48 protein-coding genes (1 of these 48 only partly in view) are annotated in these 57671 nt (G+C 63.7%); 32 read left to right on the forward strand and 16 right to left on the reverse strand.

Annotated elements, in window-relative coordinates; all coding sequences use genetic code 11:
* The 7 genes from V5F23_RS08515 to V5F23_RS08545 form a co-directional block, all read right to left on the reverse strand.
* Positions 1–657 carry the start of a molybdopterin-dependent oxidoreductase gene (locus tag V5F23_RS08515; RefSeq protein WP_338498013.1) on the reverse strand. 2070 nt of this gene lie to the left of the window's left edge, so the window shows 657 of its 2727 coding nt (coding positions 1–657); the start codon lies at positions 655–657; its stop codon lies off the left edge, out of view.
* Positions 657–974 carry a nitrite reductase small subunit NirD gene (gene nirD, locus V5F23_RS08520; RefSeq protein ID WP_042729587.1) on the reverse strand — a complete coding sequence of 106 codons (318 nt, stop codon included), beginning with the start codon at positions 972–974 and terminating at the stop codon, positions 657–659. Before nirD ends, V5F23_RS08515 begins: the two co-directional genes overlap by 1 nt.
* Complete coding sequence (nirB, locus tag V5F23_RS08525) at positions 971–3424, reverse strand: nitrite reductase large subunit NirB (protein ID WP_042729588.1); 2454 nt, start codon at positions 3422–3424, stop codon at positions 971–973. The genes nirD and nirB overlap by 4 nt, the downstream gene beginning before the upstream one ends.
* A gap of 446 nt (positions 3425–3870) precedes the next feature.
* Positions 3871–5541 carry a bifunctional protein-serine/threonine kinase/phosphatase gene (locus V5F23_RS08530; protein WP_042729589.1) on the reverse strand — a complete coding sequence of 557 codons (1671 nt, stop codon included), beginning with the start codon at positions 5539–5541 and terminating at the stop codon, positions 3871–3873.
* A 9-nt stretch (positions 5542–5550) separates the two neighbouring features.
* Complete coding sequence (locus tag V5F23_RS08535) at positions 5551–6762, reverse strand: nitrate/nitrite transporter (RefSeq protein WP_042729590.1); 1212 nt, start codon at positions 6760–6762, stop codon at positions 5551–5553.
* Between the two features lie 402 nt (positions 6763–7164).
* The gene (locus V5F23_RS08540; protein WP_047737436.1) at positions 7165–7740 is read right to left on the reverse strand and encodes an ANTAR domain-containing protein; all 576 of its coding nucleotides are present in this window, start codon (positions 7738–7740) and stop codon (positions 7165–7167) included.
* A 14-nt stretch (positions 7741–7754) separates the two neighbouring features.
* The gene (locus V5F23_RS08545) at positions 7755–8966 is read right to left on the reverse strand and encodes a CmpA/NrtA family ABC transporter substrate-binding protein (protein WP_042729592.1); all 1212 of its coding nucleotides are present in this window, start codon (positions 8964–8966) and stop codon (positions 7755–7757) included.
* Positions 8967–9191: 225 nt separating this feature from the next.
* On the opposite strand from V5F23_RS08545, the gene V5F23_RS08550 reads away from it, so the two are divergent.
* The 29 genes from V5F23_RS08550 (at position 9192) to V5F23_RS08690 (ending at position 36109) form a co-directional block, all read left to right on the forward strand.
* Positions 9192–9923 (forward strand): helix-turn-helix domain-containing protein, encoded by a 732-nt coding sequence (locus V5F23_RS08550; RefSeq protein ID WP_042729593.1) that lies wholly within the window; start codon positions 9192–9194, stop codon positions 9921–9923.
* Between the two features lie 4 nt (positions 9924–9927).
* Positions 9928–11562, forward strand: a complete 1635-nt coding sequence (sctC, locus tag V5F23_RS08555) for a type III secretion system outer membrane ring subunit SctC (RefSeq protein ID WP_042729594.1) — start codon at positions 9928–9930, stop codon at positions 11560–11562.
* The gene (gene sctW / locus V5F23_RS08560; protein ID WP_042729595.1) at positions 11559–12665 is read left to right on the forward strand and encodes a type III secretion system gatekeeper subunit SctW; all 1107 of its coding nucleotides are present in this window, start codon (positions 11559–11561) and stop codon (positions 12663–12665) included. Before sctC ends, sctW begins: the two co-directional genes overlap by 4 nt.
* A gap of 23 nt (positions 12666–12688) precedes the next feature.
* The gene (locus tag V5F23_RS08565; protein WP_042729596.1) at positions 12689–14737 is read left to right on the forward strand and encodes an EscV/YscV/HrcV family type III secretion system export apparatus protein; all 2049 of its coding nucleotides are present in this window, start codon (positions 12689–12691) and stop codon (positions 14735–14737) included.
* Positions 14738–14752: 15 nt separating this feature from the next.
* Positions 14753–16039 carry a type III secretion system ATPase SctN gene (sctN, locus tag V5F23_RS08570; protein ID WP_338498022.1) on the forward strand — a complete coding sequence of 429 codons (1287 nt, stop codon included), beginning with the start codon at positions 14753–14755 and terminating at the stop codon, positions 16037–16039.
* The gene (locus V5F23_RS08575) at positions 16023–16478 is read left to right on the forward strand and encodes a type III secretion protein (protein ID WP_047737422.1); all 456 of its coding nucleotides are present in this window, start codon (positions 16023–16025) and stop codon (positions 16476–16478) included. Before sctN ends, V5F23_RS08575 begins: the two co-directional genes overlap by 17 nt.
* Positions 16475–17296: a type III secretion effector protein gene (locus tag V5F23_RS08580; RefSeq protein WP_338498027.1), complete on the forward strand. Its 822-nt coding sequence runs from the start codon at positions 16475–16477 to the stop codon at positions 17294–17296. The genes V5F23_RS08575 and V5F23_RS08580 overlap by 4 nt, the downstream gene beginning before the upstream one ends.
* Complete coding sequence (locus tag V5F23_RS08585; RefSeq protein ID WP_338498029.1) at positions 17293–18213, forward strand: FliM/FliN family flagellar motor switch protein; 921 nt, start codon at positions 17293–17295, stop codon at positions 18211–18213. Before V5F23_RS08580 ends, V5F23_RS08585 begins: the two co-directional genes overlap by 4 nt.
* Entirely contained in the window at positions 18206–18865 is a 660-nt protein-coding gene (locus tag V5F23_RS08590; protein ID WP_123578608.1) for an EscR/YscR/HrcR family type III secretion system export apparatus protein, read from the forward strand. The genes V5F23_RS08585 and V5F23_RS08590 overlap by 8 nt, the downstream gene beginning before the upstream one ends.
* Before the next feature lie 9 nt (positions 18866–18874).
* Positions 18875–19129 (forward strand): EscS/YscS/HrcS family type III secretion system export apparatus protein, encoded by a 255-nt coding sequence (locus tag V5F23_RS08595; protein WP_042732696.1) that lies wholly within the window; start codon positions 18875–18877, stop codon positions 19127–19129.
* Positions 19130–19133: 4 nt separating this feature from the next.
* Complete coding sequence (sctT, locus tag V5F23_RS08600; protein WP_338498031.1) at positions 19134–19937, forward strand: type III secretion system export apparatus subunit SctT; 804 nt, start codon at positions 19134–19136, stop codon at positions 19935–19937.
* Entirely contained in the window at positions 19912–20946 is a 1035-nt protein-coding gene (locus V5F23_RS08605; protein ID WP_338498034.1) for an EscU/YscU/HrcU family type III secretion system export apparatus switch protein, read from the forward strand. The genes sctT and V5F23_RS08605 overlap by 26 nt, the downstream gene beginning before the upstream one ends.
* Positions 20947–21233: 287 nt before the next feature.
* Positions 21234–21716 (forward strand): type III secretion system translocator chaperone SicA, encoded by a 483-nt coding sequence (gene sicA, locus V5F23_RS08610; protein WP_338474482.1) that lies wholly within the window; start codon positions 21234–21236, stop codon positions 21714–21716.
* A 2-nt stretch (positions 21717–21718) separates the two neighbouring features.
* Complete coding sequence (gene sctE, locus V5F23_RS08615) at positions 21719–23479, forward strand: type III secretion system translocon subunit SctE (protein WP_338498036.1); 1761 nt, start codon at positions 21719–21721, stop codon at positions 23477–23479.
* A 28-nt stretch (positions 23480–23507) separates the two neighbouring features.
* Positions 23508–24560 (forward strand): cell invasion protein, encoded by a 1053-nt coding sequence (locus V5F23_RS08620; RefSeq protein ID WP_042730838.1) that lies wholly within the window; start codon positions 23508–23510, stop codon positions 24558–24560.
* A gap of 13 nt (positions 24561–24573) precedes the next feature.
* Positions 24574–25665, forward strand: coding sequence for an IpaD/SipD/SspD family type III secretion system needle tip protein (locus tag V5F23_RS08625; protein ID WP_212803568.1), 1092 nt, complete (start codon positions 24574–24576; stop codon positions 25663–25665).
* A gap of 144 nt (positions 25666–25809) precedes the next feature.
* Complete coding sequence (locus tag V5F23_RS08630) at positions 25810–25938, forward strand: acyl carrier protein (protein ID WP_338498878.1); 129 nt, start codon at positions 25810–25812, stop codon at positions 25936–25938.
* A gap of 70 nt (positions 25939–26008) precedes the next feature.
* The gene (locus V5F23_RS08635; RefSeq protein WP_123578615.1) at positions 26009–27277 is read left to right on the forward strand and encodes a glycerophosphodiester phosphodiesterase family protein; all 1269 of its coding nucleotides are present in this window, start codon (positions 26009–26011) and stop codon (positions 27275–27277) included.
* A 366-nt stretch (positions 27278–27643) separates the two neighbouring features.
* Positions 27644–28780, forward strand: a complete 1137-nt coding sequence (locus tag V5F23_RS08640) for a winged helix-turn-helix domain-containing protein (RefSeq protein WP_244868267.1) — start codon at positions 27644–27646, stop codon at positions 28778–28780.
* Positions 28777–29271: a transglycosylase SLT domain-containing protein gene (locus V5F23_RS08645; protein WP_047737394.1), complete on the forward strand. Its 495-nt coding sequence runs from the start codon at positions 28777–28779 to the stop codon at positions 29269–29271. Before V5F23_RS08640 ends, V5F23_RS08645 begins: the two co-directional genes overlap by 4 nt.
* Positions 29272–29397: 126 nt before the next feature.
* Positions 29398–30573 carry a PrgH/EprH family type III secretion apparatus protein gene (locus V5F23_RS08650; protein WP_338498047.1) on the forward strand — a complete coding sequence of 392 codons (1176 nt, stop codon included), beginning with the start codon at positions 29398–29400 and terminating at the stop codon, positions 30571–30573.
* A gap of 7 nt (positions 30574–30580) precedes the next feature.
* On the forward strand, positions 30581–30841 hold the full coding sequence (gene sctF, locus V5F23_RS08655) for a type III secretion system needle filament subunit SctF (RefSeq protein ID WP_042730845.1): 261 nt from the start codon (positions 30581–30583) through the stop codon (positions 30839–30841).
* A gap of 58 nt (positions 30842–30899) precedes the next feature.
* Positions 30900–31208 (forward strand): type III secretion system inner rod subunit SctI, encoded by a 309-nt coding sequence (gene sctI, locus V5F23_RS08660; protein WP_212803571.1) that lies wholly within the window; start codon positions 30900–30902, stop codon positions 31206–31208.
* Positions 31205–31927: an EscJ/YscJ/HrcJ family type III secretion inner membrane ring protein gene (locus V5F23_RS08665; RefSeq protein ID WP_042730847.1), complete on the forward strand. Its 723-nt coding sequence runs from the start codon at positions 31205–31207 to the stop codon at positions 31925–31927. Before sctI ends, V5F23_RS08665 begins: the two co-directional genes overlap by 4 nt.
* Complete coding sequence (locus V5F23_RS08670) at positions 31914–32480, forward strand: secretion system protein (RefSeq protein WP_042730848.1); 567 nt, start codon at positions 31914–31916, stop codon at positions 32478–32480. Before V5F23_RS08665 ends, V5F23_RS08670 begins: the two co-directional genes overlap by 14 nt.
* Positions 32452–33153, forward strand: a complete 702-nt coding sequence (locus tag V5F23_RS08675; RefSeq protein ID WP_042730849.1) for an HrpE/YscL family type III secretion apparatus protein — start codon at positions 32452–32454, stop codon at positions 33151–33153. Before V5F23_RS08670 ends, V5F23_RS08675 begins: the two co-directional genes overlap by 29 nt.
* Positions 33134–33580, forward strand: coding sequence for a hypothetical protein (locus tag V5F23_RS08680; RefSeq protein WP_042730850.1), 447 nt, complete (start codon positions 33134–33136; stop codon positions 33578–33580). The genes V5F23_RS08675 and V5F23_RS08680 overlap by 20 nt, the downstream gene beginning before the upstream one ends.
* Before the next feature lie 41 nt (positions 33581–33621).
* A complete protein-coding gene (locus tag V5F23_RS08685; protein WP_234407858.1) occupies positions 33622–34992 on the forward strand; it encodes a hypothetical protein in 1371 nt (456 codons plus the stop codon).
* 97 nt (positions 34993–35089) lie between these two features.
* Entirely contained in the window at positions 35090–36109 is a 1020-nt protein-coding gene (locus V5F23_RS08690) for a quinone-dependent dihydroorotate dehydrogenase (protein WP_047737386.1), read from the forward strand.
* Between the two features lie 326 nt (positions 36110–36435).
* Here the strand turns inward: V5F23_RS08690 and V5F23_RS08695 are convergent, their stop codons facing one another.
* Positions 36436–36651 carry a ribosome modulation factor gene (locus V5F23_RS08695; RefSeq protein ID WP_003223300.1) on the reverse strand — a complete coding sequence of 72 codons (216 nt, stop codon included), beginning with the start codon at positions 36649–36651 and terminating at the stop codon, positions 36436–36438.
* Positions 36652–37182: 531 nt separating this feature from the next.
* On the opposite strand from V5F23_RS08695, the gene rlmKL reads away from it, so the two are divergent.
* A complete protein-coding gene (rlmKL, locus tag V5F23_RS08700) occupies positions 37183–39456 on the forward strand; it encodes a bifunctional 23S rRNA (guanine(2069)-N(7))-methyltransferase RlmK/23S rRNA (guanine(2445)-N(2))-methyltransferase RlmL (RefSeq protein ID WP_338498058.1) in 2274 nt (757 codons plus the stop codon).
* 142 nt (positions 39457–39598) lie between these two features.
* Positions 39599–41983, forward strand: coding sequence for a diguanylate cyclase (locus V5F23_RS08705; RefSeq protein WP_338498061.1), 2385 nt, complete (start codon positions 39599–39601; stop codon positions 41981–41983).
* A 369-nt stretch (positions 41984–42352) separates the two neighbouring features.
* Here V5F23_RS08705 and V5F23_RS08710 read toward each other — a convergent pair whose 3' ends face one another.
* From V5F23_RS08710 to pvdM, 5 genes are all read right to left on the reverse strand, one after another.
* Complete coding sequence (locus tag V5F23_RS08710) at positions 42353–44803, reverse strand: TonB-dependent siderophore receptor (protein WP_080922140.1); 2451 nt, start codon at positions 44801–44803, stop codon at positions 42353–42355.
* A gap of 114 nt (positions 44804–44917) precedes the next feature.
* Positions 44918–46567 (reverse strand): cyclic peptide export ABC transporter, encoded by a 1650-nt coding sequence (locus V5F23_RS08715; protein WP_042731630.1) that lies wholly within the window; start codon positions 46565–46567, stop codon positions 44918–44920.
* Between the two features lie 291 nt (positions 46568–46858).
* On the reverse strand, positions 46859–47734 hold the full coding sequence (locus V5F23_RS08720) for a formylglycine-generating enzyme family protein (RefSeq protein WP_042731631.1): 876 nt from the start codon (positions 47732–47734) through the stop codon (positions 46859–46861).
* 34 nt (positions 47735–47768) lie between these two features.
* On the reverse strand, positions 47769–49049 hold the full coding sequence (locus tag V5F23_RS08725) for an aminotransferase class V-fold PLP-dependent enzyme (RefSeq protein WP_338498072.1): 1281 nt from the start codon (positions 49047–49049) through the stop codon (positions 47769–47771).
* Positions 49046–50416, reverse strand: coding sequence for a pyoverdine-tailoring dipeptidase-like protein PvdM (pvdM, locus tag V5F23_RS08730; RefSeq protein ID WP_338498074.1), 1371 nt, complete (start codon positions 50414–50416; stop codon positions 49046–49048). The genes V5F23_RS08725 and pvdM overlap by 4 nt, the downstream gene beginning before the upstream one ends.
* Positions 50417–50660: 244 nt before the next feature.
* On the opposite strand from pvdM, the gene V5F23_RS08735 reads away from it, so the two are divergent.
* Positions 50661–52277: a PvdJ/PvdD/PvdP-like protein gene (locus V5F23_RS08735; protein WP_338498075.1), complete on the forward strand. Its 1617-nt coding sequence runs from the start codon at positions 50661–50663 to the stop codon at positions 52275–52277.
* Between the two features lie 482 nt (positions 52278–52759).
* On the opposite strand, the gene V5F23_RS08740 is transcribed toward V5F23_RS08735, so the two are convergent.
* From V5F23_RS08740 to V5F23_RS08750, 3 genes are read right to left on the reverse strand one after another with little or no spacing between them, the layout of a single operon-like run.
* Positions 52760–54154 carry an efflux transporter outer membrane subunit gene (locus V5F23_RS08740; RefSeq protein WP_338498881.1) on the reverse strand — a complete coding sequence of 465 codons (1395 nt, stop codon included), beginning with the start codon at positions 54152–54154 and terminating at the stop codon, positions 52760–52762.
* 10 nt (positions 54155–54164) lie between these two features.
* Positions 54165–56135, reverse strand: coding sequence for a MacB family efflux pump subunit (locus tag V5F23_RS08745; protein ID WP_338498076.1), 1971 nt, complete (start codon positions 56133–56135; stop codon positions 54165–54167).
* Positions 56136–57287, reverse strand: coding sequence for an efflux RND transporter periplasmic adaptor subunit (locus V5F23_RS08750; RefSeq protein ID WP_123578628.1), 1152 nt, complete (start codon positions 57285–57287; stop codon positions 56136–56138).
* Positions 57288–57671 lie beyond the last annotated feature (384 nt).

The following is a 57671-nucleotide window of genomic DNA, read 5'->3' on the forward strand; positions in this document are numbered from 1 at the left end:
CAGGATCGCCAGGTGCAGGTCAGCCAGGTCGCAGGTGTCGGTGCGCCGAGGGTCGATGACGATGATTTTCATCTGCGGACGGCGGGACTTGGCTTCTTCGAGGCGACGAAACAGGATCGGATGCGCGTAGGCCATGTTGCTGCCGACGATCATCACGCAATCGCTCAGTGCCAGGTCTTCATAGTTGCAGGGCGGGGCGTCGGCACCGAGGCTGCGCTTGTAGCCGACCACGGCCGAAGACATGCACAGGCGCGAATTGCTGTCGATGTTGTTGGTGCCGACCAAGGCCCGGGCGAGTTTGTTGAACGCGTAGTAGTCCTCGGTCAGCAACTGGCCGGAAATGTAGAACGCCACGCTGTCGGGGCCGTGCTCGGCAATAGTGGCCGCGAAGACGCTGGCGGCATGCTCCAGGGCGCTGTCCCAGTCGGTACGGGCGCGGGCCAGGCCCTTGCCCAGGCGCAGTTCGGGGTACAGGGCGCGGGCGGCGAGGTCGCCGGTCAGGTGCAGGGTCGAGCCCTTGCTGCACAGTTTGCCGAAATTGGCCGGGTGGGTGGGGTCGCCACTGACGCCGAGAATGCGCTCGTCGTCATGGTCGATCAGCACGCCGCAACCGACCCCGCAGTAACAGCAGGTCGAGGCAGTGGTTTGGTGGCTCATCAGCTTGCGTCCCGTAGCGCCAGCAGGACCCGGCCGTTTTCGACACGGGCCGAATGATGATGGGCGCAGCCCACATCCGGCGCCTGGGCCTCACCGCTTTGCAGGTCGATCTGCCAGTTGTGCAATGGGCAGGCCACGCGTTTGCCGTAGATCAGTCCCTGGGACAACGGCCCCCCTTTGTGCGGGCAACGGTCGTCGAGTGCGAAGACTTCATCGTCGCTGGTACGAAAAATCGCGATATCGCCTTTCGGGCCCTGGATGATGCGTGAGCCCAGGGCGTTGATCTCTTCCAATGCGCAGATATCCAGCCAGTTCATGCCGGCACCTCCAGGTTCTTCACGGGGATGACTTCGAACTCTTTTTTCAGCTGGGGTTGTTCCAGGCGCTGTTTCCATGGGTCCTGTTCCAGGGCCAGGGAAAATTTCAGGCGTTCATGCAGCGCTTTGCGGCGGGCCGGGTCTTCCAGCACGGCTTTCTTGATGTGCTCCATGCCGACCCGCTGCATGTAGTGCACGGTGCGCTCGAGGTAGAAGGCTTCTTCGCGGTACAGCTGCAGGAATGCGCCGTTGTATTCGCGGACTTCTTCGGCGGTCTTGAGCTTGACGAAGAACTCGGCGACTTCGGTCTTGATCCCGCCGTTGCCACCGATGTACATCTCCCAGCCGGAGTCGACGCCGATGATGCCGACGTCCTTGATGCCCGCCTCCGAACAATTGCGTGGGCAGCCCGAGACTGCCAGCTTCACCTTGTGTGGCGACCACATGTTGAACAGGTCGTGCTCCAGTTCAATGCCCAGCTGGGTGGAGTTCTGCGTGCCAAAGCGGCAGAACTCGCTGCCCACGCAGGTCTTCACGGTGCGGATGGACTTGCCGTAGGCGTGGCCGGACGGCATGTCGAGGTCTTTCCAGACGCCCGGCAGGTCGTGCTTCTTGATGCCCAGCAAGTCGATGCGTTGCCCGCCGGTGACCTTGACCATGGGCACGCTGTATTTATCGGCGACGTCGGCGATGCGGCGCAACTCCGCCGGCGTGGTCACGCCGCCCCACATCCGCGGCACGACCGAGTAGGTGCCGTCTTTCTGGATGTTGGCGTGGGCGCGTTCGTTGATCAGGCGCGACTGTGGGTCGTCCTGGGCTTCGCCGGGCCAGGTGGAGATCAGGTAGTAGTTCAGGGCCGGGCGGCAGGTGGCGCAGCCGTTGGGGGTGCGCCAGTTCAGGTAGCTCATGGTGCCGGCGATGGTCAGCAGGTGTTCGTCGCGGATCGCCTGGCGGATCTGGCCGTGGTTGAGGTCGCTGCAGCCGCAGATGGCTTTCTCGCTTTTCGGCTTGACGTCCGCCGCACCGCCCACGGTGTTGATCAGGATCTGCTCCACCAGGCCGGCGCAGGAGCCGCAGGAACTGGCGGCCTTGGTGTGTTTTTTAACGTCATCGACGCTGAACAGCCCGTGTTCCTGGATCGCCTTGACGATGGTGCCCTTGCACACACCGTTACAGCCGCAGACTTCGGCGCTGTCGGCCATGCTCATGGCTTTGTCCTGGCCCTGGTGGCCGACATCGCCCAAGGCGTTTTCACCGAACATGAGGTGATCGCGGATTTCGCTGATCCCGGCGTTTTCACGGATCTGGCGGAAATACCAGCCGCCGTCCGCCGTATCGCCGTACAGGCAGGCGCCGACCAGCACGTCGTCCTTGATCACCAGCTTCTTGTAGACGCCGCCAATCGGGTCGGAGAGGGTGATGGTCTCGGTGCCTTCGCCGCCCATGAAGTCACCGGCGGAAAACAGGTCGATGCCGGTGACCTTGAGCTTGGTCGAGGTCACCGAACCCTTGTAGGTGGCGAAGCCCAGTTGCGCAAGGTGGTTGGCGCAGACCTTGGCCTGTTCGAACAGCGGGGCCACCAGGCCATAGGCCGTGCCGCGATGGTTGGCGCATTCGCCGATGGCATAGATGCGCGGGTCGTAGGTCTGCATCGTGTCGTTGACCAGGATCCCGCGGCTGCACGGAATGCCGGACTTTTCCGCCAGCTCGGTGTTGGGGCGGATGCCGGCGGCCATCACCACCAGGTCGGCGGGGATGATGTCGCCGTTCTTGAACTGGACCGAGCCGACCCGGCCGTTGCCGGCGTCGTGCAGGGCCTGGGTCTGCTCGTTGAGGCGAAAGGTCAGGCCACGCTCTTGCAGCGCGCTTTGCAGCAATTGGCCGCTGGTCTTGTCCAGCTGCCGCTCCAGCAGCCAGTCACCGAGGTGCACCACGGTCACGTCCATGCCCCGCAGCTTCAAGCCGTTGGCGGCTTCGAGGCCCAGCAGGCCGCCGCCGATCACCACGGCGTGCTTGTGGGTCTTGGCGGTGTCGATCATGGCCTGGGTGTCGGCGATGTCGCGGTAGCCGATGACGCCTTCGAGCGTGTGGCCAGGGATCGGCAGGATGAACGGCGTGGAACCGGTGGCGATCAGCAGGCGATCGTACTCGGCCTCGGTGCCGTCCTGGGCGATGACCCGGCGCTTGACCCGATCGATCTGCACCACCTTGCGGTTGAGCAGCAGGTTGATGTGATTGTCCTGGTACCAGCTCAGGTCGTTGAGCACGATCTCTTCGAACGTCTGCTCGCCGGCCAGCACCGGCGACAGCAGGATACGGTTGTAGTTGGTGTGGGGCTCGGCGCCGAACACCGTGATGTCGTACAGCTCGTTGCTCAGCTTGAGCAATTCTTCAAGGGTCCGAACCCCGGCCATACCGTTGCCGATCATCACCAGTTTGAGTTTTTTCATCAGGGTTCTCCGCGAGCTCATGCCCGTTTCATCACGGCGATCGGGCTGACTCGGCCATTTTTTCGAAAACAAAAAAGGCGTCCCGCTAGCAAGCTAGCGAGGACGCCTTTGTCCTGGTCCCGTTCTCTCGGGAGGCACCGCCCTCATCGTTGGAGGCGTTGCCTTATGTCTGTTGCCAGGGGTTATGCAGTGGTTGTGCCAAGTGGGCCGAGGGTGTGGATTTATTGGGCGGGCCGCTGGTCGGGCGCGCAATGGCGGGATTTATTGCACCGAATCAAAGCGTATTGCCCGGTAATGGAGCGTTGGGGCTGGCGCATCGCGGCGCAAGCTTTGCTCCTGCATTGGATCGATTGTGGGAGCGGGCTTGCCCGCGAAAGCGGTGCGTCAGTCAACATCCATGCTGAAGGTGCTGACGCCTTCGCGGGCAAGCCCGCTCCCACAGGATCTCAGCTGTGAAATACCAGGAACAGCAGCACGATGTTCACCACCAGAGACACCAGCGCCAACGTGCGCCAGACCTTCAGCGGCTCGCGTTCCAACAGTGGCCGGGGCCTTACGCTCAAGCTGCGACGTTCGCCCTGTTCCAGCAACAGCAGCCATTCCTCGGCGGTTTCGAAGCGCTCGTCCGGGTCTGCCGCCACGGCCCGTTCCAGGCTTTGCCCGAGCCATTCGGCCAGGTCCGGCCGATAACGGTGGGCACTGACCGGCACGCCAAAGCGCGGCCGCTGGAACGCCTCGATCTCGCCATAGGGGTAGTGGCCGGTCAGCAGGAAGTACAGGGTCACGCCCACGGCGTACAGGTCTTGCCGAGCGGTCGGCGCGTGGCCGGCGAAGGCTTCCGGGGCGATGTAGCTGGGCGTTCCGGGCAAGACGTTGGCCTGGTCTTCGGACAGCCCCGGGCAGTAGGCCAGCCCGAAATCCAGCAGGCGCAATTCGCCATCGTCCCCCAGGTGCAGGTTTTCCGGCTTGATGTCGCGGTGGTAGATCTGCCGTCGATGCAGGAGCCCCACCGCGCGCACCAGCCGTTGCGCCAGGTCTAGCCATTGTGCCAATGGCAACGGGCCGCCCTGGTCGAACAGCTCGGCCAGGGTCAGGCCGGGGTATTCGCGCATCACGTAATACAGGTGCTGGCGCTGGGGCAGGCCATGGACTTCCGGAAATTGTCGACCGGCGACCCGCCTGAGAAACCATTCCTCGGAGAGCAGCGCTTGCCCGGCCCGACTGTCGTCCCGGAGCTGGCCGGGCAGGGTTTTCAACAGCCATGGCTGGCCCTGGCCGTCGTGCACCCGGTAGAGCAGTGATTGCTGGCTTTGACCGAGCAAAGCTTCGACCTGCCACCCCTCGAAGGCCTGGCCTGCTTTCAGCGCTGGGGGCAGGGGCCATTGCTGCAACTGGATCAGCGCGTCGCCGATGCTCGCTTCGCCCAAGGCGTCGACGCGCACCAGCAAGGCGCTGGCGTTGTCCTGGCTGCCGGCCAGGTGCGCGGCGTTGACCAGGGTCTGCGCTGCGCGATCGAGGTCCGGTTGGTCGCGCAGGACGCCGGCGATGGCCGTGTCCCCCAGGGCGGCCCAGACGCCGTCGCTGAGCAGGACGAAAGTTTCGTCGGGGCGCAGTTCGCCATCGAGGAAATCCAGCACCAGGTGTTGATCCAGCCCCAACGCTCGCTTGAGCACATGTTGCATGCCCTGTTGGTCCCAGACGTGGTCTTCGCTGATGCGATGCAGATGATCGGCGTGCCAGCGGTAGACCCGGCAATCGCCGACATGGGCGAGGGTGAAGCGACGGCCCCGCAGGACCAGCGCGCTGACGGTGGTGAGCAGCGGTTGCCCGCCACCGTTGGCTTGCAGCCAGCGATTCTGCGCCAGCAGCAGGCGATCCAATGCCTGGGCCACGCCCCAGGTTTGTGGCGTGGCGTAATAGTCCAGAGCCAGCGCCTGCAAGGTCGACCGGGCCGCCAGCCCGCCGTCGGCGCATTGGCTCACGCCGTCGGCGATGGCGAACAGGTAGCCCTTGCTGGCGGCCAGGGCCGGGGCCGGGGTGACCAGGCGCAGGGCGTCCTGGTTTTCGTCCCGTGGGCCGATGGCGCTGGCTTCGGCAAAACTCAGTTGCAGGCTCATGGAGTTGGCTTACACCCGGGCGGCGGTGACGGCGGCCGAACCCCAGGTGGTTCTCCAGCGACGCTTGACGCCGTACAGGCCGAACCAGGCCAGGACGCCGAGGCTGGCGAACAACCACAGCGCCATCTGGTAGCTGCCGGTGCTCTGCTTGATCGCACCCATGCCCGCCGCCAGGGCGAAACCGCCGATGCCGCCGGCCATGCCGATCAGCCCGGTCATCACGCCGATCTCGCGACGGAAGCGTTGCGGCACCAGTTGGAACACCGCGCCGTTGCCCGCACCCAGGCCGAGCATGGTGCAGACGAACAGGGCCAGGGCGGCGTAGGAGTTCGGCAGGTTGAAGCCCACCGCGGCGATGCAGATGGCCGCGACGGTGTACATGCCCAGCAAGGTGCGGATGCCGCCGAAACGGTCGGCCAGGGCGCCGCCCAAGGGCCGCATCAGGCTGCCGCCAAAGACGCAGGCGGCGGTGTAGTAGCCGGCCGTCACCGGGCTCAGGCCATACTGGTCGTTGAAGTAGCCGGGCAGGGCGCTGGCCAGGCCGATGAAGCCGCCGAAGGTCACGCTGTAGAAGAACATGAACCACCAGCTGTCACGGTCGCCCAGGGCCTTGAGGTAATCGGCCATGGATTTGGCTTTGGGGCGCTCGGGAGCGTTCTTGGCCAGCCAGGCGAAGAGGACCAGGGTCAGCGCCAGGGGGATGAGGGCGAAACCGAACACGTTGGTCCAACCGAACGTCACGGCCATGATCGGCGCGATCAACGCGGCGAGCACGGTGCCCGAGTTACCGGCGCCGGCGATGCCCATCGCCTTGCCTTGGTGCTGGGGCGGATACCACTGCGAGGCCAACGGCAGGGCCACGGCGAACGAAGCCCCGGCCACCCCCAGGAACAGGCCCAACAGCAGGGCTTGTTCATAGCTGTGGATGCCCAGCTTCCAGGCGCAGAACAATGCGCTGATCACGATCACCTGACCCACCATGCCGGCGGTCTTTGGCGAAATCCGGTCGGCCAGAAGGCCCATGAACAGGCGCAGCACCGCGCCGGCCAGGATCGGCGTGGCGACCATCAGGCCGCGTTGCTGGGTGGTCAGGTGCAGGTCGGTCGAGATCTGCACCGCCAGTGGGCCGAGCAGGTACCAGACCATGAAACTCAGGTCGAAATACAGGAAGGCCGCGAACAGGGTCGGGGTGTGGCCGGATTTCCAGAAGCTTGAATTCATCGCGCACCTCAGCGGTTAAAGTCTCGAAAATGAGTCAGTGCTTCGAGGTGGTGCGCCACAACGGCGACCCCCACCGACCCCGGACGTTGGGGCCAAAGCAAAAAAACGCCGCAACCCGAGTCGCCAAGCCAGGCGAAAAGGGTGTGCGACGTCTTTGTCGTAGGTGGGGCAACCGCCGTTGGTTACCTGTGAGGTTGCTTAAGCGAGATCTGTGCCAACCTGTGAGGGCTATCGCGAGCAAGCTCGCTCCCACGGTAACTTGGGGGGCTCAGAAAGGCAGTGCTCACCCTAAAGCCCGCTCCCACAGGTGACTTGGGGTGTTCACAAAGGCAGTGTTAACCCTAGAGCCCATGTGGGAGCGAGCTTGCTCGCGAAGGCGTCGGGCCAGGCGCCGCGGGGCGTTCAGCCGAGCAGTTCGTTCATGGCAATGATCTGCTCGGCCACCTGGATCAGCTTCTGCTGGCGGCTCATGGCCTGGCGGCGCATCAGGGTGTAGGCCTGTTCTTCGTTGCAATCCTTCATCTTCATCAGCATGCCCTTGGCCAGTTCGATGCGCTTGCGTTCGGCCAGTTGCTGGTCGCGGGCCAGCAGTTGGGCGCGCAGGGCCTGGTCGCTTTCGAAGCGGGCCATGGCCACGTCGAGGATCGGTTGCAGGCGTGCGGCGTGGATGCCTTCGACGATGTAGGCGCTGACCCCCGACTTGATGGCCTGGCGCATCACATCCGGGTCGTGCTCGTCGGTGAACATGACGATCGGTCGTGGCTGGTCGCGACTGACCAGCACCACTTGCTCCATCACATCGCGTCCGGGTGACTCGGTATCGATCAGAATCACGTCCGGACGCACCGTTTCGACGCGTGCGGGCAAATCGATGGTCAGGCCGGATTCGTCGATCACCTCGAACCCGGCTTCAATCAGGGCCGCTTTCAGGCGCCCGACTTTTTTCGCGGTGTCATTGATCAGCAGGATACGCAGCATGTGGAAGGCTCCTGTCAGCGACTGGCGAAAAGGGCGGTGGCATCGCTCAAGGCGTGCAGCTTGAAGCTTTTGGCATACCCGGCCGGGTCCGTGCCGTCCCAGGTGGTGCCGTCGATCAACAGGCTGCTGCGCATGTCCGGCAGCGGGGCGGGGATGTCCAGCGCCGCGCAGGCTTCACGGTACAGCGTGAGTTGCTGGACTTGCCGCGCCACGTCCAGGTAGTCCGGGTCCTCGCGCAGCAAGCCCCAGCGGCGGAATTGGGTCATGAACCACATGCCGTCGGACAGGTACGGCAGGTTCACCGCGCCGCCCGCATGGAAGCGCATGGCGTGAGGATCCTGCCAGCTGTTGCCCAGGCCGTCGGCATAGATCCCCAGCAAGCGCGGTTCGATGCAGTCCAGCGGGGCGTCGAGGTATTGCGGCGCACTCAACAGTTGTGCGGTGCTGCGGCGGTTCTCGCTGCTCTGCTCGATGAAGCGGCTGGCCTCGAGGATCGCCATCACCAAGGCCCGGGCGGTGTTGGGGTACTGCTCGACGAACGCGCGGGTGCAGCCCAGGACTTTTTCCGGGTGGTCGGGCCAGATGGTCTGGGTGGTTGCCAGGGTGAACCCCAGGTTCTGCTTCACCGCGCTGGCGCACCAGGGCTCGCCGACGCAGAAGCCGTCGATCCGTCCGGCCTGCAAGTGGGCGATCATTTGGGGCGGCGGCACCACCACGCTGTCGACGTCGGTCAAGGGGTGGATGCCCTGGGCCGCCAGCCAGTAATAGAGCCACATGGCATGGGTGCCGGTGGGAAACGTCTGGGCGAAGGTCAGTTTCGGGCGAGATTGGTGCACATGCCGTTCCAGTGCCTCAGGACTGGTCACGCCCTGGGCCTGCAAGCCGTGGGACAGGTTGATGCTCTGGCCGTTCTGGTTCAGCCCCATCAGCACGGCCATGTCGGTGGGCGCCACGCCGCCGATGCCCAGGTGCACCGCGTAGACCAGGCCGTACAAGCTGTGGGCGGCGTCGATTTCACCACTGACCAGCTTGTCCCGCAGGTTGGCCCAGGATGCCTGGCGCTTGAGGTTCAGGGTCAGGCCGTAGGGCTGGGCGAACCCCTGGGTGGCGGCCACCACCAGGGGGGCGCAGTCGCTCAGGGCCATGAAGCCAAGATTGACCGCGCTCTTTTCCGGGGCATCGCTGCCATTGACCCAGGCCAGGGGGTTGGCTGGAACTTCATTCATCGCGCATCACCTTCCACATGAAAGCGCCGCCATCCGGCTGGATGACGGCGCCCTTGTCCTCAAAACCGTGTGGCACTCATCCCGGCAACGGCATGGGCACCGATGAACGAAAAGGGTGCAAGGCATATGCCAGCCCGGTGCTCATCATCTTTGCATCAAGATTTCAGGCGCCGCGCCTTTCATCCTGTCGCTCCTTCCATTCGCCACGTTGCAGAGGAGACACCGGTGCAGGACACATCATCTCGCTCCACGGTATTGACTGACCCGCGCGAGCGGGTGGTGCACCTGCGGGTCGTCCAGGGTGCGGTGGCGCTGGGCAGCGCAGGGGGCGGGCAGCGCCAGGCCCTGCCGAGCGGTTGGCAAGGGCTGGTGGTGCTGCGCGACCCGTTGCGGCTTTCCGGTGGCCAATTACATGTGCTGCCGGTCTGCCCGGCGCCGCTGGTGAAGTTGCAGGCGTTCTTCGACATGAGCGATGCCTTCGCCGCGAAAAGAACCGAGGTCGCGCCATGGGCCTTGTTGCCGGTGGCGGATGACGTCGTGCGGACTCCGGCGCGGCTAGAGCGCTGGTTCATTGAACAGGCGCTGGGTGGCACCCCGGGTTATCACGCCGTTGCACCGTTGTTGCGCCAGCATGAAAGCTACGGCCTGGTGCGTTTTTTGTTGGAGCAAGGCACCCGCAGCGAAAAGCTCAACACCCTCGCGCAGCGCTACGGGGTGTCGGTCTCGCACTTTCGCCGGCTCTGCCGGCAGGCCCTGGGCAGCGCGGCCAAACCGGCCTTGCGCGGGTGGCGCACGGCCCAGGCGTTGTTGGACATGAGCCTGGGCAACGGTTCGCTGACCGACGTCGCGCTGGCGTTCGGCTTTGCCTCTTCCTCGCATTTCTCCAAAGAAGTGCGCGAGCTGGTGGGGTTCGCCCCCAGCAGCCTGGCCGACATCACCTACCTGCCGGGCAAGTGAACCGATGAGCCGTCGCGCGTTGTCCCTGTCCTTGCTCCTGCTGCTCGCACCCCTCGCGGCGCGGGCCGACGTCTACAGCTTCGAAGCTCGCGAGCAGAGTGCACGAACGTTTTTCAGCGAGCTGTCAGGCGTGCTCGGCAAGCCTGTCATCGTCAGCAAGGTGGCGGCGGCCAAGCGGGTGGGCGGCACCTTCGACTTGCGTACGCCACAGCAGACGTTCGAGCGCATCAGCGCGCAAATGGGCCTGATCTGGTACAGCGACGGTCAGGCGATCTACCTGTACGACGGCTCGGAAATCAAAAGCTCGATGGCCTCGTTGCAGACGCTGACGGTGGCCAAGCTGCTGGCGTTTCTCAAGCAATCCGGGCTGCACGACCCACGCTACCCGTTGCGCAACGACGGCCTGCGCACCTTTCACGTGTCAGGGCCGCCGATCTACGTCGACCTGGTGCTACAGGCCGCGCAGTTGATGGACAACCAGCGCTCGGAGCTGTTGTTGGGCAAGCAGCAGATCGGCGTGATCCAGGTGCGCAATACCTTCGTCAGCGATCGCCAGTACGAATTGCGCGATGACAAGGTGACGCTGCCGGGGTTGGCCAGCGTGATCGAGGCGTTGTTGCGCGGTGAGCCGCAGCCGGTCGAGCCCACGGTGGCCCAGGCGCCCGGGCCACGGTCGCGGGCGATGATGCCGGTGTTTCCCCTCGAAGGCCTGGCGAACACGGCCTCGGAACACGACCCCACCGCGCCGCGCATCCTCGCGCGGGAAGTGGCCGCCGGCAACATTCGCGTGGTGGCCTACCCGGACACCAACAGCCTGCTGGTCAAGGGGCTGCCGGAACAGGTGCGCTTTATCGAGAACCTGGTGAACGCGCTGGACACACCCAAGCGCCACGTCGAGCTGTCGTTGTGGATCATCGACCTGCACAAGGATGAACTCAACCAACTGGGCATCAACTGGCAAGGCGCGGTGAAATCCGGTGGTACGTTCAGTGCGTCGCTCAACGCCGGTTCGGCGACCACCCTCGACGGTGCGTCGTTCGTCACCCGCGTACTGGCCCTGGAGCGCACCCAGCGAGCCAACGTCGTGTCGCGCCCGGTGATCCTGACCCAGGAAAACGTCCCGGCGATCTTCGACAACAACCGTACCTTCTATGCGCCGCTGGTGGGGGAGCGCAGCGTCGACCTGCAACACGTGACCTACGGCACCCTGGTCAGCGTACTGCCGCGCTTCGCCCAGGCCGACGAGATCGAGATGTCGCTCAACATCGAGGACGGCAACGAGGTCGAGCGCCCGGCCCAGGACGAGCGCCAGGGCGCGTTGCCGACGGTGGGCCGTACCCGCATCAACACGGTGGCGCGGGTGCCCCAGGGCAAGAGCCTGCTGGTGGGTGGCTTTACCCGTGACGACCACGGCGAGCAGATCGGCCGGGTCCCTGTGTTGGGCTCGATCCCGTGGCTCGGCAGGTTGTTCAGCTATCGCCAGAGCCGCTCGGCCAACACCGTGCGGGTGTTCCTGATCCAACCCCAGGAAATTCGCCAGGCCCTTGAACCTGACACGAGCGAGCCGGGCGGCCCATTGCTCACCCCGGAGCAGCACGAGCGCTTGCGGCGTTCTTACTTCAGGCTGTCGCAACCATGAGCCTGCCGCCGGTTTCCATGGGCGGACGCGCCGCCCAGGCCCGCCTGAACAGCGAGAAGGCCGCCGAGCATCCGCAGCCGTCGGTCGACGCCTGGGCGGACGCGGACGACAGCGCCACGGCGGCGGTGGCGCAGCGCATGGTGCAGATCAGCGACGAGCTGTCGGCGGCGCTCACCCAGTTCCGTGGCCGGCGCTTGTTCGAGCTCAAGTCCGAAACGCCGACCGACACCTTCGAGCGCGTGCTGGAGGACGACACCGTGCCCAAGGCGCGGCAGGTGCTGAGCCTGGCGCGGCTGGCGGACAAACCGGTGGCCTGGCTGCTGGACATGGCGCGACAACTGTTCCCCGACGACAGCGACCTGGCCCTGGTGCTACGGGCGTTGGTGCGCCGACGCAACCTGCAACGCCCGACCCGCCAGCGCCTCGAAACGCTGTTGCAGACGGTGGTTGCCCAAGGCTCGCCCAAGCGCATGAACGCCGGGATCAACGCGGCGCTCAAGGCGCGGATGTTCGGCGCGAGCATGGCGGTGCGGGCCGGCCTGCTGCGGGAAACCTACCGCGACTTTCTCGAATCCGACGACGGCCCGCTCAATGCCTACCAGGATTGGATCGCCCTGTACGGACCGTCGCAGCGCATGAACGTGCTGGCCTTCATCGAGGCCGCGTTGCTCACCGACATCAGCGCCCAGGACCCCAGTTGCTCGCACGCCGAGTTCGGGCAACTGCTGGGACGACTGACCGACCTCAAGCACCTGCGCTCGGCCGACGGGCTGTTCATCAACGCGTTGCTGGGCGATGCACTCGTCTGCCGGCACAACGCCGATGAGGCCGACTGGCTGGTGTTCCTGTTCGGCGTGCTGGCCTACCCCGATGACCTCGACCAATGGCTGCTCGGTGCGGTGGGCGAGCCGGTGCTGCTCAGTTCCCACCGTGACCGTTCGGCGCTGTTGCAGACCGTGCGCCGGCTCAGCCTGCGCTTGCCGCCGTCGTTGTTCGTCGATGAAGACGCGCCGGTGCGCCTGGCCCAACAGTTCACCCGCCTGGCCGATGTCGCCTATGCCCATGAATGCCTCGAACAGCGCCGCGCCGGCGGTTGCCCGTGATGCCGTCCCGGAGCCTGGCCTGAATGCTTAATGTGTTTTTGCGCAACGTCAGCGCGCGCCCGGAACTGCTGATCCTGAGCCTGATGGTGATGATCATCGCCATGCTGATCATCCCGTTGCCCACGGTGCTGGTGGACGCGCTGATCGGCCTGAACATCGTCATTTCGCTGCTGGTGTTCATGGGCTCGTTCTACATCGAGCGCATCCTCAGCTACTCGACGTTCCCGGCATTGCTGTTGCTGACGACGTTGTTCCGCCTGGCGTTGTCGATCAGCACCAGCCGGCTGATCCTGAGCCAGGCCGACGCCGGCGAGATCATCGCCTCGTTCGGTGACTTCGTGATCGGTGAAAGCCTGGTGGTGGGCTTCGTGATTTTTTCCATCGTCACCATTGTCCAGTTCATCGTCATCACCAAGGGCTCGGAGCGGGTGGCCGAGGTGGCCGCACGCTTCTCCCTGGACGGCATGCCGGGCAAGCAGATGAGCATCGACGGTGACCTCAAGGCCGGCGCCATCGATGCCGCCCAGGCCCGGGAAAAACGCAGCGTGCTGGAGCGTGAAAGCCAGTTGTACGGCTCCTTCGACGGCGCGATGAAGTTCATCAAGGGCGATGCCATCGCCGGCATCATCATTATCTTCGTCAACTTCATCGGCGGCATGGCCATTGGTGTCGGGCAATTGGGCATGGACATGTCCATGGCCCTGTCGACCTACACCCTGTTGACCATCGGCGATGGCCTGGTGGCGCAGATTCCCGCGCTGCTGATCGCCATCGGCGCCGGGTTCATCGTCACTCGGGTCAACGGTGACGACAGCAACCTGGGTCGCAACATGCTCAGCCAGATGCTCGGCAACCCGTTCGTGCTCGGTGTCACCGCGTTGCTGGCGGTTGGCGTCGGCCTGCTGCCGGGTTTTCCCTTGCTGACCTTCCTGGCCATTGCCAGCGCGCTCGGGCTGGTGGTGTTCGTGCGCCAGCGCAAGGCCTGGCGCCATAGCTCGGCCGAACAGCGCGCCGAACCCGCCGGCCAGGACGCGCCGCAGGCCGATTCTGGCTTGCTCGAAGACGTCGACCACATCGCCACGGAGACCGTCGCACTGATGCTGCTGGTGCCCGCCGCACGCTTGCCAGCGCTGGAAAAGCAGCGGTGGGCCGCGCGCTTTCGCAGCCAGTTCTTCGTCGACTACGGCTTGCGCATTCCCGAACCCCGGCTGCGGGCCAGCGAAGCGCTGCCGGCGCATCAAGTGGCGGTGCTGATCAATGAAGTGCGCGCCGAACAGTTCGACATTCACTTCGACCACTGGCGCCTGCTGGACTATTCACCCGAGCTTGAGCCCCTGGGGTTCGCCCTGGTGCGCGGCAACGACAGCAATCGCCAGGGCGGGGTCTGGGTTGGCGCGGCCGACCGCGAGCGGGTGCAGCAACTGGGCTATCACCTGCGCCCGGCGGACGAGGAATGCTATCGCTGTCTGGTCACGTTGCTGGCGCGCAACATCCGCGAGTTTTTTGGCGTGCAAGAAACCAAGCAACTGCTCGACGAAATGGAAAGCCGTTATCCCGACCTGCTCAAGGAAGTGTATCGCCACGTCACGGTGCAGAAGATCGCCGAAGTGCTGCAGCGCCTGATCGGCGAGCGCATTTCCGTGCGCAACATGAAGCTTGTCCTTGAATCGCTCGCACACTGGGCCTCCCGGGAAAAAGACGTGTTGGCGCTGGTGGAACACGTGCGCGGGGCCATGGCCCGCTACATCAGCAACAAGTTTGCCCAGGGTAACGACTTGCGCGTGCTGCTGTTGTCGCCGGAGTTCGAAGAGGGAGTGCGCCGAGGCATCCGGCAAACCTCCGGCGGCAGCTTCCTCAACCTTGAGCCGGCCGAATCGGAAGAGCTGATGGACCGCCTCAGTGTTGGCCTGGACAGCCTGCACATCGCCCACAAAGACCTGGTGCTGCTGTGCTCGGTGGATGTGCGGCGCTACATCAAGAAACTGATCGAGGGCCGCTTTCGGGAGCTGGACGTCATGTCGTTCGGCGAAATCTCCGAGACCGTTTCGGTCAATGTCATCAAGACGCTGTAGGGAGATCGTTCGTCAATGAACCTGCGCCTGGAACGACACGCCGCCCATCCCCTGCGCCTGAGCGGCCCGCTGATCGAGGCGGCGCTGGGCGAGGTGGTGGTGGGGGAGGTCTGTGAAGTGCGTCGGCACTGGCGCTCGCCCGAGGTGGCGGCCCGGGCGCAGGTCATCGGCTTCAAGCCCGGCGCCGTGCTGCTCAGCCTGCTGGGCGAGGCGAAAGGCCTGTCCCGGGAGTCGATGATCGTGCCCACTGGCGCCACCTTGCAATTGACCTGCAGCGATGCCTTGCTCGGCAGTGTGGTCGATCCCCAGGGCCGCATCGTCGAGCGCCTGGCACCGTCGACGGCCGTGGCGCAACGGGACTGCCCGGTGGACGCCGACCCGCCGTCGTACCAGCAGCGGCGCCCGGTGGCGCAGCCGTTGCCCACCGGCATTCGCGCCATCGACGGCCTGCTGACCTGCGGCGTCGGCCAGCGCCTCGGCATCTTCGCCGCGGCCGGGTCCGGCAAGACCACCTTGATCAACATGCTGATCGCGTACACCGATGCCGAGGTCTTCGTGATCGGCCTGATCGGCGAGCGTGGGCGGGAGGTGACCGAGTTCATCGCGCACCTGCGCGAGTCGCCCCAGCGTTCGCGCTGCGTGGTGGTGTACGCCACCTCGGATTTTTCCTCGGTGGATCGTTGCAACTCGGCGCTGCAGGCCACCACCATCGCCGAGTACTTTCGTGACCAGGGCCGGCGCGTGGTGTTGTTGCTCGATTCACTGACCCGCTACGCCCGCGCGCGCCGCGACCTGGCCCTGGCGGCCGGTGAAGCGCCGGCGCGGCGCGGTTTTCCGGCCTCGGTGTTCGATGCCTTGCCGCGTCTGCTGGAACGCCCCGGCGTGACCGCTGGCGGCAGCATCACCGCGTGGTACACGGTGCTGCTGGAAAGCGATGACGAACCGGACCCGATCGCCGAGGAGATTCGCTCGATCCTTGACGGCCACGTCTACCTCAGCCGTGCGCTGGCGGCCAAGGGGCATTACCCGGCCATCGACGTTTTGCGCAGCGTCAGCCGCGTGGCGACACAAGTCACCACGCCGCAGGCTCGGCAATTGGCCGCGTCTGCCCGGGACACGCTGGCCCGTCTCGAACAGTTGCAGGTGTTTGTCGACATGGGCGAGTACAGCCCAGGGGCGGATGCGGCCAACGACCGGGCGATGCAATGCCGCGACGCCCTCGAGCAGTGGCTGCGCCAGCCCACGGATGAGCGCTGCGAGCCCGATGAAACCCTGCGCCGCCTGCATGACATCCTCGCTTGATGGGCGCCGCCTGCTGGCCCTCAGTCAGTGGCGCCAACAGCGCGGTGAGCACGCGCTGCTGCGCGTCCAACGGCAATTGCAGCCGCTGTTGCAGGAACGGCGCGACTTCGAGACGCAAGAGGCGGCGCTGCTTGAGCTGTTGGCCAGCCACCGCGCGAATGACTGCGTGCTGGATCACGGGCAACTGTTGGCGCTGCTGCGTACCCAGGCCGTCATCCGGCGACGGATCGATCTGCTGCGAGTCGAGCGTGACCGCGTCGACCAGCAGTGCGGGGCGGTTGAGCAACAGGTGCAAACCCAGCGCGAGTGCCTGCGTTCGTTGCAGCGCAAGCACCTTCAGCTTCAGGGTGCGGTCGAGCAGCAACGCCGCCGGCAACGGCTGGCGCAGATACGCCAGGAAGAACGGGAGCAGGAAGACATGACGGGGATGAGGCGATGAATCAGATTGTCGGGGCGCCCGCTCGGCCGGTGCAAACGTTGGAGCCCGTTGGCGAAGGGCGACTGGACGAGCGGCAGGACATGCTCGTCCCGGTGCAGGAAGAGGACTTGCCCCAGGGGGTGCTGGACCTACTGGCGGCGTTGCCGGGTTTTCCCCGACGGCAGTTGGACAGCGGTCGGGGGTTGGCTCGGCATGCGATGCCTATCGTTCAGGAGGGCGACGCCGTCCAGCACCGCGACGCGTCGCTGAGCGGCACGGTCGCGAGAGATGTCGTGCATGAGCGAAGCGTGACCGCGAAGCCTTTGCCACAGGCGAGCCCGTTGTCCGAGGCGATGTCAGTGGCGGTGTCGTCACGGCTGGAAATGGCCGTTGAGTACACGAATCTACCCATGCAGGCGGCACCGATGGAGCCGGCGCCGGCCGAGCCGTTCGCGGCTGTCGAGCAAGCGCTGCGCATGTCCGCACCGAATTCGCAGGTTGTCCGCCTTGTGCCCGGCGCTATCCCGGCGCCGCTTGCTCCCGTGGTCATGCCGACAGCGCCGGACGCAGGGGTGATGACCTCGCCGGGATTACTGCAGGTGCCGTTCAACAACGGTGCGGCCAGCGGCCAGGTGACGATCCATCGGCTGCCGGACGAGTCCGCTCGCCTGATGCTCAGCCCCAGCAATGCCTTGGTCCTGGAGCAACTCAAGGAGCCTTTCGCCCAGGCGCGGGAGCCGGCCTGGCGATTGACCGACAGTGGCGGCGAACAACCGCGCCAGGGGTCGCAGCAGACGCCGGATGACGATCAGGACGAAGCGCCGGAACATCCCGCGTGAGGGCCTTGAAACTGCGGCGGGTCGATTCCCGGCTGCACGCCTGTACGCAAGCGATTGAGCGTTGGCGCCGGGCCGGTCGGCCGGCCGGATTGGGCCGGGTGCCTGATCGCTCGGGCTTTATCCAGTTTCGCGCGCTGGGCGACGGCGGGGACTGGCACGGGCTGATCCTGGCCCATGACTGGCTGCATCGAGCACTGCCGACCTCGCCGTCGTGGGTGGGGCGCCATAGCCCGTTGTCGAGCATCGTCGCTTTGTTCCGTGCGGTGCCTCGGCCCTTGCCGTTGGCGGTGGACGAACTGCGCTACAGCCGGCTGGCGGACATCGAAGGCGTTGAAGGAACGCGATGCCCGACGCACGACCTGCCCTGGCTCGACACGCCTCGCGGGCGCGTGTGGGTCACACGCTTACCGCCGCGGGGCCGCGTGGTCGAGCCAGGGTCACACGCCTGGCTCCAGGCATTGCCGATGCGCCTGGTGTTGCAGTTGGGCGTCAGTGAACTGCGCGCTGCAAGGCTTCGGCGCCTTCACAAAGGCGATGTCCTGCGCATCACCGAGCGGACTCAGCACGGTTTGCTGGCAAACCGTTGCCTGGGCGTTTTCACATTCACCGAAGAGGGCTTACACATGCAACCGAGCGTGGCCGATGCCGATCCACCGATCCCCCCGTCACCTGGCCCGGCCGTCGATCCGAGCGCGCTGATGGTGCGCCTGGAGTTCGTCCTCGCGAGCTGCGACATCGACTTGGCGCGGCTGTCGCAATTCATCGACGGGCAACTGATCCCACTGGCCGCCGATGCCGCGCAGCACATCGAGATTCGCGCCAATGGCCGGCCCGTGGCCGTGGGGGAGTTGGTGCAAATGGAGGCGCAGTTGGGCGTTGAGCTGCTTAAGGTCTATCGGAACGGCAGCGATGAATGACGTTTCGCTGATCGCGCTGCTGGCGTTCGCTTCGCTGTTGCCGTTCCTGGTGGCGGCGGGCACGTGCTACCTGAAGTTCTCCATCGTCTTCGTCATCGTGCGCAACGCCCTGGGGTTGCAGCAGGTGCCTTCGAACATGGCGCTGAATGCGATCGCGCTGATGCTGGCGATCTTCGTCATGACGCCGGTGATGAAGCAGGGCCATGACTATTACAAGCACGAGGCGGTGGTCTTTACCGACCTCGAGTCGGTGGTGAATTTCGCCGAGAACGGCCTGGGCAGCTACAAGGATTACCTGCGTCGGTACACCGACCCGGAGCTGGCGCTGTTCTTCGAGCGCGCCCAGGCGGGCCAGGTCGATGCCGACGCCGACCGGTATGCCGAGGATGACCTGGCGCCGTCGTTGTTTTCGCTGCTGCCGGCCTATGCGTTGAGTGAAATCAAAAGCGCCTTCAAGATCGGCTTCTACCTGTACCTGCCGTTCGTGATCGTCGACCTGGTGATTTCCAGCATCCTGCTGGCGCTGGGCATGATGATGATGAGCCCGGTGATCATCTCGGTGCCGATCAAACTGGTGCTGTTTGTCGCCCTCGACGGTTGGGCGTTGCTGTCCACCGGGTTGGTCAAGCAATACCTGACGTTGTTGGCATAGGGGCGGACGATGAACGACCTGGTCTATGCCGGTAACAAGACCCTGTACCTGATCCTGCTGATGGTGGCCTGGCCGATCATCGTCGCCACGGTGGTCGGCCTGGTGGTGGGGTTGATCCAGACCGTGACCCAGTTGCAGGAGCAGACCCTGCCGTTCGGGTTCAAGTTGTTGGCGGTCGCCGCCTGCCTGTTCCTGCTCTCGGGCTGGTACGGCGAAACCCTGCTGGATTTCAGTCGCGAAGTCATCCGCCTGGCGTTGGACTAGGCCGATGTCGATGACCTTGTTCTTCGAGCTGTACGCCGGGTTTGCCGCCGCGCTGCTGGGCGTGGCGCGCCTGGCGCCGATGTTCTTCATGCTGCCGTTTCTCAACAGCGGTGTGCTCACCGGCGTGCCGCGCCAGGCGGTGATCGTGCTGGTGGCGCTGGGGTTCTGGGCCTATGTGGGCGTTCCCGTGCCCACCCTCGATAGCCTGGCATTTCTTGGTTTGATGCTGCGCGAGGCGAGCATTGGCGTGCTACTGGGCGGGCTGTTGTGCTGGCCGTTCTGGGTGTTGCATGCCATGGGCAACCTGATCGACAACCAGCGCGGCGCGATGCTCAGCAGCACGGTGGACCCGGCCAACGGCGTGGACACCTCGGAGCTGGCGAACTTTCTCCAGTGGTTCGCCGCGGTGGTCTACCTCGAAGGTGGCGGCCTGCTGTTGATGCTTGAAACCGTTGCCCAGAGCTATCGTCTATGCGCGCCGGCGAGTGGTTGCGCGATGAACCTGCCGGCTATCCATGCCTTACTGGACATGCTGGTGGGCAAGACCCTGGTGATCAGTGCACCGGTGGTGGCCGCCTTGCTGGTCAGCGAAGCCCTGCTCGGCTTGCTTTCGCGCTATGCGCCGCAGATGAACGCGTTCTCGGTGTCGCTGACGGTCAAGAGCCTGGTGGCGCTGGTGGTGCTGATGCTGTACTTCGGCGTGCACCTGCCGGATGAAGTGCTGCGAATGGGCAGCACGTCCGCAGGCCTGGCCGACTACCTGGAGGCCGAGGAGGGCGGGCATGTCGTCCAGCGCCTCGAAGACTGAAAAACCCACGGCCAAGCGGCTCCGGGATGCGGCCCGCAAAGGCCAGACGTTCAAGGCCAAGGACCTGGTCATCAGTTGCCTGACCCTGTGCGGCATCAGCTACCTGGTCTTCAACAGCTCGCTGGTCGAGGTCATGGAGGTCTACCGGCGGATCATCGACAGCGGCTTTGACGCCGACCTGCAAGCGTACTCGATGATGTGGGTGCTGCTGGGGCTGGAAGCGTTGCTGCCGCTGTTGCTGGTGTGCGTGCTGACCAGCGCCGTGCCGGCTTTGCTGCAAAGCGGTTTTGCCTTGGCCAGCGAAGCGTTGAAACTCAATTTTGGCGCGTTGAACCCGGTCAATGGCTTCAAGAAGTTGTTCAGCCTGCGCACCGTCAAGGACACCGTGAAGGCGCTTTTGTACCTGGGCAGTTTCGCCCTGGCTCTATGGCTCGTCTGGGTCACGCAACGGCCGCTGCTGTTTGCCCAGCTGTTCGCCCAGGCCCCCGATCTGTTCGCGATCTGGGGACGTTTGTTGCTGGTGCTGGTGCTGGCGTTCCTGGCCTGCGTCGTGTTGATCGTCGTGCTCGATGCGGTGTGCGAGTACGGGTTGTTCATGAAGGACCAGATGATGGACAAGGATTCGGTCAAGCGCGAACACAAGGAGCAGGACGGCAACCCGCAGATCAAGGGCCGCCGCCGTGACCTGCACATGGAGCTGCTGTCGGAGCAGGTCAAGTCCGACGTGCGCAGCTCGCGCATGATCATCGCCAACCCGACCCACATCGCCATCGGCGTGTATTTCCGCCCGGAAATCACCTTGCTGCCGTTCATTTCCCTGATGGAAACCAACCAGCGCGCCCTGGCCGTGCGGGCGTACGCCAAGGAGGTGGGGGTGCCGGTGGTCAACGACGTGACCCTGGCCCGGCGCATCTTCAAGACCCACCAGCGCTACAGCTTTCTCCAGGTGCAGGAAGTGGAGCAAGTGCTGCGCTTGCTGATCTGGCTGGAGCAGGTGGAGCAGGCGTGAGGCCGATGTGCGCCCAGGCTCATGCACAACCCTGTGGCGAGGGGATTTATCCCCGCTGGGCTGCGCAGCGGCCCTAAACCAGACAACGCGGTGCGTCATGTCAATTGAGTTTGCCGTTTTGGGGCTGCTGCGCAGCCCAGCGGGGATAAATCCCCTCGCCACAAAAGATTTCTGCCGACCAGGGGAAGGCACTCACCGCAATGAGCGCAATTTGGCAGCGCCCCCCACCCGCGGTTTGGCTCAATGCACCCGTCAGCGACGCTGGCATTTTTTCAGGAGTGGGGCCGATGAGTCGCAACAACAAACAAGACGAGCAGGTGGCCCTGGAGGTCGTCGATGCGGTGCTCGCGGGCGCGGCGTTGAAAGACGTGCAGGGCATCAGTGACGAACACATGGCCAGCCTCTATGCCTTCGCCTTCGAGTTCTACGAGCAGGGGCGCCTGGACGATGCGCAGAAGTTCTTCCACTTCCTGTGCATCTACGACTTCTATAACAGCGATTACTGGATGGGACTGGCCGCCGTGCACCAGCTCAAGCAAGACCACCAGAAAGCGATCGACCTGTATGCGATTGCCTTTGCCCAAGGCAAGGACGACTACCGGCCAATGCTCTACACCGGCCAGTGCCACCTGGCCCTGGGCAAGGTTGGCAAGGCCCGGTTGTGTTTCGACTACGTGCTTGAGCACGCCACGCAAGACACGCTGCGCGAGCAGGCCAAGGTGTATCTCGACACCTTGGCCCACATGGAACAGCAATGTTCGGAGGACTGAACATGAGTGAGATTACCCGCCCCGCGTACCCGGGCGTCACGATGAACCGCGCCGAGGCCTTTGAGCGCTACGGCGCCGCCGCCAGCCAGGCCGCCAGGACCACGCAGTACCGCGAGGCGGGCCAGAAGGCCCTGGAGGACCTGATGTCGGTGCGCTACGAAGGCCAGGGTGGCCCGTCCACCTCCAGCCTGGGCCGGCCCGTGCTGCATCCGCCGCTGCGAGCCGACGGCAACAGGCAGGAGACCAATGGCGACCTGTTCACCTTGTTGATGGCGATGATCAGCGAGCTGATCGGTGAAGTCGACGTCAACAAACTGAAGAACCGCCTGGCGATGCTGCAGAGCATGGCGAGCGCCCGGCAGCAGGGGCTGGAAAGCCTCTCGGCCGATTACGCCGCGGCACTCCAGGCCTGGGCGGCGGCCGAAGGGCAGGTCGGCAGCAGCCAGGAGCATCTCGAGCAATTGCATGAGCGGCTCGTGCATGCGCAGGGCTTGCTGGCCGAAAGCGAAGCCCGGCTGGCGCAGTTGGACCCAGGGTCCGCCGAGTACGCTGAAGAACTGAGCCGCCATGACCAGCTCAAGGGCGAGTTGGCGAGCCACACCCAAGCCTTTAGCGCGGCGACCGAGGCCCACCTGAAATTGATCGGCATCGCCAATGCCTTTGCCAACACCTTGAGCGGTTTGGTCGCCAGGGTGGTGGTGTCGGGCATGAGCGGCTCCGCCACCCAGGACACCGATGAGAAAGCCCTCAGCAGCAGTGCACTGGCCTTGCTCAATCGCCTCAAGATCATCGAGTTGCTGGGTGAGGCGGCGCAGAACAAGGAGGAACTCAGCCAGGCGCTGTTCCAAGAGTTGCAGGTCAAGCTTCAGGAACACATGAAGCGTGAGTCGGATAAATACCTGGAGGAAGTCCGCAAGGCCGAGGCACTGCAGAAAACCATGGGCTGCATCGGCAAGATCGTCGGGGCGATAGTGAGCGCTGCCACCCTGGTCGCTGGCGTGCTGACCGCTAACCCGGTGCTGATCGCGGTGGGCGTGATCGGCGCGGCGGTGATGATCGGCGATGCGGTGGTGGAAGCAAAAACCGGCAAGTCATTCATGGCCGAGGCCATGAAGCCGCTGACCGTCGTCATGCAGGAAGCCATCAAGCGGTTCACCGAGCTCTACACCCAGCTCTTGATCGATTTCGGCGTCGATCCCGAAAAGGCCCGAGACATCGCCCAGATCGCCGGCATGATCCAGGGCGTGATCTCGACCCTGGCGGCGGTGGCCCTGGTCGCCATGGTCGGGGTGCAGGTGATCGGGCCAATGGTGAGTGCCGTCGCTTCGAAACTCGCTTCCGTGGCCGCCCAGGCAGCACCCGCCGCCATGCAAGCCATGAAGCAGATGGCGTCGTCGGTCGGTAACGCCCTGACGCAGGCGCTGACCCAACTGCGTGGTTTCATCACCCACGGCGCCGATCCGGTGACGCTGGCCCGTTATGCCGCGAACCTGGAGATCGCCCAGGCCCTGACCGAATTCGGCAGCGTGGCGGTGCAGGGCGGGTTGCAGATCCAGAGCGGCAAGCACCAGGCCCAGGCCGCCGTGCACCTGGCGGACGTGCGGGTGCGCATGGCGATCAGCGAGGAAATCAGCCGGTACCTGACCCAGGTGGTCGAGGACTACGGGCAAGCGATGCGCGACAGGACCCGACAGATCGAACAGGTCTTCGCCGACCTGCAACGCAGCCATGCCGTGAGCCTGAGCATGGTTCGGCATGTTTGAAATCAATCACTGACCCCAGGTATCCGAGATGATCAATCCTTACGCTACGACCGGGATCGCCCCTGTACGGGTCGATGCCAACCCAGAGCACCCGTCCAAAACGTATCGCTCCGGTTCCGCGGTGTTCGACGCGGCCACCGCCAGTCAGGTACTCGAACGCGACAGCTTCATCGCGGCGACTGAGCTCGAACGCAGAATCAACGCCTATCAGCCCACCGAAGCGGATGGGCAAGACTTCATGGCGGCCTCGATGATGCTCAGCGACGACGCGCGCAACGAACTGATCTTCGACCCCGGTGCCTGGGAAAAGCACGCCAACGTGTTGGTGGCCGCGATCATTGCGCTGAACATCGCGCGCGTCGCCAACGCGCAACTGCGCGGCCATTTCACCGTCATGGCATCCGACGCGGCCAAGGCCCAAGGCAGGGCCATCGTCGAGTCCGGCCAGGCGGCGCTGTACAGCGCCATCACCGCGGCCGTGGTGTCCGGCGCCGTCGCCGGCTTTTCCATGGTCAAGACCCTCCACGGGCAGGCGCTGAAACACGCCGACATCGATCTGCACAGGCGCAACGCCTTGGACGCCGGCAACCTCGAACGCGACCTCAAGCTGCAGCGCCAGCGGGAGGACTGGGACCCGAAGACCACCTACAAGATCAACACCCTGGATGATTTCGCCCGTCCGACCACCGTCGATTTCAGACCCAAGGGCGCCACCCTGACGCCCCAGGAACAGGCCTGGTTCGACGGTGAGATCCTCAAGGCCCAGAAGGTCGGCCAGACCTCCGACTGGCTGAGCCAGATGGGCAGCCAGGGCATCGAGAAAAAACTGGAAATCGGCCGCGCCCTCGGCGCCATGTCGATGAACTTAAGCCAGGTAGTGGCCAACGTGGTGCGCCTCACCGAGCACGCCGCCCGGGAGCAGGAAGTGCTGCAGCAAAGCGCGCAGAACAGCCAGAAGAGCCTGGCCGATGAAGTCGCGCAGAAAGACGCGGCCGAAGCCGCGTTGTTGCAGAAGCTGATGGACATGGTGATGCAGCTTTTCCAATCGCGCGCCGACGTCGTGCGTGCCGTTGCCGCTTGAGGGCATTCATAAGATGGACATACAAGGTGTCACCCAAACGCCTCGGCAAGCGACCTATGCCGATCATTCGGATCCCGCGCCGGCCCCGCCTGAAATGAGCGCGATGGGTCAGTCGGCCTTCCAACCGGTGGACGTATTGGAGCGTTCTTTCAAGACGCTCAATCGCCACCTCCAACGAATGCTCGAATGCTCGGCAGACACGATCGGTCGTTTGAAGAGCCTGACGGCCGAAGGCTTGGCGAAGATGGATCTCGCAGAGGCCTTCGAACAGATCCACGCCAAGCGCACACGGTCGCAGTTGTGGAGCTTGCAATTGCGTCAGTGCAGCGCGGCCATGACCGGTTGCATGAGTGCTCTGGACGAAACCCGGCTTCGCCAGCTCGAAAGCAAACAAGGCGAAATCCTGCGCGATCTCAAGGTGCACCTGGACAAGGACAAACCCATCGAGATCGCGGAGGCCCTGGACGCCTCGATCAATTCCTCGAACGATTTCTTCGAAAAGCTCCTCGAACTGATCGACCTGATCAAAAACGGCTACCTCGCCGGCTACGAGCACATCATCGCCGCCTATTCGGACTTCTTCGCCGACTTCAACGCCGAGATCACCGCGCAGATGAAGGACTGGATCGAGGGCGCGAACGACGGCAAGGACGTCAAGCTCGATGCCGGTGCCTTACGCGCCGCACTGACCCGGCTGATCGAAAAATACAGCCATCCCAACCCGGCCTCCGTGCTGTTTCCAAAACCCGGGGAAGGCGGCGCCAGCAAGGACGAAGCCGAGAAATGGCTCAAGGCCCTGGGCCTGCCCGGCAGGTGTCTCAAGCCAAACGGCGACGGCACCTGGTGCGTGGTCATCGACCTTGACCCGCTCACCCTCATGAAGGAAGGCCTGCCCGCCAGCGGCGGCACCGTGACCTGGGACACCGCCAAGTACAACCAGTGGCAGACCGGCTTCAACGCCCAGGAAGAACGTATGAAGAACCTGCTGCAGTCGTTGACCCAGAAGTATTCGAACGCCAATGCCTACCACGACAACTTCAACAAGACGCTGTCGGCGCATTTGAATCAGTTTGCGGATATGTTGCGGGCGATGTTGAATTTTTAATTCGTGTAGGTGCTGTGGATGGGCTTGTCGGTCGTTGAGATTTCTGTTGAGGCTAAGGTTGCTTATATACTGTCCGAGTATTTGGGTGTGTCGTGTAACTTGGAAAGTTGCTTGAGAATAGTTGAAGACTTGAATGTCGACTCTATGGGGGTGGTGGAAATTGTTGTGCTGATTGGTGAGGAGTTTGATATAGAGGTTCCTCCAGATCAGGTGGCAAGATGGAGGTCTGTTATGGATATAATTAATACTGTGCAGGACGTGTTGAGGAGGTAATGATTTAAATATTGTCGTTTTGTTGATTTAATGTTTTGTCGATGTTGTTTTTTGGTGCTTGAGGTTTATTATGTTTTGTCAGGCTTCTGCTGGTGCGGGTATTTCTTCTCTGGTTTCGGTCTGTGATGGAGTTAGTTCACTAGCCTTGGGTGAGTCGCGTCTTGATTTAAACGAGCAGGAAATTCAGGAGATGTTACAGTCTAGAGGTAATAATGACCTGCTTAGAGAGCGTACGGGGAATAACCTATTGCTTGTTGCCCATCGGGGTCTAGGTCCGACGAGTGTGTTTGGCTCCACCTTTCCAAAGGAGTTGCCTCCCGAAAACAGTATCTCTAGCATCAGGGCTGCCATCATGCAGGGCGCAGACGCTATTGAAATTGATATCTTCAAAGCGGCGGATGGCACTGTTGTTGTTACGCATGATGATGAAATTTGGCGCAATGAGTACGGAGCAGATCGTACGGGCGCTCAGTTACCTTTTGGTGAGACGAAAGACTCATATCTAGTCGGTAAAAAAACGATTGATCAGTTGAGAGAGGTGTCGATAGGGCGCGATGGAGAGGTTATGCCCACGTTTTTAGAAGTGGCTGAGCTCGTCAATAATGCTAATGATGTATTGGCGAAATATGAGCAGCGACCTATTTTGTTGAATATTGAAATAAAAGATTCGACAGTGGTCTCCGAAATATTGGATTTGGTATGTGAGGGAGTTAGGCAGGCTGATAAATTTCCACTGGAGGATATAATTTTCTGTTCGTTTAAGCATGACGCGCTCAAAGATCTAAAGGTAGAGGCGGAGCAGCGAGGTATGCTGAATGTTAATATTGCTCCTGGCATAAAAACGACTGAATTATTTGGGAAGGAGAATGTCAATAAAGATTTTTCATTAAAGCAAGCTGATGCTACATATCCCGAATGGGCAATGGACAGTCTTCGGGCTCTCGTGGAGGGTAACGGATTTCAAGGTTACGATGGGGTGCTATGGGATTTGCGTGAGCCAATCGTCGATTTGGCAGTGGCCGGAAATAAAGTGATTCATGCATCGACTTCAGATTTTAGACAATACAATGATAATCGGGGTTTTGCCTTGCTTTTGTTGGAATTGAGTGAGCGAGTAACTACTTTTTTCAAGTGTGATAACGTTGATGATGCAAGGAAGGTTCTGCTGGAGTCGAGTCTTCTGCTGAATGGTGTTGGGATGCAGATGATGTATAAGCAGACGGCGGAAGGTGAAGACTGCTTTTATTTCTATAAAAGTCACGGTTGGCAAGATAATAGCGAAATTCTTACATTGGGGGCGGGCAAGGCTAAACCCTATTCGCAACTCAGGAATTACTGAGTTCACTTTTTTCAGTTGTCGAAGTTTAAGTGCTTCGTTGTTTTTTGTTGGTTGGCTTTGGGTTGCTGCTGCTGGTGGAATAATCCTACAAGCCTGGTCGTGTTTTCATTGTGACATAAGTTGTTTTTTCCTACGGATTAGCCTGAGTCAACTTCCTATAGTCACGCACCTCGCCATCCCGAGCCTGCCCACCCGGCAGGCTCAATTGCGCTTCAGTAACTTTCTATAGAGAAATCTCAGAGTATGGACAGTGCAACTGATCAAACGCCGGTCGGATCATTCGTGTTCGACCACTGGCTATTGCAAAGCGATGGAACGCTGACGCGAGACGGACAAGGTGTCCATGTTCCCCCCAAAGAATTGCACGTGCTGCGCCTGTTGCTGGGTTCGGCGGGTTCGGTGGTCGGCAAGGACCACCTGCTGGACCAGGTCTGGCCCCGCATGGACACGGCCGAGGAATCGTTGACCCGCTGCATCTATGCCTTGCGCAAGTTGCTCAGGGACAACAAGGATTTCATCGCGACGGTGTACGGCCAGGGGTATCGATTCACCTGCCCGGTGGTGGCGCTCGATGGGCCAAGCCAGGCGAGGGCTACGGCGCCTTCGTTGGCCGTGCTGCCGTTTCGCAATCTGGATGAGACGGCGGCGCTGGATCTGCAGGATGTAATGATCCGTCAGTTGAGCGTGGCGTTCGGCGAGGCGTTGCGGGTTATTCCCTCGGGCTTGATCGCGGCCTGTGGGGCCGTGGAGGACGTGCGTTCGTGGGTCGGGCGGTTGTCGGTGGATTACTGCCTGAGTGGGCGTTTCAGCGGGTCGAGCGCGGCGCCGCTGTGGTCGGTCGAGTTGATGCGCGGCGCCGACCAGGCGTTGCTCCATGGGCAGACGCTGGACGCCCGCGATGCCGGCGAGGCGTTGGGCGCGCTGACGTGTCTGGTGGCCCAGCGCGTGCCCGGCCTGCGCCCGGTGGGTGATCGGTGTGGTGCCTATCCGGTGGCGGTGGCTTATCTCAACGGGCTGTGCCAAGTGCAACGACACACGGTCCAGAGCCTGCGCGATGCGGCGGTGCTGTTCAGGCAGTGTGTGAACCTCGATGCCGGGTACGCGCCACCGTGGTGCGGCATGGCCGATGTCTGGCTCGGGCAGGCGATGATCGGGGTGGTCGATCAGGAGCGGGCCATCGAAGAGGCCCATGTGGCGGTTTCCAAGGCCTTGGCACTGGACCCCGGCAGCCTGCCGGCGTTGACGCGATTGGCCTTGCTTACCAGTCTGCGCGGCTGCGAACAGGCGGCCGAGGTGTTGTTTCGACGCTGCCTGTTGTCGGCCGATCAGGCGGACGTGTTGTACTTTCACGCCTGGCATCACTGGTTCTGGCGCCGTAACGAACTGGCTGCGAGCGTCATCGACCAGTGCCTGGCGCACGATCCCGATTGTGTCCGGGCCCGACTGTTGAAGGGGCGCATTGACGAGCAGCTGACCAGGGCCGGCGAGCGGCGCCTGGCATGAAGGGGCGTCGCAATCCTTGGTTGTGCTGGCCGGTGTGTCTCGGTCTGGGCCTGGGCGTGACGCAGGCCAATGCCTGGTGCTGGAGCAAGGCCGGGCAGTTGCATGGCATCGAACCCGAGCTGCTGCAAGCGATTGCCGAGGTCGAGTCGGGGCAGCAGCCCGGCGCGATCAACCACAACCGCAACGGCACCCGCGACATTGGCCTGATGCAGGTCAACAGCAGCCATCTGCCGCGTCTGCAACGCCAGGGGATCACCGAGCGGCGTTTGCTGGAAGAACCGTGCCTGTCGGTGGAAGTCGGGGCGTCGGTGCTGGCCGAATTCATCGCCCGCCATGGCTACAACTGGACGGCGGTCGGCGCTTACAACGCGGGCAACTCACCCCATCGCCAGGCCGCACGCCTGCGCTATGCGCGCAAGGTCTGGCAGCGCTACCAAGCGCTCACTCAGGGCCAGCCAGGACGACCTGCAACCGAACCGTCGGACGGATGAGCTTCGCCACGGGGCTTTCTCGGGATTCTGATCCCTTGCGCGGCACAACCGGCAGATTTCGATCAGGAAGCCTGTTTGCGCAGTGCCTACCATGGCGGCTCATTCGACTGCCCTGGAGTTTGGACGGTGACAGTGCCGACGGCCCCTACGCTACAGCCTTGCGTCCTGCGGATACTCAATGGCCCGTTGCAGGGCTGCGAGTTTGCGCTGGGCGAAGGCACCACGGTGTTCGTGGTCGGGGCGGTGGACCTGTTGGAGGAGGGCGCGCTTTCGGCCGGTGTGCCTGCCGAGGCCATTTTCGTTCCACTGCAGACCGGTGGCTGTAACTTCGAGGTGCTGGCCGACCAGGCCACGCCGCAGAGCGTGCCGTTGCGGGTGCTCGGCGATTCGGTCGAGGTTCGCCATGCGGCCTTCCAGGCCAGGGTCCAGGTCGGTGGTTTGTACATCGCCTTGCGAGCCCAGAACGAAGGTTGGGCGCCCGATCTTTTCAAGCATCCGAGCGCTGCGCCTGATCATGCAGCCGCCCCCATCGCGTGGAACAGCCCACGGTCCCGTTGGATCGCCTGCGGCCTGGTGCTGGCTGCACTGGCGATTGGGCTCGGCTTCGTGGCGCGACCGGGACCGGCGTCTGAAACCGCCGTTCGCGCGTTGATTGCCGGCGCCAGTGCCCAGGTACAGGTGCTGGGTGGGCGCGATGGGGCGGTGTACGTGTTTGTCTCCAGCGAGCGCGATGCCGGCTGGAGCCGTCAGGTGCTGACTCGCCGCCCCGGCTTCGAGGGGACGGTGCTGCTGCTGGAGCAGGAGCGGCGTCGGCTGGAGCAGGTGCTGATCGACCATGACCCGCAACTGGCCTGGCATGTGCTCGATCTCAAGGACCCGTCATTGCCGCGCCTGTGGCTCAGCGCACAACGCAACCTGCTCACGCCCGACAGCCAGGCGCGCCTGCTCGAAACACTGCTGGCGGCGGCGCCGTATGCCCGCGATGTCCTGCTGCAGATGCAGGATGACCGAACACTGGCCGACCTGGCCCAGGGCGGTTTGCAACGCTTCTCGCTGGCCTTCAGCCGGGTCGAGCACAGCGACAGTGTCACGTTCGCCGTCGAGGGCAACTTGCAAGATGCCGAGCTGGCTGCGGCGCGCCAGTACGTCGACGATTTTTACCGGCAGTGGGGGGATCGCTACGTGCACTTCACCGTCGAGCTCAAGGACGACGCGCTCAAGGGCAAGTCGTTTCAAACCGGCCCCCAGGGCTACGTCAAGACGGGGTCTTCGTCCTGGCATTTTCTAAATCAGACAGAGTAGGTGACGCATGGCTGGTATCGGACTCCCCATCACATTCCCCGATGACTTTCTCGGTGAGCAGGCCGCGGCATTCGAAGAGGGTGCGAAGAAACTCAAGGAAGCCTTGGACGAAGCGCTGGAGAAGCTGAAAAACGATGCGTCCGACCCCGGGCTGCTGGCGGCCTACCAGACCGCGTTTTCCTCGTACACGGTCTTTCGCAACGCCCAGACCAACACGATCAAGGGCTTCAAGGACATCGACATGGCGATCATCCAGGCGGCGCGTTGACGCGTTCTCTTTCGGCTGGCCATCGCGTGTGACGATGGCCCTTTCATGAGTGCACCGTATGCCTTTGCAAAGTCTTTACCCGGCGGCCATCGAGCGGTTGGCCATCGCTGAATTGCATGGCCCCCAGGAGGGGCCGATCGTTTCGCTGGAGTCGCGACTGATCGACAGCTATGCCAGGGCTTTCGTTGACAGCGGGCAGGATGTCTCGGCTATTGGTCAGTTGCTGCGCCGCCCCGACGTCACCGACCCTGACGTGTTGGCCCAGTTGCAGGAGCTGACCGGGCAATACAACGTCGACATCAACTTGCTCAACGTGATGGTGCGCAAGGCCGTGGGCACCGCCGAAACCCTGTTGCGTGCTTCATGAGAACGAGCCTTTGTTGCGTGTTGCTGTGCCTGGCCCTGGCGGGGTGCCGCCAGCCGAGCCTGCTGGAGGGTCTGGATCAGCAACAGGCCAACGAAGTGCTGTCGGTGTTGCAGCGCAACAACATTGCCGCGGTGAAGGTTGACACCGGCAAGACCGGTTACGCGGTGAAGATCGATCCACTGGATTTTGCCGCCGCCGTCGACCTGCTCAACCTCTACGCGCTGCCTTCCAGGCCGCGCCTGCAAGTCTCCGAGATGTTTCCCGCCGACGCCCTGGTGGCCTCGCCCCGCGCGGAAAAGGCCCGGTTGTATTCGGCGTTGGAACAGCGCGTCGAGCAATCGCTGGGGGTGCTCGAAGGGGTGGTGTCGGCGCGGGTCCACATCAGCTATGACTTGGACGCCGGCGAGGGCGGTCGCAAGCCTGCGCCTGTGCACCTCTCGGCGATGGTGTTGCATGAGCGCGACGTCGAGGCGCAATTGCTGATCAACGACATCAAGCGTTTCCTCAAGAACAGTTTCGCCGCGGTGGACTACGAGAACATCTCGGTGGTGCTGTCCAGGCGCTCGCCGACCCAGCACGTTGCGCCATCGCGGTTGACCACCCAAGGGTATTCGCCCTGGCCGTGGTTGTTGGGGGTGATGAGCGGACTACTGGTGGCTGGTGGAGCGGCCTGGCTTTACCACTTTGCCGGTGTGAGGCGACGTGATGTCGGACGTTGAATGCCTGCGGCGTCTTCTCGTCGAGCCTTTGGCTTATCTGCACCCGCAGCGCCTGGTGGTGCCGCCGGACTTCGAGGGCGAAGAGGCGCGCCGGCGGCTCAATGACATGCTGCGTGATGGGCTGGCGCTGCCACTGGCGCTGCCTTCGACAGCGCTGGGCGGCGTGGCAAAACAGTGGGTTCGCCAGTGGCGGCAGTTGCCCTGCGTGGCGTTGCTGATGGGGGCCTATCGGCTGTGGCCCGCGTTGGCGCGAGGGGCGGCATGGCGATGCCTGCCGGCGTCGGTGCGCCGGTTCGCCGGCTGTCGCCTAGGGGCCCGCGGCGGCCTGCCGGTCGCGGGCCTGCCGGTTTCAATCGAGCAGGTCGAAGCGGCCGGCCTCAATGCGCTGTGGGGCTGGCACAGGCAGGTCCCACCGTGGCTGCTGGAGTGCCTGGCCTTGCAGTTTTCCGAACCGGTCGTGGGCTTGCATCGGCAGTGGCCGGTCCCTGAACCGGACCCGACGCTTTTCTTCCTGGCGGTGCAGCATGCTCGACTCGATCCGATCCATCGCTGACCTGCCCGTTGACGAAGACGTGCACCTGGCCCGCGAGGACATCGCTGCTGCCCGCCGCCGTCGACGCCTGCAACTCGAAGCCCAGCGCCGGGCCCGAGAATGTCTCGAACAGGCGCGGCGCGAGGCCGAAGCGGTGCACGCCGAGGCGTTCCGGCAGGGGTATGCCGAGGGCATCCTGCGGGCGGCCGGGCAGTTGGCGGAAGGCTTGTCGACCGCCCAAACCCTCGGCCAACAACTGCACCAGCAACTGATCCGGGCTGCGGGCGATCTGCTCGCCCAGGCCTTGGACCAGCCCCAATGGCTGGACGACATGCTGGCGCGCTGGCTGGTCGGGCAAGCCGGCGACAGCGACGCGGTGTTGCAGGTGTTATTGCCGCAACACTGTCGTCCGCGCGGCGATGAACTGCGTGAGCGCGTGGGCAAGCACTGGTCGGGCGAACTGCTCCTGGAGTACCACCCGCAGGATCGCTACGTGCTGCGGCTGGCGGATCAACTGCTGGAGTTCGACCTGGAAGCCACGCGCGAGCGGCTCGCGCCGCGCTTGTTGGCGAGCATTGCCGACTTGCCGGATTCGGTGCGCGTGCTGGACCAGGCCGCGTTGCAAGCCCTGTCGGCGCTGTGCGCCAGTTTCGCCCCACACACCGCGCCTGCCGATGTGCCTTGTGAAGATTGAACCCACACCCGGCACCGTTGCCCTCGATCGCGACGCCGGCTCCCCGGTGCAAACATTGGAATCGCGCTTGCTGGCCGCCCATGAACTATTGACCGCCACCAAGCGCCCTGACCCTGGGTTCGAGCAACTGTATCAATGGCTGTTAGGGATGGAGGGGCAGGGCGAAAAGGCCCTCTATGAATTTTTGCGCGGGCTGCGAGGACCGGACGGCCACACCGCGGCGTACCCCACCGCGAGCGCATTGAAGGCGGTCACGTTGCAGGTGCTGTTTCGATTGAAGGACGAGGGGCTGGAAAAGTCCCGGCTCTACAAAGAGATCAGCGGCGCCAATGGGCTGGCGTTTGCCATGGAGGTGTTTGTCACGGGGTGGATGCGTGAGGTGTTTGAGCCGATGGGGGATGAGGCGTGGGAGAGGAGTGAGTGGTGAGAAAGTTTTGATGGTTTATATGAGAGCAAGGAAAAATAACCATGCAAATTGGACAAGGTGCGAGCATTTCTACAGATGTCGCCCGAAGTGATTTCGTTTCATCTTCAACTAGTTCGGTAGAAACATCAGCGACGCTTGAATCTGTACTGCTGGACACTACTGATTTTCAATTGGACCAATTGGGGGCGCCTAAACATGTCGCAATGGGTTTTGTGCATCTGGGTAATGCCACGACGGCCTCGCTGAAGGAACTCTCTGCCGACCTGGGACAGTACGATCGCGATGTAACCGATCAGATTACGCAATTTGTCGAAACCGGTGTAACGCTTCACGAGCCTGACAGCCATGCAATTTTTGATTTAATAAATGAAAGGGCCGAAGGCTGCGAGAATCGTGAGGATCGCTTGAAGTCTGTACTTGAGGCTGGCATGGAACTGCTCGAATCCGCCAAGGGGCCAGGTCTCAATCTGTTGAATGTCGCCGGGAACACGGGGGTAATCATTGCGCTGACCACCTTGTTGCGCGAGTACGTTGGCTATCTCGTCGAACACGCTCTGGGTGCGGGTGATACACCTGAGGCCACGCGGGCATGGGCGGCTGTGGCGCTGGCAATGACGGGGCCAGCGTTGACGCTGATGGGGGCTATCCGCAGAGAGGTCTCAGGGGAGGCGAGCTGGAAATCTCGGCTGGGGAGTGTGTGCATAGCGTCTGCAGCGCTGGGAGGCTGTGTCGCGGCCGTTCTCACGGGAACGGCGTCAAAGCTTTTCCCTGCAATGGCCGGCGGGGTCGTGTACATCATGGCCCGGGCGCTGGCTCAATCCTTTTTCCCTTTGAAAGACAACGCAGGTTCCGCGAACGCAGCGTCAACCGCTGTTACAGCAGCGGCTTATGGCGCGTTTCAATTTGCATTGGCGGAACTGGGTAAGGTCATGCCATTGAGTGGGCCTGCCAGGGCCGTCGAGGCGATGGATCACGATTTCGGGGCGGACGCTATCAAAGCCGGATTGAATGCGCTCGGAATGGTAGCCGATGTGTCTACCTTGATTATCTGCAAGAGTTGGCATGTGCTATCCCCCCAGCCAGGGTCGGATTCGGTCTTTTCTGATCCGGAGTCTTTACGACAAATGGCGTTGGAGGTTCGCGCGGGTGTTCAGTGGCCCACCAGGACTCAATTAGCCGATGCATTCGTGAATGTGGCGGGGGCACGCCTATCGTATGGCCACGCTGTCAGTCTGGTCGTAGGTGCGGCAGGCGCTTTGTTGAGCGAGTACGACTTCGGAGAGGATACCCAGGGCCATCTTCTCAATGGCTGTTTCGCCGTGATGATGATGTTTCTTTACTTTCCACTTATCTTTGCCAACCTGAAGCAAACCAGCAACACCCATACGCTGCAGGAAACGACCACGGATTGATCCAGCCCAAGAGTGGGCAGCCATCGGCTGCTCGCTCCCAGCGCTCCACCCCGGCTATAATCCGCGGCTCATTTCGTCGATCGAGTCAAACCCGCCCATGTACACCCTGGCCCGTGAGCTGCTGTTCAAACTTTCCCCCGAAACTTCCCACGACCTGTCCCTGGACCTGATCGGCGCGGGCGGGCGGCTGGGGCTTAACGGTTTGCTGTGCAAGGCCCCGGCGAAACTGCCGGTGACGGTGATGGGCCTGGAATTCCCTAACCCGGTCGGGTTGGCGGCGGGGCTGGACAAGAACGGTGCGGCCATCGACGGGTTCGCCCAGTTGGGCTTCGGTTTCGTGGAAATCGGCACCGTCACCCCGCGTCCGCAGCCGGGCAACCCCAAGCCGCGGCTGTTCCGCCTTCCGCAAGCCGAGGCGATCATCAATCGCATGGGGTTCAACAACCTCGGTGTCGACCATCTGCTCGCCCGGGTGGCGGCGGCCAAGTACCGGGGCGTGCTGGGGATCAACATCGGCAAGAACTTCGACACACCGGTGGAGCGCGCCGTCGACGATTACCTGATCTGCCTGGACAAGGTCTACGCCCACGCCAGCTACGTGACCGTCAACGTCAGCTCGCCGAACACCCCGGGGCTGCGCAGCCTGCAATTTGGTGACTCCCTCAAGCAACTGCTGGCCGACCTGGCCCGTCGTCGTGCGGAACTGGCGGTGATCCATGGCCGGCATGTGCCGCTGGCCATCAAGATCGCCCCGGACATGAGCGACGAAGAAACCGCCCAGGTGGCCCAGGCCCTGGTTGAGACCGGCATGGACGCGGTGATCGCCACCAACACGACCCTGGGGCGCGAAGGTGTCGAAGGGCTGGAACACGGTGACGAGGCGGGCGGCTTGTCTGGCGCGCCGGTGCGTGACAAGAGCACCCACACGGTGAAGGTCCTGGCCGCCGAACTGGCGGGGCGCTTGCCGATCATCGCGGCGGGCGGGGTCACCGAGGGACGGCATGCCGCCGAGAAGATCAGCGCCGGTGCGAGCCTGGTGCAGATCTATTCGGGCTTCATCTACAAGGGGCCGGCGTTGATTCGTGAGTCGGTGGATGCGATTGCGGCGTTGGGTTGATTCAGCCTTTCTGAAAATCGGGCAAATCCATTGTGGCGAGGGAGCTTGCTCCCGCTGGAGTGCGAAGCACTCCCGAAATCTGCTAACGCGATATGACTGAATCACCGTGTGTCATGGTGTTTGGGCTGCCGTGCAGCCCAGCGGGAGCAAGCACCCTCGCCACACCTGTGTTCACAGCCAGGCATCGGCGTTGTTCATAAGATTCCGGCAATAAAAAGGGCTCCTCGAAGGAGCCCCTGGGCCGTAGCCCGCCGTCCGGATGGGACGCGCGTGGTTAAATCGATTGGCACATCAGATTGTCGAGTTCTCGAGTGTTAAGCCCTGTGTCAGCCGACGGCGTGAAGTTCGTTGAGTCTATGGATACCCGCAGTGCCGGTCATACCGTCCCAGTTGTCGCCGCGTCCTTCTCGCCAGCCGTTGATCCAGGCTTGACGTACTGACGGTAGAGTAAAGGGGCAAAGCTCACGGGATTTACCACCAACGCCATATTGGTAACCGCGTAAAAATGCTCTTTCCAACGGATCACGCTTAAGTCTTCTCATAGGGTGTTGCCCTCACTTGTTGACTGTTTCTTTAGCGTCGGCCCTTGTCGGGGCCGGGGCAGAATCATTCTGCCGTTGGTGGCTCGTTGCCGGCGTGACGAGCCAAGGTGTTGGCGCCGTGGCGACGTCAACCTGTGTTGAGTTCTAACCAAAGCGTCACATGGATGGAATGATCGTTTTGTCATAAGCACGTAACAATAAAGATGTTAGGGCGATAAGTAACTTGATGTTCAGCGTCCGCTTTTGAGCAAGACCCCTGTATGATCAGCCCTGCGCTCAAAGGCGCGGTCCTGACCCGGATGAGAATGTCCTTCCGTTGCACTCGGGTACTATTCGACGAAAGGGTCGGGTTTTCACAATTTGTTGCACAGAATTTTTTATCTGCCCCCGCATCTAAGCTCTTTTAACCTGAGCGGCGAGGGTGGAGCGGCACACCTTCGTGCCACGCGGGTGCTCTTGAGAAAAGCACCTGACTGAACCCGACCCGGCAATGCGTTGCCCGGTCCACTTAGCCAAAGGCGCTGGAATCCCATGTCCGACCGTTTCGAACTCTTCCTCACTTGCCCCAAGGGCCTCGAAGGCCTGCTCATCGAGGAAGCCGTCGGGCTTGGCCTTGAAGAGGCGCGCGAGCACACCTCGGCCGTGCGCGGCATGGCCGACATGGAGACCGCGTACCGCCTGTGCCTGTGGTCGCGCCTGGCCAACCGGGTGCTGCTGGTCCTCAAGCGGTTCGAGATGAAGAACGCCGACGACCTGTACCACGGCGTGCTGGACGTCGACTGGCAAGACCACATGCTGGCCGACGGCACCCTGGCGGTGGAGTTCAGCGGACACGGTTCGGGCATCGACAACACCCACTTCGGCGCCTTGAAGGTCAAGGATGCCATCGTCGACAAGCTGCGTACCCCGTCGGGCGAGCGGCCGTCCGTCGACAAGCTCAACCCGGACCTGCGCATCCACCTGCGCCTGGACCGTGGCGAAGCGATCCTGTCCCTCGATCTTTCCGGCCACAGCCTGCACCAGCGCGGCTATCGCTTGCAGCAGGGCGCCGCGCCGCTGAAGGAAAACCTCGCCGCCGCGATCCTGATCCGGGCCGGTTGGCCGCGCATCGCCGCCGAAGGCGGGGCGCTGGCCGACCCGATGTGCGGCGTGGGCACGTTCCTGGTGGAAGCCGGCATGATCGCCGCCGACATGGCGCCGAACCTGCGTCGCCAGCAGTGGGGCTTCACCGCGTGGCTCGGCCATGTGCCGGCGCTGTGGAAGAAACTCCACGAAGAGGCCACCGCCCGCGCTGCCGCCGGGCTGGCCAAGCCGCCGCTGTGGATTCGCGGCTACGAGGCTGATCCACGGCTGATCCAGCCGGGCCGCAACAACGTCGAGCGTGCCGGCTTGAGCGAGTGGATCAAGATCTATCAGGGCGAAGTCGCCACCTTCGAACCCCGCCCGGACCAGAACCAGAAAGGCCTGGTCATTTGCAACCCTCCGTACGGTGAGCGGCTTGGCGACGAAGCGAGCCTGCTTTACCTCTACCAGAACCTCGGCGAGCGCCTACGCCAGGCCTGCCTGAACTGGGAGGCCGCGGTGTTCACCGGCGCGGCGGACCTGGGCAAGCGCATGGGCATCCGCAGCCACAAGCAGTATTCGTTCTGGAACGGCGCCTTGCCGTGCAAATTGTTGCTGATCAAGGTGCTGCCGGACCAGTTCGTCACCGGCGAGCGTCGCACCCCGGAACAGCGTCAGGCCGAGCGCGAGCAGGCCCTCCTTGACCAGCAAGCGCCCGCGGCAACGCAGGAGCGCCAGTACAACAAGAATGGCAACCCGATCAAGCCGGCTCCTGTCCCCGCCCCGGTGGTGGAGCAGGCACGCTTGAGCGAAGGCGGGCAGATGTTCGCCAATCGCCTGCAAAAGAACCTCAAGTTGCTGGGTAAGTGGGCCAAACGTGAAGGTGTGGACTGCTACCGGGTCTACGATGCCGACATGCCGGAATACGCCATGGCCATCGACCTGTACCATGACTGGGTCCATGTGCAGGAATACGCCGCGCCGAAATCCATCGACCCGGAAAAGGCCTCGGCCCGGCTGTTCGATGCCCTGGCGGCCATTCCCCAGGCCCTGAGCGTCGACAAGAGCCGCGTGGTGATCAAGCGTCGCGAACGCCAGAGCGGCACCAAGCAATACGAGCGCCAGAGCGCCCAGGGCAAGTTCACCGAGGTCAACGAAGGTGGCGTCAAGCTGCTGGTCAACCTCACCGACTACCTGGACACCGGGCTGTTCCTCGACCACCGGCCGATGCGCCTGCGGATCCAGAAAGAGGCGGCCGGCAAGCGCTTCCTCAACCTGTTCTGCTACACCGCGACCGCCAGCGTCCATGCGGCCAAGGGCGGTGCTCGGAGCACCACCAGTGTCGACTTGTCGAAAACCTACCTGGACTGGGCGCGACGCAACCTCTCGCTCAACGGTTTTTCCGACAAGAACCGCCTGGAACAGGGTGACGTCATGGCCTGGCTGGAAGCCAGTCGCGACGAATACGACCTGATCTTCATCGATCCACCGACCTTCTCCAACTCCAAGCGCATGGAAGGGATCTTTGACGTGCAACGCGACCACGTCCAGCTCCTGGACCTGGCCATGGCCCGCCTCGCACCGGGTGGCGTGCTGTATTTCTCCAACAATTTCCGCAAGTTCCAGCTCGAGGACAACCTCGGCGAGCGCTACGCGGTGGAGGAAATCACCGCCAAGACCATCGATCCGGACTTTGCCCGCAACGGCAAGATCCACCGTGCCTGGAGGATCACGGCCCGTTGATCGATTGCTGATTGGATCCACGCAGGCCTTGTAACTCAAGGCTTTCAGCTCATCTTGGGGCTGGTCAAAATGATGGCTAATAGCTATAACTTAGCCTGTGGCCGGGTTGAACCTACTGCTTGGCCCTTTTTGAGTCGTGTTTATGGCCTTGCATCAGGTGCGCCCCAGGATCCTGGGCTTTATCAGCGAAGACGTCTCGGCCTGGCTCGTGGCAACGCTGGTCTTGCTGGCCGGCAGCTTTCTGACGGCGGTGCTGAGCTGGGCGATGATGAACCTGTTCGGCCAGCAACTGCGCCAGCGCTTCGAACTGCAGGCCGAGGAGCGTTTCAGCCGGATCGAGGAGCGCTTCCAGGAGCAGGAGCAGCGTCTGGATGGCCTGCGGCGCTTCTTCGCCAACTCGGAGTCGGTGTCCAATGACGAATTCCGCGGGTACGCCGAAGCCTTGTTGCGACGTACCCGGGCGCTTGCCTGGGCGCCCAGGGTGCGACGGGACGAACGGCTGGCGTTCGAACAGCAGGCGCGGGCCGAAGGCTCGATAAACTTCACCGTCCGTGAAGCCGACGGCAGCGGTGGTCTGCGGCCGGCCGCCGAGCGGGACGAGTATGTGCCGGTGCTCTACGTGCAAAGCCAGGCCTCCTATGGCTCGCCCTTGGGCATGGACCTGCTGTTCGAGCCCGTTCGGCGGGCCACCCTGGACCGGGCGCGGCAGAGTGGCCGGCTGGCGGTTTCACAGCCACTGGACCTGATTGGCGTCGATCCGGCCTTCACCCGCGGCGTGTTGCTGGCGGCACCGGTCACCCGACCAGGGGCCACCGAACCGTTCGGGTATGTGGTCGCGGCCATCAGCATGCGCCAACTGGCGGGCGACGGCCTGCCGACGGCCGGTCATGACAATCTGTCGATGCGGGTTATCGACCTGTCTGCGGACGATCGCGAGGAAGCCCTGTTCGAATCGCCCACCCCGGCCGGCCACAGCGAATTGTCGGAGACCCGCCGGGTGCGTCTGGCCGATCGCGATTATCGGGTGGAGCTGCGGCCCAGCCGGACGTTCCTGACAACCAACCACTCATCGGCGGCAAGCCTGATGGTGCTGGGTGGCTTGCTCAGCCTGTTGCTCAGCGCCTTGCTTTACGTGCTGGTCAGCCAGCGGCAACGGGCACTGAAACTGGTGGAGCAACGCACCCGCGAATTGCGGGCCAGGGAGCAGGAACTGCGCGGCACCCATGGCCAGTTGCGCGGGGTGCTGGATGCGGCGACGGAGGTGGCGATCATCGCCACGGACCTGCGCGGCGTCATCACGACTTTCAACGCCGGCGCCGAACAGATGCTCGGCTACCCCAGCAGCGAGGTCCTGCAAAGCATGACCCTCGAAAGCCTGCATGTGCCGCGTGAACTCCAGGCCCGGGCCGCCCAGCTCGGTGCGCGTTTCGGCAAGCCGATCCCCACCTGTCACGCGATGTTGCTCGAGGGGGGCGAGCAGGGCGGCCAGCAGGCACGGGAGTGGACCCTGGTGCGTCGCGACGGCAGCCATCTGACCGTGAACATGCTGGCCACGCCGATGCTCGATGACCAGGGGCTGTGGGTCGGGCACCTGGCGATCTGCATCGACATCACCGAACGCAAGCGCGTCCACGAAGCCCTGGCGGCACGGGACCTGTTGCTGAAGAAACTCAGCGCCCATGTGCCGGGCGGCATCTATCAGTTCAAGATGGATTTCAACGGCCGTTTCAGTGTGATCTACGCCAGCGACGGCATTCGCGACATCTACGAATTGGAGCCGCACGTGCTGGTGCAGAACGCCGAGGCGATTTTCTCGCGCATTCATTGCCTGGACGCCAGCCGCGTGCGCAGCTCGATTCGTGCGTCGGCTGATACCCTGAGCCCCTGGCGTGAAGAATACCGGCTGCAGTTGCCGCAGCGGGGCCTGCGTTGGGTCCGGGGCGAGGCCACGCCGGAGGAACTGCCCGGCGGCGGGGTGTTGTGGCACGGCTACATCTCGGATATTTCCGACCTCAAGCGGGTGGAGGAAGAACTGCGGGCGCTGTCGGTTACCGATGCCTTGACGGGGATTCGCAACCGCCGTTATTTCCAGGAGCGACTGACCTCGGAGATGTCCCGGGTCGAGCGCGGTTCCGGGGGGCTGGCGGTGATCATGTTGGACATCGATCACTTCAAGCGCATCAACGACCAGCATGGCCATGCGGTGGGCGACCGGGTGTTGCAGGCGGTCTGCCAGCGGGTTGCCCAGCGGTTGCGACGTACCGATGTGTTCTGCCGATTGGGTGGGGAAGAGTTCGTGGTGTTGTGTCCGGACACGGACAGCGAGAGTGCCTATGCCCTGGCCCTGGGACTGTGGGAAGGCTTGCGCTCGGCCCCGATCGAGGACGTGGGAATCGTCACCGCCAGCTTCGGCATCGCCACCTGGCGCGCCGGTGAGGGCGCCGATGCCTTGTTGCTACGGGCCGACTCGGGCGTGTATGCCGCCAAGCAGGCTGGGCGGGATCGCGTGGAAACGCAGTTGGGATAGCGATGGGTCAGTGAGTGATGATGCGACCGTGCCGCCGTCTTCGCGAGCAAGCCCGCTCCCACAGGTTGATCGTTGGCGACCACAGATGTGTGTTCACCGTAAATCCCTTGTGGGAGCGGGCTTGCTCGCGAAAGCGGTGGGTCAGTTTGCATTGATGTTGAATGTACCGCCGTCTTCGCGAGCAAGCCCGCTCCCACAGGTTGATCATTGGCGACCACAGATGTGTGTTCACCGTAAATCCTTTGTGGGAGCGGGCTTGCCCGCGAAAGCGGTGGGTCAGTCGATGGAGATGTTGGACAGGCCTGGTCTCTTCTTCGCGAAGACGGCAGTCCAGACAACCTCAGCCGCAATCCTTTGCGGCGGTGAGGGTTACCAGTTGTAGGTCAGGTCGGTGGTGAGGGTGCGGCCCTGGCCGTAGTAGCAGTCCCAGTTGCTGCGGCAACTGGCGACGTATTTCTTGTCCTCGAGGTTTTCCATGTTCATCCGCACGCTCACGCCCTTGATGTGCAGCGGGGATTTCTCGAAGTCGTAGGACATCATGGCGTCGTAGACCGTGTAGGACGGAATCGTGAATGCGCCTTCGTAGTCGGTGCCGTAGCTCTCGCGCACATACCGTGCGCCGATGCCCGCGCCGAGACCGGCCAGGGGGCTGGCGCCGGTGAAGGTGTAGTCGATCCAGGCCGAGGCGGTGAGGGGTGGCGCACTGGCCGGGTGACGGCCTTCGCGACCATCGTTGTCCTTGGTGTACTCGATGTCGTTGCGCGACACCGAACCGATCACCCGTACGTTCTTGTTGAGGTTGACCTTGCCTTCCAACTCGATGCCCTGGGAACGCACTTCACCGGACTGGCCGCTGAAGCCGGGGGTGAGCGGATTGGACGTCACCACATTCTTTTGCACGATGTCGTAGACCGACACCTGGATAAAACCGTCGATAGCCTTGGGTTCGTACTTGATCCCGGCTTCGTACTGCTTGCCTGTCGTCGGCTTGAACGCGGTGTTGCCAAACCCGGTGTCAGTGACGGGGAGGAATGACTCCGAGTAGCTCACATAAGGCGTCAGACCGTTATCGAACAGGTAGCCGAAGCCGGCCCGGCCACTGAATTTTTCATCCCGGGTCTTGGTGCTGGTCCCGTCAAGCGGACGCTTGTTGTCGGTTTCGGCAAAGTCATAGCGGCCGCCCAGCGTGAGGAACCACTTGTCCCATTTGAGCTGGTCCTGGACATACAGCCCGGTCTGGCGAACGGTGTTGTCCCAGCGGTAGGGCGAGCTGAAATTGATCGCGCCGCCGTACACCGGGTTGTACATGTCGATGGCCGACGCGCTGCGATCGTACAGGCCGAGGAACTTCGACTCGAAATGGTAGTGGTCCACGCCCAGCAAGACGGTGTGGTCCAGTGCCCCTGTGTGGAATTTGGCCTGGGCAGTGGTATCGATGTTGTAGACCTTGTTGGTCTGCGACCAGTCCACCCCGTAGCGGCGCATGTAGCGTTGGTCGTTGGCCCCGGTGACCGGGTTGGCGATGAAGCCGTAGCCGTGCAGCGGATCCACGTACTGGTCATCGACCTGGGCGTAACGCGCGGTCTGCTTCAGCGTCCAGACGTCATTGAGTTCATGGGAGGCCTCATAGCCCACGACGAACTGCTCGCGGTTGTACTTGTTCACGTCCGGCTCGCCGAAAAAGGTCGAGCGGCTGTACTTGCCGTTCGGGTTCGGCAGCACCGTGCCGGAGGCGGGCAGGCCCTGGGCGGACGGGGTGTCGTGGTCTTTCTGGTACTGGGCGAAGAAGGTGATGCTGGTTTCGTCGCTCGGGTTCCACGTCAGGCTCGGCGCCAGGAGCATGCGGTTTTTCTCGACGTAGTCGATTTCCGAACCGGAATCCTCCGCCACGCCGGTCAGGCGATAGAGGAATTCGCCCTGGTCATCCAGCGGGCCGGCCAGGTCGAAGCCGAGCTTCTTGCGGTCGTTGTCGCCGGCGCCCAGGGTCACCTCATGCAACGGCGTGGCGGTGGGGCGCTTGCTGACCATGTTGACGATCCCGCCCGGCTGGTTCTGGCCGTAGAGCACCGAGGCCGGACCCTTGAGCACTTCGATGCGCTCCAGGGTGTACGGGTCGATCTGCAGGGCGCCGCCGGTGCTGCCGCCGCCGTAGGGCAGGTGCAGGCCGTCGAGGTACAGCGGCGTCGGAATGAAGCCGCGGGAAGTCGGTTCGTCGAAGATCGTCACCCGGTCGGAGAAACCGCCACCGGTCATGCCGGCGGTGTAGCGCAGGGCTTCGGTGACGCTCTGCGAGCCGCGCAGCTTGACCTCGTCCTGGGTGATGACGTTGACGGTCTGCGGCACTTCGTTGAGCGGCGTGTCGGTCTTGGTGCCGGTGCCGGTTTTTTTCGCGACGATCCCATCCACCGGCCCCCATGCCGACTCCTGGGTGCCCGAAATGTTGATCGGCGCCAGGTCCAGGCCCGCGCCATCGTTGCGGCTGCGCAGTGTCATGCTGTTGCCCTGGACGCTGTAGGCGATCGGGGTGCCCTGGAGCAACCGGGCCATGGCGGCGGCCGGCTCCAGGTCACCGCTCACCGCGGTGCTGCGCAGGCCACTGACGTCGGCCGGGTTGTAGAGCACTTGCAGGTTGGTCTGGCGACCGAACTCCTGCAACGCGCTGCCCAGCGGTTGCGCCTGGATGTTGATCGGCAGACTCTGGGCCTGGGCCGTCAGCGGCAGGCCCAGGACCAGCGCGCAGAGGACCGGGACATGCGGTCGAAACGAATGACGGATCAGTAGAGCCTGGGTGAGCGGTTTCAGTCCTAGCGGTGCTGGCATTATTTTTTCTCGTCAGAATGTTACTGAGAACTATTTCTATTGGCTGCTAGTAAGACGTTGGGCCTTTGGTAAACCGGAAAGACCCAGCGTCTTTTTTTAAAGAAATGTTCACCGTCAGGCCGGTTGCAGCTCGGTGACGACATGGCCGGCTTCCATACGCACCAACTGGTCGGCGATATCGAAGTAACGGTCGTCGTGGGAAATCACGATGATGGTCTTGCCCAGGCGCTTGAGGTCCGGCAGCAGCTCGGTGTAGAAAATCCGCCGGAAAGTCGGGTCCTGGTCGGCGGCCCATTCGTCGAACACCAGCACCGGGCGTTCTTCCAGCCAGGCGTTGACCAGGGCCAGGCGCTTGCGTTGGCCGGTGGACAGGTCGGTGGTGGTGAAGGTGCCGTCGCGCACGCTGACCTTGTGGGCGATCTCCAGGCGTTGCAGGTACTGGTTGGCGTCGTCGGGGATGTGGGTCTCGCCCTGCACGACGTCGTCGAACAGGTAGTAGTCGGCAAAGATCGTTGTGAACAGTTGGCGGTAGTCGTCGCGGTCCAGGTCGGTCACCGCCCGGCCATTGAGGCGGATTTCCCCCTGTTGCGGGGCATACAGGCCCAGCAACAGCTTGATCAGCGTGGTCTTGCCACAGCCGTTTTCTCCGACGATGAAAATGATCTCGCCCTGGTCGATGCGCAGGTTCACCGGGCCCAGGCGAAAGGGCGTGGCGCCTTCGACCGACGGGAAGCTGTAGGCCACGTTGTTCAGTTCCAGGCTTCGCACGGAGGCCTTGCGGTTGCCCGGGTCGCTGAGCAGCAGGTGTGGTTCGGGCGAGGAAAACCGTTCCGACAGCTCGGCGATCCGGCGGAAGGCGATCTGCGCGCGGCTGACGATCGGCAGGGTGCCGATCAGGTGTTCCAGCGGCCCCTTCATGTACAGCAGCACCAGCACGAAACCGCTCATCACCGCTTTGTCCGCGCTTGGCCACAGCGATTGCAGCGCCAGGGCCAGGCCGATGACCACGAAAAACAGCATGGAGCCTAGGGTCTTGGCGACCACGAAGATATTCACCGAGCGGATCTGTGTGTCGCAGATTGTGTCGGCGGTGCGTTCGATGCCCGAGACGAACATGCGCTGGCGACGGGGGCGGTGGATGCGCAGTTCCTTGGCGCCCTCGGCGATGGCGTTGTAGTGCTTTTGCAGTTCGTCCTCGTGTTCGCGGGCGTTCAGGAAACCCTGCATGCCGCGGCCCCGGGCGATGTACTGGATGACCGTGCCGATCAGGATCGCCACCACCGTGACCAGGAACATCGGCCACGACAACAGCGCCAGGTAACCCATGCAACCGAGTGTGACGGTCAGGGAAATGGCCAGCGGGGCGAAGGCGAAGGCGAAGTCGCTGATAGTGTCGACGTCGTGGGTCAGCACCGGGATCAGGCGATGGCTGCGATAGCGCTCGATCTGTTCGATGGGCGCCGACAGCACTTTTTCCCCCAGGGTCTTGCGCAAACTGGCGATGATTTTCTGGCCGACATAGTTGGTGCCGATGTCCGAGAAGATCGAGCTGGTCAGCGCCAGCAGGCACAGCCCGGCAAACACGCCGACCACCGTGGTGCTGAGGCCGTTGTCGGCGTGCAGGACCTGGTTGATCGTCGCCAGCAGCACCGTGACGCTGAGCCCGCCAAGCATGCCCAGCGCAATGGCGCCGATGACAATCAGCCGGAAAGGTTTGAGCAGCGTGAACAGCTCGTGCATCACCCCGCGTGTTGGTTGGTTCATGGCGGTTTCCCTGCTTGAAGAAAGGGCGAAGGCCCCCGCAGGTATTCATCGCAAGGGCTTGAGGACGGAGCGCGCCGGTTGTGTCGCGCCCCCCTGTAGAACGGTTGGAAGAACATGGGATTTAGCGACCGGTGTCCGTGGCGAGGGAGCTTGCTCCCGCTGGCCGCGCAGCGGCCTCTCGTCCCCTCAACCCGTCCGACACAACGCATGTCCAGGCTATGGGGGCACTGCGCGCGCCAGCGGGGATAAATCCCCTCGCCACAAAGTGCACTCCACAAGTGAATTCACGGGCTACATATCCCGCACCACCCGAAACCCCAGCCAATCCCCACGCGCATCGGGGTACGCCGCGTTACGGTTGCCCGAGCGGGAAAACACTGGCGCCTCGCCCCAGTCGTTGCCACGGATACGCCGCACCTTGCAGTCGCCGTCGAGCCAGGCGCTGCCGTCGTTCGGGGCGCCGGTGTAGCTGTCGTTGTAGCAATCGGCTGTCCACTCGTAGACATTGCCGTGCATGTCGTACACGCCGAAGGCGTTGGTCGGGAAGCTGCCGGCCGGCGAGGTGAAGTTGAAGCCATCGGCGGCGCCGTAGGTGTTGGCATGCCGGGCGATGCTGTAGTCCTTGCCTTCATCGAACGGGAAGGGGAACGGCCCGGTAGTGCCGCCGCGCGCGGCGTATTCGCGCACCGACTCGCTGGTCAGTCGGTAGGGCTTGCCGGTTTTCTTCGACAACCAGGCCACGTAGGCATTGGCCTCGTTGAAGTCCATGCACACCGCCGGGTGGCGGTCGCTGTATTGCTTGCGCGGGTCGCTGCCCTGGTAATCCGGGATGCCAGCCTTGCAGGCGCGGCCAGGGCGGTCATCACCGTCGGGCATCGTGTAGCCGGTGTCGCGCAAATAGGCGAACCATTCACCCTTCAACACGTGGAAGCGGCTGATCGCCAGCGGCCGGGCGAACGTCACCGGGTGCATCGGACCTTCGTCCGGCTCGCGGCCGACTTCGTCCGGCGGGGTGCCCATCTGGAAGGTGCCGGTGGGCAACACGACCATCTCCGGGCAATCCTTGCAATCGCGAAACACCTGGCCCGGTTGAGACGCTTCGGCGCCGCTGGGCAGCGGGGCGACCAAGGCCAATGCGGCAAGTACCTTCAGTGGAAAACGGTTCATTTTTTTCTCTCGATTAAAGTCCAACAAGCGCGGGTCAGATCGCCTGGTTCAACAGCGTCATGAAACGATCGATTTGGGCTTCGTTGTTGAGCAGGCCCGGTGCGGTGCGGATCACCGGCCCGGCATCGCGGTGAACGGCGTCGACGATCACGCGTTGCTTCATCAGGTCGCCGGCCACCTGGCCGCTCTCGCGGCCCTTGATGCGGAAAAAGGTAAAGCCGGCCGACAGCGCCGGGCTCAACGGCGTGACCAGTTCAACCTGCGGCATCGCCACCAGCTGTTTTTTCAGGTAGCTGTTGAGGGCGTGAATGCGCGCCTGTACCTCGGCCTTGCCCAGCTCCAGGTGCAGCTTGAACGCCTCGTCCACCGCCCAGCGGTGCTCGAAGGCATGGAAGCCGCCCGGGGTCATGACGGTGGAAAACGCCGTGGCTTCGGAAAAGGTCGGGATGATCGGCGTGACGTATTTGAGTTCGTCGCTGCGGCTGCACACCAGCCCCGTGCCGCGCGGGCCGAACATCCACTTGTGGGTGCCGGCGATGAAGAAGTCGCAGTTCATCGCCGCAAAGCCCAGATCCTCCACGCCGAACCCGTGCACGCCGTCCACCACGTAGACGATGCGTTGGTCATCGCGGCGGCCCTGGTTGTGCCGCTCCACCAGCGCACCGATCTGGTCGATGGGCAACTTCACGCCGCTGCCGGAGTGCACCCAGGTCATGCCCAGCACCCTTGTTTGCGGGCGGATGGCGCGGTCGATGGCGGCCAGGATCTCATCGTGGCTGGCGCGGTGGGCGTCCTCGAACAGCTTGATCTTGCGCACGCGGGTGCCGTCCCGTTGGGCGCGCAGGTCGAGGATGGTGTGGGTGGCGTAGTGTTCGTGGACGGTGGTGAGGATTTCCTGGTCAGGCTTGACCTGGACCCCGCCGTAGATCATCGCCAGGCCCTGGGTGGTGCTGCCGGTGAGGGCGATCTGCCTGGGGCCCGCTTGCAGATAGCGGCCGGCCCAGGTGCGCACGTTTTCCTCGCGGGCTTCGGTGATGCCCAGGTCCCAGTCCATCTGCAGGCCGGGGTTCTTGTCGAGGGCGGCGCGGTGTTGCTCGATGGCCTCGCGCACCGGGCGCGGGTGGGTGGTGACGAGGAAGTTGGCGAAATGCAGGTAGTCCGGATCCTGGTCGAACAACGAGCGCAGTTGCGCCCATTTATCCCGGGGCAGCGACGGCAGCGATGGAGTGCCGGCCGTGGCGGGCAGGCTGTTGGCCAGGGGTAGGCCGGCGGCGAGGATCCCGGCCCGCTTCAGGAACGTGCGGCGTTCATTCATGGCTGGCCGACCTTCTGGGTCGAGGCCACGGCCGGTCGCGCGGCCTTCTGGACCTGATCCCAGACCCGCAGGAAATTGCCGCCCCAGAGCTTGGCGATGTCGGCTTCGGAGTAGCCGCGGGTGAGCAATTCGGCGGTGACGTTGCGGATGTCGCCGACGTTTTCCCAGCCTTTCACGCCGCCGCCTTCGTTGAAGTCGGAGCTGATGCCAACGTGGTCGATGCCGATCTTGCGCACGGTGTAGTCGATGGCGTCCCCCAGGTCCTTGAGGCTGGCCTTGGGTTCTTCTTCCAGGATGCCGTAGAGCTGGGCGGCGTATTCACCGAACTTCTGCTCGGGCCAGGCGGCGATGATCGGATCGCCGGGCATCAGCGCCATGGCCAGGTTGGGCAGCGGCGGCAGGTCGAAACGTGCGCGCAGGGCGTTGAGCTTGTCCTGGGTCTTTTGCGTGAGCGGGCGCAGGTACTGGGAGAAACCGACGATCTGCACCACGCCGCCGCTGCGCTTGATCAGTTGCAGTTCCTTGTCGCTGAGGTTGCGCGGGATGTCCACCATCGCCCGTGGCGCGGAATGCGAGGCCACCAGCGGTGTGCGGCTCAGTTGCGCGACCTGCTCCAGGGCCTGGGTCGACATCTGCGACACGTCGATGATCACACCGAGGTCATTCAGGCGGGTCACCGCTTGCTTGCCGATGTCCGACAGGCCGCCGAGGGCATCCGGCGAGTCGTTGAAGAACGGCAGCGGGCGCGAGGAATCGGCCCAGTCGTTGTTGCCGATGTAGCTGAAGCCGAACATGCGCATGCCTCGCGCCGTCCACAGGTCCAGCAGGTTCAGATCATCGCCAAGGGGGTAGGCGTTGAGCATGCTGATGAAAATCGCGAACTTGCCCTCACCGTGCAGCCGGCGAAAATCCTCCGGGGTGTAGGCGATGGCGACCTGGTTGGGGTAGTCGCGGACCAACCCGGTGATGATCTTGTAGCGCACTTCCTGTTGGTTGCGTGCTTCCTCGACGAAGCCGGCGGTGGGCTTGTGCGGCGCGTTGGGGCCGTTCCACAACTCCGGCCAGCCGAACACCGTCAGCGCCGCGCCGGACAACTGGCCGCGATTGGCTTTCACCAGATCGAACTGGCCGTCGCCGTTCTTGTCGGCTTCGTGGCCGGCGGTGCCGAAATCCAGCGGCACGGTGATGTGGCTGTCGAAGGAGAGCAGGCGCTCATGCAGCGCCCGAGCCTCTTTCATCACCTTGACCGGGTAGCCGGGGTTGTCCCGCCACCCGTAGTCCCAGGCCGCGAGGCCACCGCCCACCACCAACGCCAGGGCCAGGGGCACGCCGGTGAACAGCGCCTTTTTCGAACGTCGTGTTGTCATTGCCGATCTCAGTCAGGTTCGCCTTTGCTGTCTGGGAAGAACGAGTGATCGGTGGGGAAATTTAGCGGTCTGGGAGGGCCTCTTCGCGAGCAAGCTCGCTCCCACAGGGGATCTCCTCCAGGTGGCTGACCTTTGTGGGAGCAGGCTTGCTCGCGAAGAGGCCCCCACAGTCTTTAAATTTGTCCCCCCAGCCATCGTCCTAGCTTGGATAACGCCCACCCCAGGGCTGAACACAGGTAAGGCAATGACGATTTCTCGACGAGGGTTCATGGCAGGCCTGGCACTGACCGGTGCCGCTGTGCCTGCGGTGTATTACGGACATCGCGAACTGACCCGCCCGGACCCGACCATCACCCCCGGCGAGGCGTCCTTCGATGTGGCGGATGTGGCGGGCCAGCGTCAGGCGGATACGTTGCGGGGGATCTGGACGATCCGTTTCAGCGGGCAGGAGGCCGGCCTTGCGGGCGTGCCGGACGACGATCTGCAGCTCTTCCTCGACATCGCCCACAAGGGCCGTGGCCTGGTGGGCTGCCTCGACACCGCCGAGCGGCTGCGCAGCGGCGGCGAGCCGCGCTACCGGGTGCTGGGTGACCTGGCCGGAACCGACCCCAGGCAGTTGAGCTGGCGGCTGGTCGATGGGGCGAGCGGCGTGCCGCGTTATGAATTCATCATGACCCTGGACGAAGTCTGGGCCGGTTTCGGCAATGCCGGCCCCGCGACCCTCAGCGGGCGCGTGTGGTCGCTGGATCGTCCGCTGGCCCAGCCGGAACTCGACAACCGCTTCATCGCCGTCAAGCAGCCGTTTCCCGAAGCCCGCGACCGCGTGCCGCTGAGCCCGGCGCTGTTGGCCTGGCTGGTGTCGCCCGAGCATCGCTTGTTCCATCAACTCTGGCATGCGACGCGGGACAAATGGCACACCCTGGACGAAGGCAAGCGCAACGCCCTGCGCGGCATCGGCTGGCAGCCCGGACCAAGGGGCCAGGAGCGCGACGCTCGCGGGCCGCGCAAGGATCGCAACGGCTCGGGCATCGACTTCTTCTTCATGCACCGGCACATGCTGGGCACGGCGCGCTCGTTCCAGCCGTTGCCGTCCTGGCCGCGCTTCCCGTTGCCGCAACCGGAACTGGCGCGTGATCGCATCGGGTTCGCCCGCTATTTCGACAACCACGACGGCACGGCCTTGCCGCCCACCTGGCTGGCCGACGGCGACGAGCAGTACGCCCAATGGGTGAGCGACATCAAGACGGCCGAGACCTACCACAGCAATTTCCAGGTCTGGGAATCGCGCTACCGTGACCCGCGCTACCTGTCGAAACTGACCTTGGGCCAGTTGGGTTCGGAGATGGAACTGGGGCTGCACGACTGGCTGCACATGCGCTGGGCCTCGGTGCCCAGGGACCCGTCCAACGGCCACCCGGTGCCGTTCGCCCGTGACCCGGCCGACTTTGCCCAGCGCTGGTATGCAGCGGAAAACGACTTTCTCGGCGACCCGTTTTCTTCCCACGTGAACCCGGTGTTCTGGTCCTTTCACGGCTGGATCGATGATCGTCTCGAAGACTGGTTTCGTGCCCACGAACGTTTCCACCCCGGCGAAGTGAGCCGCCTGGACGTCAACGGCGTACCCTGGTTCGCCCCGGGCCGCTGGGTGGAAATTGCCGACCCCTGGCTGGGCCCGGACACCCACGGTTGCAGCACCACGCCGGGGCTGCAAGTGGGGCGTTCGGTGGAAATGGACCCGGAAACCATGAAACTGGCCCTGCGCATCACCTTCGGCAGCGATGACAAAAAGCTCTCCGAACTGTTTCGCCGGGTGCCGCAACGACCGTGGTATGCGCGCAATCTCAAGGCCAAGCCTGCTTAACCTTTCTGATTGGATGAACAGGGGCGGGAATTATTTGTGGCGAGGGAGCTTGCTCCCGCTCGGTTGCGCAGCGACCGCAAGATCTTAGGGCTGCTGCGCAGCCCAGCGGGAGCAAGCTCCCTCGCCACGGGTGTCACTTGGCTTGGAGGTATGCGTTTAGCGCGGCGCGGCGATGTCCAGGGCGCGGTTTGCCAGCAGTTCTGCCAACTCAAATCATTTGCTGGATGCCCAGCGCTCGCTTGCCACGGCGCAAGGCGATGTAGCCTGGCTGGGGAGTCCTACATTGCAGCCTCAACAGCGCTGAAGAGAACGCAGTTGTGGCGAGGGGATTCATCCCCGTTGGGCTGCGCAGCAGCCCCAGAGCCGGCACCTCGGTGTGTCAGGGGTATTGAGTGAGCCGGTTTGGGGCTGCTGCGCAGCCCAGCGGGGATGAATCCCCTCGCCACAGGTGTGTGTGGCTTGGCTTGAGGAGTTGAGGGATGTTACATCACCCGCCACCCCCCACCCAACGCCTTGTACAGCGCCACGCTGGCCTGGACTCGGGCCAGGCGCAGTTGCACGTTCATGTCCTGGGCGGCGTAGAGGGTGCGTTGGGTTTCCAGTACGGTGAGCAGGTCTTCGGCGCCGGCCTGGTAGCGGCGCTGGGCGATGTCGAAGGCGCTTTGGGCCTGTTGCAGTTCTTCGGCTTGCCACTGCCGTTGTCGTTCCAGGCCGTTGATGCCGTTCAAGGCTTTTTCGACGTCGGCGAAGCCGTTGATGATGGCCGCGCGGTAGGTTTGCAGCAGCTCTTCCTGGCGGGCGGTGGCCTTGTCCCGTTCGGCTTTCAGGCGGCCGTTGTTGAACACTGGCGCCGCCAGGCCGGCGGTGAGGTTGTAGACGTTGTTGCGCAACACCTGGTCGGCGATGTCGGCACCGCTGGCGAGGCTCAGGCCCAGGGTCATCGAGGGTAGCATTGCCGCGCGCGCCACGCGGATGTCGGCTTCGGCGGCGCTCAGGCGTGCTTCGGCGGCGGCGATGTCCGGGCGGCGGCGCAGCAGGTCGCTGGGCACGCCGGCGTCGATGGACGGCCAGTGCAGGCGGTCGAAGTCCTCGGCATCGAGGCGGACCGCCTGCACCGGCTGCCCCAACAGCGTCGCCAAGGTGATCAGCGCCTCCCGGGCCTGTTGCTGCACCTGCGGCAGCCGGCGCTGCTGCGCTGCCACCAGGCCTTTCTGCTGGGACAGTTCCACGGCGGTGGCGCTGCCGGCGTCGTAGCGGGTCTGCACCAGGTCGAGCACGCTTTGGGCATTGGCCAGGTTCAGTTCGGCGATGCGTCGTTGTTCGCCCAGGGACAGCGCCTGGGTGTAGCTGTTGGCGACGCCACTGAGCAGGGTCAACTCCACGGTCGCCCGGTCGAACCGGCTGGCCGCCAGGGTGCCCAGCGCGCTGTCCCGGGCCGCGCGTTTGCCTCCCCAGAAATCCAGCTCATAGGTGGCGCTGAGGTTGGCGTCGTAGTAATCCAGCGAGCGGTTGTCCCGGTCCACGTCCAGTTGGCTGTAGCCCTTGCCGCGCAATAGTTCCTGGCGCGTGCCGTTGAGCCCGGCCTTGAGTTCCGGCAGCAGGGGCGCACCGGCGATCACTGCGTTGGCCTGGGCCTGGCGAACCCGTGCCATGGCGGCGGCGAGGTCGTGGCTGTCCAGGCGTGCCTGCTCGATCAGACGATTGAGTTGTGGGCTGCCAAATTGCGTCCACCATTGCCGGTTGTCTGCCTCGGCGGCGGGAGTTTCGAGGTGCTGCCAGGTCGATGGCGATTGGATGCCGCTGTCCGGGGGCGACAACGGAGTGCTGCACGCCGCCAGTAGCAGGCTGGCGGCCAGGAGGGTCAGGTGCGCTTTCATCGGCATGCATTCATTCACTGGTGAGGGCCGCGACGGGGTCGAGGCGGGCGGCCTTGCGGGCCGGCATGAAGCCAAACACAACACCGGTGGCCAGGGCGCAACCGAAGGCGCCGAACACCGCCAGCCATTCGAACGCCACCGCGATCTTGCCCAGCAGCAACGCGCCGCCCACCAGCAGGGCCAGGCCGATGCCGGCCAGGCCTCCGACCACCGAGAGCATCACCGCTTCGGTGAGAAACTGGCGCAGGATGTCCCGTTGGCGGGCGCCGGTGGCCATGCGAATGCCGATTTCCCGGGTCCGTTCGCGCACGGTCATGAGCATGATGTTCATCACGCCGATGCCGCCCACCAGCAGCGAAATCGCAGCAATCGCCCCGAGCATCAGCGACAGCGTCCCTTGGGTGCGCGCCTCGGCCTGGATCATCGCGGCGTTGTTGGTCAGTTCGAAATCCTGCTGGCCGTCGTGCAGGCGCAACAGGGTGCGGGACACCGCCTGTTCGGCCTGACGGACCTTGCCGGCGTCCCGGGCGGCGATCACCACGTATTCCGGGTGCCGGCTACCGAACAGTCGCACGCTGGCGGCGGAGTAGGGCACGGCGATGCGGTTGTCGGCGTCGGAGTCGCCGGAGCTGGCGCCTTTTTCCGCGAGCACGCCGACCACCTGGAACGGTACGTTCTCGATCAGGATGTAGCGGCCGATGGGGTCGGCGACGTCCTTGAGCAGTTTCTGCCGGACCTTGTGGCCGATCACGGCGACCGCCGCCGCGCTGCGCTCATCGGCATCGCTGAAGTAACTGCCCTGGACCACCGGCCAATTGAAGATAAGCGGAAAGTGCGTGTCGTTGCCGCCGACGTAGCTTTTGTGGTCGAGGTTGCCGAAGCGCACGCTGGCCTCGGCACCGTTGACCGGCATGATGCGCTGCACCTCGGGCAGGGCGGCGAGGGCGGCCAGGTCCTGTTCGCTGATGATGCCCTTGGTGGCGCGCGGGTTGGGCGCGATGCCGTTGAGGTAGATGATGTTGGAGCCGAAAGCGCCCATCTGGGCCATGACCTGGCGCTTGCTGCCTTCGCCCACCGCCAGCATCACCACCACCGATGCCACGCCGATGATGATGCCGAGCAAGGTCAGGGCGGTGCGGAAACGGTTGATCCACATCACCCGCCACGCGGCGTGCACGGCGTCGAGCAGTTCGCCTTTCCAGGCACCGTTGTGTTCGCTGCCGGCACTCAGCCGCTGGCGCAGGTCCACGGCCTGCAACGCCTTTGGGTTGGCGCAGGGCGTTGCGGGCGCGCCGTTGGCGCTGTCGCTGATGATCGACCCGTCGCGGATTTCGATGATGCGCTTGGCCCGTGCCGCCACTTCGCGGTCATGGGTGATCAGGATCACCACGTGGCCCTGGCTCGCCAACTCGTCGAGCAAGGCCATGACTTCGATGCCGCTCTGGCTGTCGAGGGCGCCGGTGGGTTCGTCGGCGAGGATGATGTGACCGCCGTTCATCAACGCTCGGGCAATCGACACCCGTTGCTGTTGCCCGCCGGAGAGTTGGTGCGGACGGTTGCCGGTGCGGCTCGCCAGGCCAAGGCGTTCGAGCAGCGCCTGGGCCTGTGCGTGGCGTTCAGCGGCCGAGGTGCCGGCGTAGATGGCCGGCATCTCGACGTTTTCCTGAGCGGTGCCGGACGGGATCAAGTGGTAGCCCTGGAACACGAATCCGAAGGCTTCGCGCCGCAGCCAGGCCAGTTCGTCGCTGCCCAGACGGGCGACGTCTTCGCCGGCGAACCGGTACTCGCCGCTGGTGGGGCGGTCGAGGCAGCCGAGAATATTCATCAGTGTCGATTTGCCGGAGCCGGACGCCCCGACGATTGCCAGGAATTCCCCGGCATGGATCGACAGGTCGATGCCCCGCAGCACCTCCACCCGAGGGCTGTCGCCACCGCCGTAAGCCTTGCGGATGTCCCGCAGTTCGATCAGGGGCGTGTCCATTCAGCCTCCGCTGCCGGGCGCCGGGCCGATCAGCACCCGTTCGCCTTCATTCAGGCCTTCGAGCACCTGGGTGCGCAGTCGATCGCTGATGCCGGTGCGTACCGTGCGTGGTTGGACGTCGCCATTATCGGCCACCACCAGCACCTGGCCGGCGGCATCCTGCAACGCGGCGGTGGGCACGCTGAGCACGTCGCGGGCCTGGGCGGCGACGAAAAATACTTGGGCGGTCATGTCCGTCATCAGGGCGCGGTCGGCGTTGTCGACATCTAGCAGCACGGTGTAGAGCACCACGCGTTCGCTGCCGCTGCGACCACCGGTGGGGCTGCCGCCCTGGCTGGCTTCCAGGGGGCGCGGCGGCACCGGGAGGATCTGGCGAACGGTGCTGCTCCAGCGCCGGGTGCCGCCGGCCAGGGTGGTGAAGTAGGCGTTCATGCCCGGTTTGACGTGGCCGATGTCGGCTTCCGAGACCTCGGCCCAGACCGTCATGGGGGTTAGCCGGGCGATGCGCAGGATCAGCGGGGTCTGTTGCTGCGCGTTGAGCGTCTGGCCTTCCCGGGCGCCGACGGCGACCACGGTGCCGCTCATGGGTGCGTAGATCCGTGTGTAGCCCAACTCGGCTTCGTCGCTGCGCAGGCTGGCCTGGGCTTCGCGGATCCGGGCCTGGAACATGTCGATGCGCGCCTGGGTGGCCCGCACCTCGGCCTGGGCGGTCTGCACGTCTTCCTCGCGGGTTGCGCCGCCGGCCTGCAATTGTTGCTGGCGACGGGATTTCTGCTGGGCCAGGTCGTGTTGCGCCCGTTGCTCCTGCAACTGGGCCTTGAGGTTTTCGATGGCGAAGCGCCCGGCGTCCAGTTTGGCTTTTTGCGTGGACGGATCGATTTCCACCAGCAACTGGCCTTCGCGCACTTCGTCGCCGGCTTCCACGTGGATCTTCTGGATCTGTCCGGACGCCTGGGCGCCGACATCCACGTAGCGGCGCGGTTGCAGGGTGCCGAGGGCGGTGACGCTGTTTTCGATGTCGCCACGGCTGACGGCGGCGGTCGCCCGGGCGGTGGGCGTCGGCGCGACGGCTTGCCAGGCGGCGAAGGCGACGGCGGGCAGCAGGGTGATGGTAAGGAGCCAGGCGCGTCGGGTAGGGCGGGGACGTTTCATGCAGGGTTCCGGCCGATGGGTTCAAGCCCGTCGTAGCAAGGGCAGGGACGGGAGGCTGTTCTGGTAAACGAGCGTTTTGGGCGGGAATTTACTGGTTGAAACACTTGGTAGCAGGTTGAGGAAGGCGCCGATGATGTGGCGAGGGGATTTATCCCCGTTGGGGCGCGAAGCGCCCCTAAAACTTGTCAACTCTTCGCGTCTGATACGCCAGGGAGCCCTCAACGGGGACGCTTCGCGCCCCAACGGGGATAAATCCCCTCGCCACAGCTTTAAATCTATATGAGAATTACTATAAATTACGCGATTGAATCTGCCACTATCGTGCCACTGCCTGTTCCAGGCACGCCGAGTGGACACAGGGATAGCGGTCGCAGCCATTGCGCA

Origin of the sequence: Pseudomonas sp. WP18, from assembly GCF_036689585.1 — a bacterium.
GTDB classification, from domain to species: Bacteria; Pseudomonadota; Gammaproteobacteria; order Pseudomonadales; family Pseudomonadaceae; genus Aquipseudomonas; species Aquipseudomonas chlororaphis_E.

Coding starts and splice junctions, on each gene's coding strand:
- sctW (WP_042729595.1), top strand. CDS start 11,559: ATGAGCCTGCCGCCGGTTTCCATGGGCGGACGCGCCGCCCAGGCCCGC.
- sctI (WP_212803571.1), top strand. CDS start 30,900: ATGCCTTTGCAAAGTCTTTACCCGGCGGCCATCGAGCGGTTGGCCATC.
- V5F23_RS08620 (WP_042730838.1), top strand. CDS start 23,508: ATGATCAATCCTTACGCTACGACCGGGATCGCCCCTGTACGGGTCGAT.
- V5F23_RS08685 (WP_234407858.1), top strand. CDS start 33,622: ATGCAAATTGGACAAGGTGCGAGCATTTCTACAGATGTCGCCCGAAGT.
- V5F23_RS08530 (WP_042729589.1), bottom strand. CDS start 5,541: ATGAGCCTGCAACTGAGTTTTGCCGAAGCCAGCGCCATCGGCCCACGG.
- pvdM (WP_338498074.1), bottom strand. CDS start 50,416: ATGACAACACGACGTTCGAAAAAGGCGCTGTTCACCGGCGTGCCCCTG.
- V5F23_RS08695 (WP_003223300.1), bottom strand. CDS start 36,651: ATGAGAAGACTTAAGCGTGATCCGTTGGAAAGAGCATTTTTACGCGGT.
- V5F23_RS08665 (WP_042730847.1), top strand. CDS start 31,205: ATGAGAACGAGCCTTTGTTGCGTGTTGCTGTGCCTGGCCCTGGCGGGG.
- V5F23_RS08745 (WP_338498076.1), bottom strand. CDS start 56,135: ATGGACACGCCCCTGATCGAACTGCGGGACATCCGCAAGGCTTACGGC.
- V5F23_RS08540 (WP_047737436.1), bottom strand. CDS start 7,740: ATGCTGCGTATCCTGCTGATCAATGACACCGCGAAAAAAGTCGGGCGC.
- V5F23_RS08680 (WP_042730850.1), top strand. CDS start 33,134: ATGTGCCTTGTGAAGATTGAACCCACACCCGGCACCGTTGCCCTCGAT.
- V5F23_RS08635 (WP_123578615.1), top strand. CDS start 26,009: ATGTTTTGTCAGGCTTCTGCTGGTGCGGGTATTTCTTCTCTGGTTTCG.
- V5F23_RS08590 (WP_123578608.1), top strand. CDS start 18,206: ATGAATGACGTTTCGCTGATCGCGCTGCTGGCGTTCGCTTCGCTGTTG.
- V5F23_RS08725 (WP_338498072.1), bottom strand. CDS start 49,049: ATGAATGAACGCCGCACGTTCCTGAAGCGGGCCGGGATCCTCGCCGCC.
- V5F23_RS08705 (WP_338498061.1), top strand. CDS start 39,599: ATGGCCTTGCATCAGGTGCGCCCCAGGATCCTGGGCTTTATCAGCGAA.
- V5F23_RS08605 (WP_338498034.1), top strand. CDS start 19,912: ATGTCGTCCAGCGCCTCGAAGACTGAAAAACCCACGGCCAAGCGGCTC.
- sctC (WP_042729594.1), top strand. CDS start 9,928: ATGAGCCGTCGCGCGTTGTCCCTGTCCTTGCTCCTGCTGCTCGCACCC.
- V5F23_RS08565 (WP_042729596.1), top strand. CDS start 12,689: ATGCTTAATGTGTTTTTGCGCAACGTCAGCGCGCGCCCGGAACTGCTG.
- sctN (WP_338498022.1), top strand. CDS start 14,753: ATGAACCTGCGCCTGGAACGACACGCCGCCCATCCCCTGCGCCTGAGC.
- V5F23_RS08735 (WP_338498075.1), top strand. CDS start 50,661: ATGACGATTTCTCGACGAGGGTTCATGGCAGGCCTGGCACTGACCGGT.
- V5F23_RS08630 (WP_338498878.1), top strand. CDS start 25,810: ATGGGGGTGGTGGAAATTGTTGTGCTGATTGGTGAGGAGTTTGATATA.
- V5F23_RS08740 (WP_338498881.1), bottom strand. CDS start 54,154: ATGAAAGCGCACCTGACCCTCCTGGCCGCCAGCCTGCTACTGGCGGCG.
- V5F23_RS08720 (WP_042731631.1), bottom strand. CDS start 47,734: ATGAACCGTTTTCCACTGAAGGTACTTGCCGCATTGGCCTTGGTCGCC.
- V5F23_RS08715 (WP_042731630.1), bottom strand. CDS start 46,567: ATGAACCAACCAACACGCGGGGTGATGCACGAGCTGTTCACGCTGCTC.
- sicA (WP_338474482.1), top strand. CDS start 21,234: ATGAGTCGCAACAACAAACAAGACGAGCAGGTGGCCCTGGAGGTCGTC.
- V5F23_RS08750 (WP_123578628.1), bottom strand. CDS start 57,287: ATGAAACGTCCCCGCCCTACCCGACGCGCCTGGCTCCTTACCATCACC.
- V5F23_RS08580 (WP_338498027.1), top strand. CDS start 16,475: ATGAATCAGATTGTCGGGGCGCCCGCTCGGCCGGTGCAAACGTTGGAG.
- V5F23_RS08710 (WP_080922140.1), bottom strand. CDS start 44,803: ATGCCAGCACCGCTAGGACTGAAACCGCTCACCCAGGCTCTACTGATC.
- V5F23_RS08545 (WP_042729592.1), bottom strand. CDS start 8,966: ATGAATGAAGTTCCAGCCAACCCCCTGGCCTGGGTCAATGGCAGCGAT.
- V5F23_RS08625 (WP_212803568.1), top strand. CDS start 24,574: ATGGACATACAAGGTGTCACCCAAACGCCTCGGCAAGCGACCTATGCC.
- V5F23_RS08670 (WP_042730848.1), top strand. CDS start 31,914: ATGTCGGACGTTGAATGCCTGCGGCGTCTTCTCGTCGAGCCTTTGGCT.
- sctT (WP_338498031.1), top strand. CDS start 19,134: ATGTCGATGACCTTGTTCTTCGAGCTGTACGCCGGGTTTGCCGCCGCG.
- V5F23_RS08535 (WP_042729590.1), bottom strand. CDS start 6,762: ATGAATTCAAGCTTCTGGAAATCCGGCCACACCCCGACCCTGTTCGCG.
- V5F23_RS08675 (WP_042730849.1), top strand. CDS start 32,452: ATGCTCGACTCGATCCGATCCATCGCTGACCTGCCCGTTGACGAAGAC.
- nirB (WP_042729588.1), bottom strand. CDS start 3,424: ATGAAAAAACTCAAACTGGTGATGATCGGCAACGGTATGGCCGGGGTT.
- rlmKL (WP_338498058.1), top strand. CDS start 37,183: ATGTCCGACCGTTTCGAACTCTTCCTCACTTGCCCCAAGGGCCTCGAA.
- V5F23_RS08690 (WP_047737386.1), top strand. CDS start 35,090: ATGTACACCCTGGCCCGTGAGCTGCTGTTCAAACTTTCCCCCGAAACT.
- V5F23_RS08575 (WP_047737422.1), top strand. CDS start 16,023: ATGACATCCTCGCTTGATGGGCGCCGCCTGCTGGCCCTCAGTCAGTGG.
- sctF (WP_042730845.1), top strand. CDS start 30,581: ATGGCTGGTATCGGACTCCCCATCACATTCCCCGATGACTTTCTCGGT.
- V5F23_RS08595 (WP_042732696.1), top strand. CDS start 18,875: ATGAACGACCTGGTCTATGCCGGTAACAAGACCCTGTACCTGATCCTG.
- V5F23_RS08645 (WP_047737394.1), top strand. CDS start 28,777: ATGAAGGGGCGTCGCAATCCTTGGTTGTGCTGGCCGGTGTGTCTCGGT.
- sctE (WP_338498036.1), top strand. CDS start 21,719: ATGAGTGAGATTACCCGCCCCGCGTACCCGGGCGTCACGATGAACCGC.
- nirD (WP_042729587.1), bottom strand. CDS start 974: ATGAACTGGCTGGATATCTGCGCATTGGAAGAGATCAACGCCCTGGGC.